The organism is Mesorhizobium sp. WSM4306 (genome assembly GCF_007003975.1).
In the GTDB taxonomy this organism is placed as follows: domain Bacteria; phylum Pseudomonadota; class Alphaproteobacteria; order Rhizobiales; family Rhizobiaceae; genus Mesorhizobium.
In genome coordinates, this window is record NZ_VFTC01000002.1 from 333,898 (window position 1) to 385,411 (window position 51,514).

The 51,514-nt window shown below is 63.2% G+C and carries 50 protein-coding genes (1 of these 50 cut by a window edge); 26 read left to right on the forward strand and 24 right to left on the reverse strand.

Features of this window, described 5'->3' with window-relative positions; genetic code table 11:
- From FJV77_RS05350 to FJV77_RS05360, 3 genes are all read left to right on the forward strand, one after another.
- On the forward strand, positions 1 to 119 hold the 3' portion of the coding sequence (locus FJV77_RS05350) for a hypothetical protein (RefSeq protein ID WP_142865812.1). The gene continues 412 nt to the left of window position 1, outside the view; 119 of the gene's 531 nt are visible here — the last part of the coding sequence; its start codon lies beyond the left edge, outside the window; its stop codon occupies positions 117 to 119.
- Positions 120 to 151: 32 nt separating this feature from the next.
- A complete protein-coding gene (locus FJV77_RS05355; RefSeq protein WP_142865813.1) occupies positions 152 to 529 on the forward strand; it encodes a VOC family protein in 378 nt (125 codons plus the stop codon).
- A 95-nt stretch (positions 530 to 624) separates the two neighbouring features.
- A complete protein-coding gene (locus tag FJV77_RS05360; RefSeq protein ID WP_023670949.1) occupies positions 625 to 1,254 on the forward strand; it encodes a MarC family protein in 630 nt (209 codons plus the stop codon).
- A 17-nt stretch (positions 1,255 to 1,271) separates the two neighbouring features.
- Here the strand turns inward: FJV77_RS05360 and FJV77_RS05365 are convergent, their stop codons facing one another.
- The 3 genes from FJV77_RS05365 to ssb are packed head-to-tail and all read right to left on the reverse strand — an operon-like array spanning position 1,272 to position 2,685.
- Positions 1,272 to 1,697: an OsmC family protein gene (locus FJV77_RS05365; protein WP_142865814.1), complete on the reverse strand. Its 426-nt coding sequence runs from the start codon at positions 1,695 to 1,697 to the stop codon at positions 1,272 to 1,274.
- Positions 1,698 to 1,721: 24 nt separating this feature from the next.
- Positions 1,722 to 2,120, reverse strand: a complete 399-nt coding sequence (locus FJV77_RS05370) for a DUF2306 domain-containing protein (protein WP_142865815.1) — start codon at positions 2,118 to 2,120, stop codon at positions 1,722 to 1,724.
- A 37-nt stretch (positions 2,121 to 2,157) separates the two neighbouring features.
- Entirely contained in the window at positions 2,158 to 2,685 is a 528-nt protein-coding gene (gene ssb / locus FJV77_RS05375; protein ID WP_142865816.1) for a single-stranded DNA-binding protein, read from the reverse strand.
- A gap of 209 nt (positions 2,686 to 2,894) precedes the next feature.
- Here ssb and FJV77_RS05380 point away from each other — a divergent pair, with 209 nt between their 5' ends.
- The 10 genes from FJV77_RS05380 (at position 2,895) to FJV77_RS05425 (ending at position 11,792) form a co-directional block, all read left to right on the forward strand.
- A complete protein-coding gene (locus tag FJV77_RS05380) occupies positions 2,895 to 3,284 on the forward strand; it encodes a cupin domain-containing protein (protein WP_142865817.1) in 390 nt (129 codons plus the stop codon).
- 44 nt (positions 3,285 to 3,328) lie between these two features.
- Entirely contained in the window at positions 3,329 to 3,643 is a 315-nt protein-coding gene (locus tag FJV77_RS05385) for a metalloregulator ArsR/SmtB family transcription factor (RefSeq protein ID WP_142865818.1), read from the forward strand.
- Positions 3,640 to 4,113 (forward strand): SRPBCC domain-containing protein, encoded by a 474-nt coding sequence (locus FJV77_RS05390; RefSeq protein WP_142865819.1) that lies wholly within the window; start codon positions 3,640 to 3,642, stop codon positions 4,111 to 4,113. Before FJV77_RS05385 ends, FJV77_RS05390 begins: the two co-directional genes overlap by 4 nt.
- Before the next feature lie 28 nt (positions 4,114 to 4,141).
- Positions 4,142 to 4,750: an ATP-dependent Clp protease proteolytic subunit gene (locus FJV77_RS05395; protein ID WP_142865820.1), complete on the forward strand. Its 609-nt coding sequence runs from the start codon at positions 4,142 to 4,144 to the stop codon at positions 4,748 to 4,750.
- A 109-nt stretch (positions 4,751 to 4,859) separates the two neighbouring features.
- Entirely contained in the window at positions 4,860 to 5,117 is a 258-nt protein-coding gene (locus FJV77_RS05400; RefSeq protein WP_246691141.1) for a hypothetical protein, read from the forward strand.
- Positions 5,118 to 5,856: 739 nt separating this feature from the next.
- Positions 5,857 to 8,778, forward strand: coding sequence for an excinuclease ABC subunit UvrA (gene uvrA, locus FJV77_RS05405; RefSeq protein ID WP_142865822.1), 2,922 nt, complete (start codon positions 5,857 to 5,859; stop codon positions 8,776 to 8,778).
- A gap of 33 nt (positions 8,779 to 8,811) precedes the next feature.
- Positions 8,812 to 9,282, forward strand: coding sequence for a GNAT family N-acetyltransferase (locus FJV77_RS05410; protein WP_142865823.1), 471 nt, complete (start codon positions 8,812 to 8,814; stop codon positions 9,280 to 9,282).
- A gap of 24 nt (positions 9,283 to 9,306) precedes the next feature.
- On the forward strand, positions 9,307 to 10,110 hold the full coding sequence (locus FJV77_RS05415; RefSeq protein WP_142865824.1) for a DUF72 domain-containing protein: 804 nt from the start codon (positions 9,307 to 9,309) through the stop codon (positions 10,108 to 10,110).
- Between the two features lie 142 nt (positions 10,111 to 10,252).
- The gene (locus FJV77_RS05420) at positions 10,253 to 10,531 is read left to right on the forward strand and encodes a hypothetical protein (protein WP_142865825.1); all 279 of its coding nucleotides are present in this window, start codon (positions 10,253 to 10,255) and stop codon (positions 10,529 to 10,531) included.
- Positions 10,532 to 10,646: 115 nt separating this feature from the next.
- Complete coding sequence (locus FJV77_RS05425; RefSeq protein ID WP_142865826.1) at positions 10,647 to 11,792, forward strand: GGDEF domain-containing protein; 1,146 nt, start codon at positions 10,647 to 10,649, stop codon at positions 11,790 to 11,792.
- Between the two features lie 59 nt (positions 11,793 to 11,851).
- Here FJV77_RS05425 and FJV77_RS05430 read toward each other — a convergent pair whose 3' ends face one another.
- From FJV77_RS05430 to urtA, 6 genes are all read right to left on the reverse strand, one after another.
- Positions 11,852 to 12,028: a hypothetical protein gene (locus FJV77_RS05430; RefSeq protein WP_112561526.1), complete on the reverse strand. Its 177-nt coding sequence runs from the start codon at positions 12,026 to 12,028 to the stop codon at positions 11,852 to 11,854.
- Positions 12,029 to 12,505: 477 nt separating this feature from the next.
- Positions 12,506 to 13,201 carry an urea ABC transporter ATP-binding subunit UrtE gene (urtE, locus tag FJV77_RS05435; protein ID WP_023688639.1) on the reverse strand — a complete coding sequence of 232 codons (696 nt, stop codon included), beginning with the start codon at positions 13,199 to 13,201 and terminating at the stop codon, positions 12,506 to 12,508.
- Positions 13,202 to 13,270: 69 nt separating this feature from the next.
- Positions 13,271 to 14,017 carry an urea ABC transporter ATP-binding protein UrtD gene (gene urtD, locus FJV77_RS05440; protein ID WP_142865827.1) on the reverse strand — a complete coding sequence of 249 codons (747 nt, stop codon included), beginning with the start codon at positions 14,015 to 14,017 and terminating at the stop codon, positions 13,271 to 13,273.
- Between the two features lie 4 nt (positions 14,018 to 14,021).
- Complete coding sequence (gene urtC / locus FJV77_RS05445; RefSeq protein WP_142865828.1) at positions 14,022 to 15,254, reverse strand: urea ABC transporter permease subunit UrtC; 1,233 nt, start codon at positions 15,252 to 15,254, stop codon at positions 14,022 to 14,024.
- Positions 15,251 to 16,867: an urea ABC transporter permease subunit UrtB gene (gene urtB, locus FJV77_RS05450; protein ID WP_142865829.1), complete on the reverse strand. Its 1,617-nt coding sequence runs from the start codon at positions 16,865 to 16,867 to the stop codon at positions 15,251 to 15,253. Before urtB ends, urtC begins: the two co-directional genes overlap by 4 nt.
- 105 nt (positions 16,868 to 16,972) lie before the next feature.
- On the reverse strand, positions 16,973 to 18,283 hold the full coding sequence (gene urtA, locus FJV77_RS05455) for an urea ABC transporter substrate-binding protein (RefSeq protein ID WP_142865830.1): 1,311 nt from the start codon (positions 18,281 to 18,283) through the stop codon (positions 16,973 to 16,975).
- Positions 18,284 to 18,596: 313 nt separating this feature from the next.
- Here urtA and FJV77_RS05460 point away from each other — a divergent pair, with 313 nt between their 5' ends.
- Both FJV77_RS05460 and FJV77_RS05465 read left to right on the forward strand, forming a co-directional pair.
- Positions 18,597 to 18,992 (forward strand): hypothetical protein, encoded by a 396-nt coding sequence (locus tag FJV77_RS05460; RefSeq protein WP_142865831.1) that lies wholly within the window; start codon positions 18,597 to 18,599, stop codon positions 18,990 to 18,992.
- Between the two features lie 120 nt (positions 18,993 to 19,112).
- Positions 19,113 to 21,026, forward strand: coding sequence for a PhoX family phosphatase (locus FJV77_RS05465; RefSeq protein WP_142865832.1), 1,914 nt, complete (start codon positions 19,113 to 19,115; stop codon positions 21,024 to 21,026).
- A 169-nt stretch (positions 21,027 to 21,195) separates the two neighbouring features.
- On the opposite strand, the gene FJV77_RS05470 is transcribed toward FJV77_RS05465, so the two are convergent.
- The 3 genes from FJV77_RS05470 to FJV77_RS05480 all read right to left on the reverse strand — a co-directional run bounded on the left by FJV77_RS05470 (position 21,196) and on the right by FJV77_RS05480 (position 23,824).
- Positions 21,196 to 22,767, reverse strand: a complete 1,572-nt coding sequence (locus tag FJV77_RS05470; RefSeq protein WP_142865833.1) for a GMC family oxidoreductase — start codon at positions 22,765 to 22,767, stop codon at positions 21,196 to 21,198.
- 49 nt (positions 22,768 to 22,816) lie between these two features.
- Positions 22,817 to 23,347 carry a gluconate 2-dehydrogenase subunit 3 family protein gene (locus FJV77_RS05475; RefSeq protein WP_142865834.1) on the reverse strand — a complete coding sequence of 177 codons (531 nt, stop codon included), beginning with the start codon at positions 23,345 to 23,347 and terminating at the stop codon, positions 22,817 to 22,819.
- Positions 23,348 to 23,428: 81 nt separating this feature from the next.
- Complete coding sequence (locus tag FJV77_RS05480; protein ID WP_142865835.1) at positions 23,429 to 23,824, reverse strand: VOC family protein; 396 nt, start codon at positions 23,822 to 23,824, stop codon at positions 23,429 to 23,431.
- 223 nt (positions 23,825 to 24,047) lie between these two features.
- On the opposite strand from FJV77_RS05480, the gene FJV77_RS05485 reads away from it, so the two are divergent.
- On the forward strand, positions 24,048 to 24,350 hold the full coding sequence (locus tag FJV77_RS05485; RefSeq protein ID WP_112561515.1) for a ribbon-helix-helix domain-containing protein: 303 nt from the start codon (positions 24,048 to 24,050) through the stop codon (positions 24,348 to 24,350).
- Positions 24,351 to 24,477: 127 nt separating this feature from the next.
- Here FJV77_RS05485 and FJV77_RS05490 read toward each other — a convergent pair whose 3' ends face one another.
- Positions 24,478 to 25,188, reverse strand: coding sequence for a DeoD-type purine-nucleoside phosphorylase (locus tag FJV77_RS05490; RefSeq protein ID WP_142865836.1), 711 nt, complete (start codon positions 25,186 to 25,188; stop codon positions 24,478 to 24,480).
- A 172-nt stretch (positions 25,189 to 25,360) separates the two neighbouring features.
- Positions 25,361 to 27,934: a PAS domain-containing sensor histidine kinase gene (locus tag FJV77_RS05495; RefSeq protein WP_142865837.1), complete on the reverse strand. Its 2,574-nt coding sequence runs from the start codon at positions 27,932 to 27,934 to the stop codon at positions 25,361 to 25,363.
- Between the two features lie 207 nt (positions 27,935 to 28,141).
- Between FJV77_RS05495 and FJV77_RS05500 the strand changes: the two genes are divergently transcribed.
- Positions 28,142 to 28,849, forward strand: a complete 708-nt coding sequence (locus tag FJV77_RS05500) for a flagellar biosynthetic protein FliO (protein WP_142865838.1) — start codon at positions 28,142 to 28,144, stop codon at positions 28,847 to 28,849.
- 174 nt (positions 28,850 to 29,023) lie between these two features.
- Here FJV77_RS05500 and dksA read toward each other — a convergent pair whose 3' ends face one another.
- The gene (gene dksA / locus FJV77_RS05505; RefSeq protein ID WP_112395407.1) at positions 29,024 to 29,440 is read right to left on the reverse strand and encodes an RNA polymerase-binding protein DksA; all 417 of its coding nucleotides are present in this window, start codon (positions 29,438 to 29,440) and stop codon (positions 29,024 to 29,026) included.
- Positions 29,441 to 29,691: 251 nt separating this feature from the next.
- Here dksA and FJV77_RS05510 point away from each other — a divergent pair, with 251 nt between their 5' ends.
- The 4 genes from FJV77_RS05510 to FJV77_RS05525 all read left to right on the forward strand — a co-directional run bounded on the left by FJV77_RS05510 (position 29,692) and on the right by FJV77_RS05525 (position 33,450).
- Entirely contained in the window at positions 29,692 to 30,195 is a 504-nt protein-coding gene (locus FJV77_RS05510; RefSeq protein WP_142865839.1) for a histidine phosphatase family protein, read from the forward strand.
- 86 nt (positions 30,196 to 30,281) lie between these two features.
- Positions 30,282 to 31,757: a YcjX family protein gene (locus FJV77_RS05515; RefSeq protein WP_142865840.1), complete on the forward strand. Its 1,476-nt coding sequence runs from the start codon at positions 30,282 to 30,284 to the stop codon at positions 31,755 to 31,757.
- Entirely contained in the window at positions 31,754 to 32,818 is a 1,065-nt protein-coding gene (locus FJV77_RS05520; protein ID WP_142865841.1) for a TIGR01620 family protein, read from the forward strand. Before FJV77_RS05515 ends, FJV77_RS05520 begins: the two co-directional genes overlap by 4 nt.
- An 83-nt stretch (positions 32,819 to 32,901) precedes the next feature.
- Complete coding sequence (locus tag FJV77_RS05525) at positions 32,902 to 33,450, forward strand: hypothetical protein (protein ID WP_112561509.1); 549 nt, start codon at positions 32,902 to 32,904, stop codon at positions 33,448 to 33,450.
- A 72-nt stretch (positions 33,451 to 33,522) separates the two neighbouring features.
- On the opposite strand, the gene FJV77_RS05530 is transcribed toward FJV77_RS05525, so the two are convergent.
- The 3 genes from FJV77_RS05530 to FJV77_RS05540 all read right to left on the reverse strand — a co-directional run bounded on the left by FJV77_RS05530 (position 33,523) and on the right by FJV77_RS05540 (position 36,225).
- Positions 33,523 to 33,789: a hypothetical protein gene (locus FJV77_RS05530; RefSeq protein WP_112561811.1), complete on the reverse strand. Its 267-nt coding sequence runs from the start codon at positions 33,787 to 33,789 to the stop codon at positions 33,523 to 33,525.
- A gap of 181 nt (positions 33,790 to 33,970) precedes the next feature.
- Complete coding sequence (locus FJV77_RS05535) at positions 33,971 to 35,179, reverse strand: MFS transporter (RefSeq protein ID WP_142865842.1); 1,209 nt, start codon at positions 35,177 to 35,179, stop codon at positions 33,971 to 33,973.
- A 59-nt stretch (positions 35,180 to 35,238) separates the two neighbouring features.
- On the reverse strand, positions 35,239 to 36,225 hold the full coding sequence (locus FJV77_RS05540) for an AraC family transcriptional regulator (RefSeq protein WP_185970200.1): 987 nt from the start codon (positions 36,223 to 36,225) through the stop codon (positions 35,239 to 35,241).
- Between the two features lie 161 nt (positions 36,226 to 36,386).
- Here FJV77_RS05540 and FJV77_RS05545 point away from each other — a divergent pair, with 161 nt between their 5' ends.
- Positions 36,387 to 38,237 carry a monovalent cation:proton antiporter-2 (CPA2) family protein gene (locus FJV77_RS05545; RefSeq protein ID WP_142865844.1) on the forward strand — a complete coding sequence of 617 codons (1,851 nt, stop codon included), beginning with the start codon at positions 36,387 to 36,389 and terminating at the stop codon, positions 38,235 to 38,237.
- Positions 38,234 to 38,782, forward strand: coding sequence for a DUF924 family protein (locus FJV77_RS05550; protein ID WP_142865845.1), 549 nt, complete (start codon positions 38,234 to 38,236; stop codon positions 38,780 to 38,782). The genes FJV77_RS05545 and FJV77_RS05550 overlap by 4 nt, the downstream gene beginning before the upstream one ends.
- Here FJV77_RS05550 and folK read toward each other — a convergent pair.
- The 3 genes from folK to folP are packed head-to-tail and all read right to left on the reverse strand — an operon-like array spanning position 38,779 to position 40,495.
- A complete protein-coding gene (folK, locus tag FJV77_RS05555) occupies positions 38,779 to 39,291 on the reverse strand; it encodes a 2-amino-4-hydroxy-6-hydroxymethyldihydropteridine diphosphokinase (protein ID WP_142865846.1) in 513 nt (170 codons plus the stop codon). The genes FJV77_RS05550 and folK overlap by 4 nt on opposite strands.
- The gene (gene folB, locus FJV77_RS05560; protein ID WP_142865847.1) at positions 39,275 to 39,634 is read right to left on the reverse strand and encodes a dihydroneopterin aldolase; all 360 of its coding nucleotides are present in this window, start codon (positions 39,632 to 39,634) and stop codon (positions 39,275 to 39,277) included. The genes folK and folB overlap by 17 nt, the downstream gene beginning before the upstream one ends.
- Before the next feature lie 3 nt (positions 39,635 to 39,637).
- Positions 39,638 to 40,495 carry a dihydropteroate synthase gene (folP, locus tag FJV77_RS05565; RefSeq protein WP_142865848.1) on the reverse strand — a complete coding sequence of 286 codons (858 nt, stop codon included), beginning with the start codon at positions 40,493 to 40,495 and terminating at the stop codon, positions 39,638 to 39,640.
- Between the two features lie 118 nt (positions 40,496 to 40,613).
- Between folP and FJV77_RS05570 the strand changes: the two genes are divergently transcribed.
- On the forward strand, positions 40,614 to 41,234 hold the full coding sequence (locus FJV77_RS05570) for a DUF922 domain-containing protein (protein WP_142865849.1): 621 nt from the start codon (positions 40,614 to 40,616) through the stop codon (positions 41,232 to 41,234).
- A gap of 217 nt (positions 41,235 to 41,451) precedes the next feature.
- A complete protein-coding gene (locus tag FJV77_RS05575) occupies positions 41,452 to 42,936 on the forward strand; it encodes an MDR family MFS transporter (RefSeq protein WP_142865850.1) in 1,485 nt (494 codons plus the stop codon).
- 20 nt (positions 42,937 to 42,956) lie between these two features.
- On the opposite strand, the gene FJV77_RS05580 is transcribed toward FJV77_RS05575, so the two are convergent.
- The 3 genes from FJV77_RS05580 to FJV77_RS05590 all read right to left on the reverse strand — a co-directional run bounded on the left by FJV77_RS05580 (position 42,957) and on the right by FJV77_RS05590 (position 44,897).
- Complete coding sequence (locus FJV77_RS05580) at positions 42,957 to 43,988, reverse strand: NAD(P)/FAD-dependent oxidoreductase (RefSeq protein WP_142865851.1); 1,032 nt, start codon at positions 43,986 to 43,988, stop codon at positions 42,957 to 42,959.
- 92 nt (positions 43,989 to 44,080) lie between these two features.
- Positions 44,081 to 44,401, reverse strand: coding sequence for a 2Fe-2S iron-sulfur cluster-binding protein (locus tag FJV77_RS05585; RefSeq protein WP_142865852.1), 321 nt, complete (start codon positions 44,399 to 44,401; stop codon positions 44,081 to 44,083).
- A gap of 157 nt (positions 44,402 to 44,558) precedes the next feature.
- Positions 44,559 to 44,897, reverse strand: coding sequence for an Hpt domain-containing protein (locus tag FJV77_RS05590; protein WP_142865867.1), 339 nt, complete (start codon positions 44,895 to 44,897; stop codon positions 44,559 to 44,561).
- A gap of 318 nt (positions 44,898 to 45,215) precedes the next feature.
- Between FJV77_RS05590 and FJV77_RS05595 the strand changes: the two genes are divergently transcribed.
- Positions 45,216 to 51,311, forward strand: coding sequence for a kinesin (locus FJV77_RS05595; protein WP_142865853.1), 6,096 nt, complete (start codon positions 45,216 to 45,218; stop codon positions 51,309 to 51,311).
- Positions 51,312 to 51,514: the final 203 nt, after the last annotated feature.

The window sequence follows — 51,514 nt, forward strand, 5'->3', positions numbered from 1 at the left end:
GGAGTTTTTCACGCATCACCAAGCACAGCTTCCGCTGGCTGGGCGAGCGTTCGCACGACGACGGGGCGACATGGCGGCTCGAAGTCGAGTTCCTGGCGCGCCGCGTCGCCCAGGGATGACAGCGCAACATATTGTAAGGAAGGTGAAAAACATGCTTGACCATGTCTCGATCGGCGTCCGCGACACCGCCGTGTCAAAGCCTTTCTACGATGCCGCGCTGAAGCCGCTCGGCTATTCCTGCCTCAGCCAGTCGCCGGGCTCGCTGGGCTATGGCGCGCAGGCGGCAGCATTTTGGGTGAACGACGCGGCGCGGCCGGTGCCGCCGGACGAAAAATCCGGCTTACATTTCTGCTTTGCCGCACCGACGAGACAGAGCGTCGACGCCTTTCATGCCGGCGCCCTGCGCGCCGGGGGCAGCAGCAATGGCGCGCCGGGGGTGCGCGCCGACTATGGCGACAACTATTACGCCGCCTTCGTCATCGATCCCGACGGCTATCGTCTGGAGGCCTATTGCAGCGCCGCCGGCTAACCTGCCGGCTTCCAGAAGCCTGACGGTTCCCACCGGCCGGGCTTTGCTCTACCAATAGGGGTGGTGCGGGCTCGGCCCGGCGGGAGGGGTCAGCGATGCCGAGTTTCGACAGCCTGTTCAACGCCTTCGTCACCATTCTGGTGACCATCGACCCGCCCGGTCTCGCGCCGCTCTTCCTGGCGGTGACACGCGGCATGAACCGCGAGGAGCGTCAGCAGGTTTCGGTCCGCGCCTCGATCATCGGCTTCCTGGTGATGGCGCTGTTTGCGGTGGCCGGCGCTTCGATCCTGTCGGTGTTCGGCATCACGCTGCCGGCCTTCCGCGTCGCCGGCGGGTTCCTGCTGTTCTTCATCGCTTTCGAAATGGTGTTCGAGCGCCGCCAGGACCGCAAGGAGAAGATCGGCGACGTCGCCATCACCAAGGACATGATCCATAATATCGCCGCCTTCCCGCTGGCGATCCCGCTGATCGCCGGCCCCGGCGCGATTTCGGCGACCGTGCTTCTGTCCGGCTCGTTCCAGGGTTTTGCCGCTCAGGCGGCGCTGGTCGGCATCATCTTCGTCTGCCTGGCCATCACCTATCTGGTGTTCGTGCTGTCGGAACGCATCGACCGCATCCTCGGCCAGACCGGCCGCTCGATCCTGACCCGCCTGCTCGGCGTCATCCTGGCAGCACTCGCGGTGCAGTTCGTCGCCGATGGCATCAAGGCGCTGATGGCGGGGTGAACGGCGGTGCCTACTGCCTACTTTGCTGCCGTGTCGACGACCTCGAAATCATGCGTAATGACAGCCGTCTTGGCCAGCATGGCACTGGCCGAGCAGTATTTTTCGATCGAGAGGTTGATCGCGCGCTGGACCTTGTCGTGCGATAGCGCGCGGCCCGTGACGGTGAAATGCATGTGGATGCGGGTGAAGACTTTTGGATCGGTTTCGGCCCGGTCGGCGTCGAGCTCGACGGTGCAATCCTCGATCGCCTCGCGGCCTTTTTCCAGGATGTGAACGACATCATAGGCCGAGCAGCCGCCGGTGCCGATCAGCACCAGCTCCATCGGGCTCGGGCCCGGCGTCTTGCCTTCCGGACCGGAGGCGGTTCCCAGCACCAGCTTGTGGCCGCTGCCGGACTCGCCGACGAAAGTCCGCTCTTCGACCCACTTGATCCGTGCTTTCACGGCAATCTTCCTTCTAGAAATGCGTCACTGGCCGAACACCACCGCATGCATGATGCGCCCCGGCAGCAGCGTGAACACGCCGGCGCCGATCAACGCGAAAACATAGAGTGAAATCATGACCCTGCGATGTTTGGCGACGCGATGTCTATGCGCATGCCAGACCGCCAGCGGCACAGTGATCAACACCAGGATCGACAAGATATGGATCGGGCTGAACGGGCCGATGAGGCGGATCTGCTGGATCCAGAAACTGGAGATGGCGATGACCAGCATCAGCGCCGCCCAAGCATAGCCCATCACGCGGTGGCGCGCTGTACCTTTCGGCAGCGCCAGCTGGGCGCCGCCTATGGTCAGCGCGGCAAGGGCCGCGAAGGCGTGCCATGGAATGGGAGGGGGCGCCGATAGAAGCGGTCCGAGCGACATCGCGCCCTCTCCTCAGATATCCTTGGCTGTCTTTGGCTCAGAACGGGATTTCGTCGTCCAGTTCACGCGACGAGCCGCCGCCGCCCCTTGCGCCGCCACCGCTGTTGCCGCCACCACGGTTGAAGCTTTCATTGGGGCTCGACTGGCCGAAATCCGAACCACGGCTCGCGCTGCCGCCACCGGCATAGTTGCCGACCTGGCCGCCGCCCTCGCCGCGTGAATCGAGCATCTGCAGCTCGCCGCGGAATTTCTGCAGCACGACCTCCGTCGTGTATTTGTCGGCGCCGGTCTGGTCCTGCCATTTGCGTGTCTGCAGCTGGCCTTCGACGTAAACCTTCATGCCTTTCTTCAGATATTGCTCGGCGACCTTGGCGATCTGGTCATTGAAAATGACCACATTGTGCCACTCGGTCTTTTCCTTGCGCTCGCCGGAATTCTTGTCGCGCCAGCTTTCCGACGTGGCAATGCGGATGTTGACGACCGGATCACCGGAATTCAGGCGGCGGATTTCAGGGTCCGCGCCGAGGTTTCCGACCAGAATGACCTTGTTGACGCTACCCGCCATGACACTTCTCCGCGCTCATCCGAAACAAATTTTAAGTCGCTCACCTTACAGCCTGCGAGCTGCCTACGCCTGCCAAGGCTGGCTTTTCCCACAAGGTTTTTGTTCTTTTTTTGTTCTATTCTTGTCGGCCCCGGCTGTCAAGAATGTCAGCAAGAGGTAGGGTGTAGGTCTGAAATTGCGACTATGCCGGGATCGAAAGGCGGTGGCGAATGAAAGTCATTGCGCATCTGGACCAAACGCGAGAGCAATGGCGGGCGGGCGTGGAGACCCGCATGCAAGTTTCCGCCGGCAACGGAGCGAGCCAGCTTTGCCTGTTCGAACAATGGGTTCAGCCCGGCGTCGGGGCTCCGACGCACCAGCACCCAGTCGAGGAAGTACTGACCGTCATCGCCGGGGTCGCTGAAATGTGGATCGACGAAGAACGTCTGACGCTGACTGCCGGACAATCGCTTCTCATTCCTGCCCAACGAAAACATGGGTTTAGAAACGTTGGCACCGAAACGCTTCACATCCAGGCCGTGCTGGCGTCGCCGATCTTCGAGGCGACTTTCGAAGGGGCCGCCGAGCCGGTGAGGCGCTGGCTTCCGGCCGCGCCATAAAAGACCGCTTGCCAAATCAATAAGTATCGACTTATGCTTCTACTATGATCGAAGCAGAGATTTTTCGCGCCCTGGCCGACCCGACGCGCCGTGCCGTCTACGAGCGGCTTGCCGCCGGCGAGATGAGCGTGTCGGAACTGCGCGCCGGCATGAGTGTGTCGCAACCGGCGGTGTCACAGCATCTGGCTGTGCTGCGCGGAGCCGGCCTGGTCAGTGAAAGGCGAGCCGGCCGCAACGCATATTATCGCGCCGATCCACAAGGGCTCGAGCCGCTGCTCGGCTGGATCGAACGCTACCGTGCATTCTGGCCGGAACGCATCGAAAGACTGAAGGCCGTTTTGAAGGACATGGACCAATGAGCGATGAAAAGCAGGCGCAGACCGCCAAAGATGCCCTCGCCTTCGAATGCGACCTGCCGGACGCACCGGAAAAGGTGTGGCGGGCCTTGACCGTGCCGGAACTGCTGGCGGCCTGGATGATGCCGAACGACATCAAGCCGGAAACCGGCAGTCGCTTTGCCTTTGCCGGACCGGAGGCGCCAATCGAGTGCGAAGTGCTCGATGCCGAACCGGGGCGACTGCTGCGCTATTCCTGGCGCGAGCGGTCCGACACCGGCGATGCCGACGGGTTGGACAGCATCGTTACCTTCACGCTTGACCGCACAATTTCCGGCGGCACGCATCTGCGCATCGTCCACGACGGGTTTGTCCGGGCCGCAACGCCCGCAGTTGCGATGGCGAGCGCCGGTTGCCGGCTTTCCCTCGGTGCTTACAAGCTCAAACCGCCCATGGCCGCGAATACGCCACGCCTGTTGCTGCGCGCCGCCTGAGCCCAAGAAAACAAACGGAGTCAATGAGATGAGCGGCTTTGCCAATCTGGTGCCGATGGTCATCGAGCAATCGAGCCGCGGCGAACGCGCCTTCGACATTTTCTCGCGGCTGCTGCGCGAGCGCATCATCTTCATCAATGGCGAGATCAATGACGGCATGTCGGCGCTGGTCTGCGCCCAGCTTCTGTCGCTGGAATCGGACAATCCCGACAAGGAGATCTCGCTCTACATCAACTCGCCGGGCGGTGTGGTGACCAGCGGTTTCGCCATCTACGACACCATGCAATATGTCAGCTGCCCGGTGTCGACGGTGTGCATGGGTTTTGCCGCCTCGATGGCGTCGTTCCTGCTGATGGCGGGGACGCCGGGCCGGCGCATCGCGCTGCCCAACGCCAGCATCGTGTTGCATCAGCCCCTGGGTGGCTTCCAGGGCCAGGCCTCCGACATCCAACGCCACGCCGAAGGCATTTTGCGCACCAAGCGGCGCATGACGGAACTCTACGCGCAGCATTGCGGTCGCACCTATGAAGAGGTCGAACGCACGCTCGACCGCGATTTCTTCATGACCGCGAAGGAGGCCAAGGACTGGGGCCTTGTCGACCATGTTTTCGACACCCGCAAGCAGGCGGCGGCCTGATCGACAGATTGAAGGCGGCCGGCGTCGCGTCAATTTCGACGCCGCCGGTCTGGTCTCGCATTGAGCGCGACCCTATAGTCCTGCGATGCGCTACCGCCTGAACAGACTGATGACAGCCATTGCGATCACCGCCCTGACCGCGAACGCGGCTCTTGCCGGGGACAGCACGTCCCAGTCGCCGAAAGGCGCCCTGCCCGGCGTGACCAGCGACTACCGCATCGCCAAGCCGGCGCCGCAGCCTGAGCCCGACGAAGTGCTGCCCGCCGGTGAGAACGGCACATTCAAGATCGGCGACACCGATGTCAGGATTTCCGGCAGCATCACTGTCGATGTCGGCACGGGTGGGATCAAGCCGTCCAACCGGTAGGGGCGGATCAAGGCTCCATTCACATGGGTGCCGCCTCGCATCGATATCGGCACAAAAGAGCAGCCCCGCCGTTGCTTCCGCAAACGGTCGGGGCTTTTTTTGGATTCCAGATCCAATTTGCCGGTAGTGTTATACCGACTTTTGTCTCGGATGCTTCGCGGCATTCAGCCGACGATCCGACTAGCAGTCTCTGATTTTTGTGGGATATGGCAGGTCACGGTTTGTCGGGTGGCGAAAACGCTGAACCCTGGCACTTATGCCCGCCGCGGCTCCAACGAGATGTGGAGCCTCAAAGGACTATCCGGTGGCGTCATGCTCCGCTCCTATGTCCGTTGCGATTGTGTCGTCCGAAGCGCAAATCGCAAAACCTGCGGCGTCTCGCAGGCCACCCATGGGCGGCGAGGCCATCGAAAGACAGCCGGCTTCGTTGACTTCTGGAGACTGCGCCCCTGAGCCAGTGACGTCAACCCTCGATAGCCGGTTACCGAAAAATGTGATCGCCGGGAGCTTACGTCAGGGTTAGTTTTTGAAACACGCTTGTCAGGTTTCTGCACAACTTTGTCAGGAGCGTGTTCGGCCTTTGTTCTTTCCGCTTGCCCGTGCGGGAGAAAGACGGTTAAACGACTTTGGTCGAGAAGTGCGACGTCTCTCGACGTGGCGGCAAAAAAACCTACATAGGGGATGGCCGGGAAAACCCCCGCCGATCCCACTGATACCAGACTTGAGGCGGCGACCGGCGATGGCCGACCATAAATACCTTTCCATTCGCGGTGCACGCGAACACAATCTGAAGAATGTCGATCTCGACCTGCCGCGTGACAGCCTGATCGTCATGACCGGCCTGTCGGGCTCCGGCAAATCGTCGCTCGCCTTCGACACCATCTATGCCGAGGGCCAGCGCCGCTATGTCGAGAGCCTGTCGGCCTATGCGCGCCAGTTCCTCGAAATGATGCAGAAGCCGGATGTCGACCAGATCGACGGCCTGTCGCCGGCCATCTCCATCGAGCAGAAGACCACGTCCAAGAACCCGCGCTCGACGGTCGGCACTGTTACCGAGATCTACGACTATATGCGCTTGCTGTTCGCGCGCGTCGGCATTCCCTATTCGCCGGCCACCGGCCTGCCGATCGAAAGCCAGACGGTCAGCCAGATGGTAGACCGGGTGCTGGCGGTCGAGGAAGGCACGCGCCTGTTCCTGCTGGCGCCGATCGTGCGCGGTCGCAAGGGCGAGTACCGCAAGGAACTCTTGGAGCTGCAGAAGAAGGGCTTTCAGCGCGTCAAGGTCGACGGCGTCTTCTATGAGATCGCTGACGTGCCGGCGCTGGACAAGAAGTACAAGCACGACATCGACGTCGTCGTCGACCGCATCGTCGTGCGCGGCGATCTGGCGACGCGACTTGCCGACTCCATCGAAACGGCGCTGAAGCTCGCCGAAGGGCTGGCGGTGGCAGAATTCGCCGACAAGCCGCTCGACGCCAGCCAGACCGGCGAGGACTCCGTCAACAAGTCGAAGAACGAGACGCATGAGCGCATCCTGTTCTCGGAAAAATTTGCCTGCCCCGTCTCAGGCTTCACCATTCCGGAGATCGAGCCCAGGCTGTTCTCGTTCAACAACCCGTTCGGCGCCTGCCCGACCTGCGACGGTCTCGGCAGCCAGCGCGCCATCGACGCCAGCCTGATCGTGCCGGACGAGAACATCTCGCTGCGCGACGGCGCCGTCAGCCCGTGGGCGAAATCGACCTCGCCCTATTACGCGCAGACGCTGGAAGCGCTGGGCAAGGCCTACGGCTTCAAGCTCGGCGACAAGTTCAAGGACCTGACCGAAGAGGCAAAGGAAGCCGTCCTGCGCGGCACCGGCGAGCGCGAGGTCACCTTCCAGTATGATGACGGCCTGCGCTCCTACAAGACGACCAAGACGTTTGAAGGCGTCATCCCCAATCTGGAACGGCGCTGGAAGGAAACCGAATCCGCCTGGATGCGCGAGGAGATCGAGCGCTTCATGTCGGCAACGCCCTGCCCTGCCTGCAAAGGCTACAGGCTGAAGCCGGAAGCGCTGGCGGTGAAGATCGCCGGCAAACACATTGGTGAGGTCACCGAACAGTCGATCCGCAACGCCGATAAATGGTTCACCGACCTGCCGGCGCAGCTCAACGACAAGCAGAACGAGATCGCCGTCAGGGTGCTCAAGGAGATCCGCGACCGGCTGCGCTTCCTCAACGATGTCGGCCTCGACTATCTGACGCTGTCGCGGAATTCCGGCACGCTGTCGGGCGGCGAGAGCCAGCGCATTCGTCTGGCGTCGCAGATCGGTTCGGGCCTCACCGGCGTGCTCTATGTGCTGGATGAGCCGTCGATCGGCCTGCACCAGCGCGACAATGCCCGCCTGCTCGACACGCTGAAGCATTTGCGCGACATCGGCAACACCGTGATCGTCGTCGAGCATGACGAAGACGCCATCCTGCATGCGGACTATGTCGTCGACATGGGACCCGCCGCCGGCATCCACGGCGGCGAGATCATCGCCCAGGGTACGCCGCAGCAAGTGATGGCCAACCCCAACTCGGTCACCGGCAAATATCTGTCGGGCGCGCTCGAAGTGGCCACGCCAGGTGTCAGGCGCGAAGCCAAGAAGAACCGCCGGATCAAGATCGTCGGCGCGCGCGGCAACAATCTGAAGAACGTCACCGCCGAAATCCCGCTCGGCACCTTCACCGCCGTCACCGGCGTATCGGGCGGCGGCAAGTCGACCTTCCTGATCGAGACTTTGTTCAAGGCGGCGTCGCGGCGCATCATGGGCTCGCGCGAGCATCCGGCCGATCATGACCGCATCGAGGGGCTGGAATTCCTCGACAAGGTCATCGACATCGACCAGTCGCCGATCGGCCGCACCCCGCGCTCCAACCCGGCCACCTATACCGGTGCCTTCACGCCGATCCGCGACTGGTTCGCCGGACTGCCAGAAGCAAAGGCGCGCGGCTACCAGCCGGGCCGGTTCTCGTTCAACGTCAAGGGCGGCCGCTGCGAGGCCTGCCAGGGCGACGGCGTCATCAAGATCGAGATGCACTTTCTGCCGGACGTCTACGTCACCTGCGATGTCTGCCACGGCAAGCGCTACAACCGCGAGACGCTCGATGTCGTGTTCAAGGGCAAGTCGATCGCCGACGTGCTCGACATGACAGTCGAGGAAGGCGTCGATTTCTTCGCCGCCGTGCCCGGCGTGCGCGACAAGCTCGACACGCTGAAGCAGGTTGGCCTCGGTTACATCCATATCGGCCAGCAGGCGACGACGCTGTCAGGCGGCGAGGCGCAGCGCATCAAGCTCGCCAAGGAATTGTCGCGGAAAGCGACCGGCAAGACGCTCTATATCCTGGACGAGCCGACCACCGGCCTGCATTTCCACGACGTCGCCAAGCTTCTGGAAGTGCTGCACGAACTGGTCGACCAGGGCAACACGGTGGTAGTCATCGAGCACAATCTCGAGGTGATCAAGACCGCCGACTGGGTGCTCGATCTCGGCCCCGAAGGCGGCGATGGTGGCGGTGAACTGGTCGCCCAAGGCACGCCGGAAGCCATTGTGCGCGAAAAGCGCAGCTATACCGGCCAGTTCCTCAAGGAGCTGCTGGAGCGGCGCCCCGGGGGCAAACGCGAAGCGGCGGAATAGTAGGCAGATCGGTCGAGCGCCTGGAGAGTTTTAATGACATTCCGACAGGCGCTTGCCGGTGATCTCCAGACCGTCGCCTCGCTGACGCAGGCCGCCTATGCGCCCTACACCGCCTTGTTTGGCGCGCCGCCAATGCCGGTCACCGAGGACTATGCACCGCGCATCGAACGCGGCGAGGTCTGGCTGCTGGGGAGTGGCTCTGAACTGGCCGGGCTGATCGTCATCGAGCGGCATCCCGATCATGCGATGATCTTCAGCGTCGCGGTCACGCCGGCGTTCCAGGGTAAAAAGCTCGGCATCGCGCTGCTCGATTTTGCCGAGGAGCAGGCGCAATTGTGGGGCGTGCCAGAGGTGCGGCTCTACACCAATTCGCGCATGGAGCGGAACATCGCGCTCTACACCGCCTACGGTTTCCACGAAACGGGTCGCCGGCCCAATCCCCACCGGCCGGGATGGACGGTGGTCGACATGGCCAAGCCGGTCAGCGAGAGCACGGCGGCCTGATTTTTCTGAATTCGGGAGGATGACATGAGCAAATCCGGAACAATCCGCTCAGGCATGGGTGGCTGGACTTTCGAACCCTGGGATAAGTCCTTCTATCCGGACAAGCTGTCGAAGGCCAAGCAGCTGCACTATGCCAGCCGCCAGGTGCCGACCATCGAGGTCAACGGCACCTATTATTCCAGCTTCAAGGAGCCGACTTTCGTCAAATGGGCGAGCGAAGCGCCGGACGGTTTCGTCTATTCGCTGAAAGGCAACCGCTTCGTCACCAACCGCCGCGTGCTTGGCGAGGCCGGCGAATCCATAACGCGCTTCCTCGGCTCCGGTGTCGCGGCGCTCGGCGAGAAGCTCGGGCCGATCCTGTGGCAGTTCGCGCCGACGAAGAAATTCGATGCCGACGATTTCGAGGCATTCCTGAAACTGCTGCCGGAAAAGCAGGACGGGGTGGCGCTGCGCCATGCTCTGGAAGTACGCAACGACAGTTTCATCGTGCCGGAATTCGCCGCACTCGCTCGCAAATACAAGGCGGCGATCGTCTATGCCGACCATGCCAAATACCCTGACATTGCCGATATCACCGGCGATTTCATTTACGCGCGGCTGCAGACCGGCTCGGACGACAATCCCGATTGCTACACGCCGAAGGGTCTGGACGAGTGGGCGGAGCGGGTGAAGACCTGGGCGGAAGGCAAGCAGCCAGCCGATCTGCGGCGCGTCGACCCCGATACCGACGCCCCGGTGAAGCCGCGCGACGTGTTCGCCTACTTCATCACCGAGGGCAAGGTGCGCGCGCCGTTCGGCGCCATGGCTCTGATGAAGCGGGTGAGCTAGCTGGGCCGCGAACTTCCACACGGCGCGCTTTGGTTTTGTTGCGGAACCTGCCGGGCATCTTGATCGTTTTATCTTTGCAGGCGCTGAGGTCGCCGCGAGTCGCCAACCATCCCGCAAGGTGCGGACGTGAAGGAGGCGAGAAATGTTTGTTGTCCTCTTTGGTGCGTTGCTCACGGTGGCTGGCGTTGTGTATATGGCGGGCGCGGTCCTCAGGCGCGGGCGGCTCAGCGGTCCGGCACCCTCTCCGGTTGTGCCAATTCACCCGGAGGGAAGTTTCGTAGAGCCAAGTCCGACGCTGGAGCCACGTCCGACGCTGGAGCCACGGCGGCGCGGGCTTGGCTTTCTCGGCCTGTCGCAGAACTGGCCAGGCCTCCTGATGATGGGTGTCGGCCTCATCCTGCTGCTATCGGTGGTCCTCTAAACGCAGCGAAATCACGGCATCTTCGGCGCCATCGTAACCTTATCGATACCTCCTTCCTGCATTAATCCGGTGCGGCTCTTTCTAGAGACAGGCCGCCGCGGGCAAGGACGAGGGCATGTCGCTCGACTACAATTCCCTTCTGCTGGCCGTCGGGTTTTCCGCCGCTTGCCTCGGCATGACATTGTTCGGCATCTGGCTTACCGCGCGCTCGGAAAAATTCCTGCTGACATGGGCGGTCAGCGTGCTTCTGATCGTCTGCGACGTCTTCGCCTACCAGGCCTATATCGACACGCCCGGACGCCTGCTCGGCCTCGCCACCTTCACCTTCCTGCTGTTCGGCTTCGCGACCATGCTGGGCGCCGCCCACCAATTCACGACCGGCGCCTCGCCGTTGCCGCGCATCGCCATAGGCGCCGGCGTCTCGTTGGCGATCGCCTTGCCGCCAATGGCGCTTGGCTATGACGGGCTGGGCTTCATGCTGGAAAATGCCTTCGCCGCGCTGCTCCTGTTTGCAACAGCCTATGAATACTGGAAGGGACGCACCGAATTCCCGGCTCCGATCATCGGCATTGCCGGGCTCTACACGGCCACCGCCATATCCTTCGTGCTGTGCTCCGGAGTGCTGGTCTGGGATGGCAGGCTGGTGCTTGGCCATGCGCCAAGCAATTGGGCCGAGGATCTCAGCCTCATCGTCGTCATCGCCTGCATGACCGGCATCGGCGCCTTGTCGCTGGCGCTCAACCAGGGGCGCCTGGCACAGCATCACAGGCGCGAAGCGCTAACCGATCCGCTTACCGGCCTGCTCAACCGACGCGCTTTGTTCGACCTGCATGGCAAAACGCCGGTCGAGGCCTTCACCGCCGTGATCGTGTTCGATCTCGATGGCTTCAAAGCCATCAACGACGAATTCGGCCATGCCACCGGAGACGAAGTGCTGAAACTGTTCGCCAAGGATTTGACCGCCAATCTCCAGCCGGGCGACGTCGCCGCGCGCATGGGCGGAGAGGAATTTGCGCTGGTCCTCGATCGCATCTTGCCTGAGAAGGTGGAATTCATAGCCGAGCGCATCCGGGCCAGTTTTGCCTCGCGCCGGATCGATACCGAGACCCGCCTGCTGGCCTGCACGGTCAGCGCCGGCTACGCCTTCGGCAGCGAAGGCGGCACCAAGTTCGACAAGGTGCTCAGCGCCGCCGACAAGGCGCTCTACGGCGCCAAGCGCGGCGGCCGCAACCGGGTGCTCGCATTCCGGCGCGCCGGGTAGGCTGTGCCGATATTCAGCCGGCCTGACCTGAATCTCAACACATCCTCGGCCTGGGGCGGTCAGGCGGCCAGGACGATCTCGTTGTAGGTGTCGAGATCGACGTAGAAAACCTTGGTGATTTCGCCGATCAGCTCATCCTGCTGGTAGCCCTGCGAGCGCAGTATGTTGATGGCTGTGATGATGTCGACGCGCTCTGTCAGCCGTCGTTTCTGGTGGTCCTCGACGAACCGTTCCATAGCCTATTCTCCTGGCAAGATTATCTGGACGCATTGACCGACAATCAGAACTGCGAGGGAAAGCTAGGGTGGCTTGCTTGCGTGGAACTTGCAGGCTGAGCCAGCGCATTCTCTCTATCTGCTACATACGGAAGCGGCCGACTCACCGAGGCCTGACAAAGACTAGCATGCAGTATTGCGGGTGCCAGTGTTGAGTATGGCGCCGCCGATGAAGTTGGCCGTGCCGGCGCTATCTTCCGCGACTTCGTCATCCTTGGGCGTAGCTCCGCGAAACGGAGCGAAGACCCAGGGATCCATGCCGTGACTTAGAAGCGTCGCTGACGGTTCAGAACATGGAATGGATAGTGCGCCGCAGGAGCGATTTTATTCTCTGCCGCTGCACTCCTCGGCAGATGTCACGGCATGGATTCTAGGGTCTGCGCGCGTCGCTTCGCTCCTTGCTTCGCCCTAGAATGACGAAGTGCTAATGGCCTGCACCTACACCGTCAAAAACTTCCTGACGTCAGCCCGATCCAGATCTTCCGCCGGGCCGGTATGGACGATCTGGCCGCGGTCCATGATGTTGACCTCGTCGGCGAGCTCGCGGCAGAAATCGAGATATTGCTCGACCAGAAGCACTGCGATGCCGGCCTGGTCGCGCAAATAGCGGATGGCGCGGCCGATGTCCTTGATGATCGAAGGCTGGATGCCTTCGGTCGGCTCGTCGAGCACGAGCAGTTTCGGGCGCATCACCAGCGCCCGGCCGATGGCGAGCTGCTGCTGCTGGCCGCCGGAGAGATCGCCGCCGCGGCGGCCGAGCATCTGCTTCAGAACGGGAAACAACTCGAAGACATGCGCCGGAACGTTGCGGTCGGCGCGCTTCAACGGCGCAAAACCGGACTCCAGGTTCTCGCGTACCGTCAGCAGGGGAAAGATCTCCCTGCCCTGCGGCACGAATGCGATGCCCGACCGGGCGCGATCATACGCCGCGCTCCGGTCGAGCGCCTTCCCCTCGAAGGCAACACTTCCGCTCGTCAGCCGGTGGTGGCCGACGATCGATCTCATCAAACTGGTCTTGCCGACGCCGTTGCGGCCGAGCACGCAGGTGATCTTGCCCGCACCCGCCGTCAGCGACACGCCGCGCAGCGCCTGGGCGGCGCCGTAGTGGAGCGTGGCATTGGAAACTTCGAGCATGTCAGCGCCTTTTCCAGAAGCGGAGCAAAGACAGATCGAAGCGATGGAACTGCACCCGCCACATCATGCTCATCTCCCCAGATAGACTTCGACGACCCGCTCGTCGGCCGAGACGAAATCAAGCGTCCCTTCCGACAGCACCGAGCCCTCGTGCAGGCAGGTGACCTTGACGCCGAGCTCTCGCACGAAATGCATGTCGTGCTCGACGACGATAACCGAATGGTCACGCGCTATGTCCTTGAGCAAGCGCGCTGTTTCCTCGGTCTCGGCATCGGTCATGCCGGCGACCGGCTCGTCGACCAAGAGCAGCTTCGGGTCCTGCGCCAAGAGCATGCCGATCTCCAGCCACTGTTTCTGGCCGTGGCTGAGATTGGCCGCCAGATCGTGGCGCTTGTCGCCGAGCCGGATGACGCCGAGGATGTCGTCGATCTGCCGCGCCTCGCCAGCCGAGCGGCGATGGAACAGCGCCGGGAAGATCGAGCGCGGCCCCTTCAGCGCCAGCATCAGATTGTCTTCGACGCTGTGGCTTTCGAAGACGGTCGGCTTCTGGAATTTGCGGCCGATCCCCATCATGGCGATCTCGGCCTCGTCGTGCCGGGTGAGGTCGACCTGGCCGTCGAAGAACACTTCGCCCTCGTCGGGCCGGGTCTTGCCGGTGACGATGTCCATCATCGTCGTCTTGCCGGCGCCGTTGGGACCGATGATGGCGCGCATCTCGCCCTTGTCGAGCACCAGCGACAGATTGTTGATGGCGCGGAAACCGTCGAAGGAGACCGAGACGCCGTCGAGATAGAGGATGGTATTCGACTTCGACATCGCTCTACTCCGCCGGCTGCGGTTCGGGGCCGGTGGCCGACCAGGCACCGGGCGTTGTCGCGGCACTGCGGACGATCTTCGGTGGCGGTGAAACATCGTTGTCGCTGCCAGCTTCCTCGGCGATTGCGGCTGCCCGCATCGCTCGGGCATTGCCGCGCCAGCTATCCCACATGCCGATGATGCCCTTGGGCAGGAACAGGGTTACGGCGACGAACAGGCCGCCCAGCGCGAACAGCCAGAATTCGGGCAGGACGCCGGTGAACCAGGATTTGCCGGCATTGACGAGCAGCGCGCCGACGATCGGGCCGACGATGGTGCCGCGCCCGCCGACGGCTGCCCAGATCACCACCTCGATCGAGTTGGAAGGCTCGAACTCGCCGGGATTGATGATGCCGACCTGCGGCACGTAAAGCGCGCCGGCAATGCCCGCCATGACAGCCGAGACGGTGAAGGCAAACAGTTTTACATTTTCCGCCCGCCAGCCGAGGAAGCGCGTGCGGCTTTCGGCATCGCGCACGGCCATCAAGAGCTTGCCGTATTTTGAACCGACGATGGCCCAGGTGATGAAGACGGCGAGCGCCAGCATCACCGCGCTGGCGGCGAAGAGCGCCGAGCGCGTGGCGTCGGCCTGAACGTTGAAGCCCAAAATGTCCTTGAAATCGGTCAGGCCATTGTTGCCGCCAAAACCCATATCGTTGCGGAAGAAGGCGAGCAGCAGCGCATAGGTCATCGCCTGGGTGATGATCGAGAGATAGACGCCGGTGACGCGGCTGCGGAAGGCGAACCAGCCGAAGACGAAGGCGAGCAGGCCAGGTACGGCCAGAACCATGACGACGGCGAACCAGAAGTGGTCGAAGCCATACCAGAACCAGGGCAATTCCTTGTAGTTCAAGAACACCATGAAGTCGGGCAGGATCGGGTTGCCGTAGACGCCGCGCGAGCCGATCTGGCGCATCAGATACATGCCCATCGCATAGCCGCCGAGCGCGAAGAAGGCGCCGTGGCCGAGCGAGAGGATGCCGCAATAGCCCCAGACGAGATCGAGCGCCAAGGCGAGTAGTGCGTAGCAGAGATATTTGCCGGTGAGCGCCACGATATAGGGCGGGATGTAGAAGGCGCTGGTCGGCGACACCGCGAGGTTGAGCACCGGCACGATGATGGCTGCGGCCAGCAGGATGAGAATCGTGATGGCGATGCGGCGGTCGGCGCCGGCGGCGAAGAAGCGTCCCGTGATCATGCTTCCGCCGCCCTGCCCTTGAGCGCGAACAGGCCGCGCGGGCGTTTCTGGATGAACAGGATGATCAGGACGAGTACGACGATCTTGCCGAGCACCGCGCCGGCATAGGGTTCGAGGACCTTGTTGACGATGCCGAGCGAGAAGGCGCCGACCAGCGTGCCCCACAGATTGCCGACGCCGCCGAAGACGACGACCATGAAACTGTCGATGATGTAGCCGCGGCCGAGATTGGGCGAGACATTGTCGATCTGGCTGAGCGCGACACCGGCGATGCCGGCAATGCCGGACCCCAGCGCAAAGGTCAGCGCGTCGACCCACGGCGTGCGGATGCCCATGGAGGCGGCCATACGTCGGTTGGCGGTGACGGCACGCATCTGCAGGCCCCAGGGTGTGCGCTTCATGACATAGAGCAGCACGCCGAAGACGGTCAGCGCGAAGACCAGGATCCACAGCCGGTTCCAGGTGATCGCCAACTGGCCGACATCAAAGGACCCCGACATCCAGGAGGGATTGCCGACCTCCTGGTTGGTCGGCCCGAAGATCGAGCGCACTGCCTGCTGCAGGACCAGCGAGACGCCCCAGGTCGCGAGCAGCGTTTCCAGCGGCCGGCCGTAGAGGAAGCGGATGACGCCGCGCTCGATGATCAGGCCGACAGAGGCGGCGACGAGAAACGCCAGCGGCAGCGCGATGACCAGCGACCAGTCGAACAGGCCGGGGAATGAGGTTCGGATCACCTGCTGCACGACGAAGGTGGTGTAGGCGCCGAGCATGACCATCTCGCCATGCGCCATGTTGATGACGCCCATAACGCCGAAGGTGATGGCAAGGCCGATGGCCGCCAGCAGCAGCACCGAGCCGAGCGATATCCCGTACCAGATATTCTGGCCGGCATCCCACAGCGCCAGGCTCGAATTGATGCTGGCGATTGCCGCAGTCGCCGCGTCCTTGACCGCGCCTTGCGCGTTGGCCTCGACCGGCGTGAGCAGCGACAGCGCGTCGCGGTCGCCGCGCGCGCCGATGAGCGCAATGGCTGCAAGCTTGTCGGCCTCGGGCTTGTCGGAGACCAGAATCGACGCAGCGCGCGCCTGCTCGAACAGCGCCTTGACCTTGGCGTCGGTCTCGGCGGCGATGGCCGCGTCGAGCGGCTCGATGTTGGCGGCATCGGGCGTCTTGAACATTGTGTCAGCGGCGGCAATGCGCACAGCCGGATCTTTCGCACGCAACGTCAGCGTGCCCAGCGCATCGCGGATGACGCGGCGCAGAGTGTTGTTGACCTTGATCTTGGTGATATCAGCCTTGGCGGCTTCGCCGGCGCTCTCACCGCTCAGCGGATCGAGTAGCGTGACACTGTCGCCGGCCTCATTGCCGACGAAGACGGCTGAATCAGCTTTGCGGATGTAAAGATTGCCTTCGGCGAGCGCTGCAAGCGGACGTTCGACCAGCGGATCGCCGGTGGCGGCGAGCTCACGCACCACGGTCTCGGTGGCCGCAAATCCCGTGCCGGTGGCGAATTTGGCGATGATGGCGCGCAGATCGGATTCGGCTGCGTTCGAGGGCAAAAGACTTGCCATCAGGAACACCAGCATGAGGCCGAGAGCGCGCAACAGGATCATCCGTTCAGGTACTTTTCCGGGAGGTGGAATTTGGCGCCCGGGCGGGCTGAAGCGCCCGGACGCCTTGCGGTCTCTGGCCGTGGAACCGACCAGTCCCGGGAGGGATCAGTTCGTGCCCTTGCCGCCGCACCTGCCGGTGGCGACGTTGAAGTTGCCGCAGGACAGCGGCGCGCGCCAATCCGAGATCAGGTCCTTGGAGTCAGGCAAATAGTCGGACCATTCGTCGCCCATCACGAGGCCAGGCGTCTGCGACACCGTCTCGAACTGGCCGTCGGCCTGGATCTCGCCGATCAGCACCGGCTTGGTGATGTGATGGTTCGGCATCATCGTCGAATAGCCGCCGGTGAGGTTCGGCACGGACACGCCGACCATGGCGTCGATGACCTTGTCCGGATCGGTGGTGCCGGCCTTCTCGACCGCCTTCACCCACATGTTGAAGCCGATATAGTGAGCTTCCATCGGGTCGTTGGTGGTGCGCTTGTCGTTCTTGATGAACTTGTGCCAGTCGGCGATGAACTTCTTGTTCTCCGGCGTGTCGACGCTCTCGAAATAGTTCCAGGCCGCGAGATGGCCGACCAGCGGTGCGGTGTCGAGACCGGCCAGTTCTTCCTCGCCGACCGAGAAGGCCATGACCGGGATGTCCTCGGCCTTGATGCCCTGGTTGCCGAGCTCCTTGTAGAAGGGAACGTTGGCGTCGCCATTGACGGTCGAGACGACGGCGGTCTTCTTGCCGGCCGAACCGAATTTCTTGATCGCCGAGACTTCGGTCTGCCAGTCGGAGAAGCCGAACGGCGTGTAGTTGACCATGATGTCTTCGGCGGCGACGCCCTTGGCCTTCAGATAGGCCTCGAGGATCTTGTTGGTGGTGCGCGGATAGACATAGTCGGTGCCTTCCAGCACCCAGCGCTTCACCGAGCCGCCGTCCTCGCTCATCAGGTAGTCGACGGCGGGGATCGCCTGCTGGTTTGGTGCGGCGCCGGTGTAGAACACGTTGCGCTCGCTTTCCTCGGCCTCATACTGGACGGGGTAGAACAGGATGTTGTCGAGTTCGGAAAACACCGGCAGCACCGATTTGCGCGACACCGAGGTCCAGCAACCGAACACGGCGGCGACCTTGTCCTTCGAAATCAGCTCGCGCGCCTTTTCGGCGAACAGCGGCCAGTTGGATGCCGGATCGACAACGACGGCTTCCAGCTTTTTGCCGAGCAGGCCGCCCTTGGCGTTCTGCTCTTCGATGAGCATCAGCATGGCGTCTTTCAACGTCGTCTCCGAAATCGCCATGGTTCCCGACAGCGAATGCAGAATGCCGACCTTGATCGTGTCTTCGGCGGCCTTGGCCGGAGACGACATCGACAGGCCGGCAGCGACGACGCCGGCCGAAAACATTTTTGTTATTGTAGCGAAATTACCCCTCATACCGAACACTCCCAAGCTGGTTGATTGCAGCGCAACCATGCAATGCAACAGCCGTGCCAAACGCAAACGCGACTCTCGGAAATGGGGAATAACCTAACGTTATCAGCCAATTATTATATTAGCCTAAAGAAAACAAAGGCGGCCGGCTAAAAATTGATTGAGGGAAATTTGCGCAGCGCACAAGGCTTTTGCCTAATTTTCGCCCAATTGTGACAAGTGCCTAGATTTTGAACTCAGCCAGCGGCATGCGGACGAACAATATTGCGGCACGGCGCAAAAATGGGGCAAGCTCACTCCGCAAACGAGTGACCCGATGACATCCCGTATCTCCTGCATTTCCGGCATCCTGCTGCTGATGGCAACGAGCGACGCCGCGCGCGCCGACTTCAGCGATGGCAAGCTGCCGGACGGCACCTATCACTGCGAAGTCTATCTGCTTGGAGCCTTCCTCAACCTCGGTGACATCACCATCAAGGGCAATGTCTATAGCGGCCCGGTGACCTTCGGCACCGCACCGCAAGGCTACAACTACCAGATGAACGCCAATGGCGAGATCACCTGGTTGGGCCCGCTGGGCGGCTACACCACCGGCGGCAACACCGTCTCGATGACGCAGGCGACGCTGGACGGCGAGACCACCCCGTCATTCGACATCATCCTGAGGCAGCCAGACGGAGCTTTCACCGCCTCGACCTGCACCAAGGGCTGAGCCGAGCCAACCACTCTCGCAGTCGCTTGCGCCAAAACCTTCCCCCCATGTCATGCGGATGTTGCCGAAGCAGACTAGGGCAGCGGTGCGCCGTAACATCCACCCTGAGAGGCAGACACCATGGCCAACGCACCGTCTTCATCCTCCCCCGTCATCCGCGACGTCATTGCCGAGCGCGTCTCACGCCGGTCTCTTTTGAAAGGCAGCCTTGCCTCCGGCGCGCTGCTTGCCGGCGGCAGCTTTGTCGGCTCCTTGTTTGCCGGCGAAACACATGCCGCGGCAGCGCAGTCGACGCTCGGCTTTCCCGAGCTGAAGCGGGTCTACGACAAGACCCATGCCGCCGCCGAAGGCTATGAGACGACCATCGTCGCGCGCTGGGGCGATCCGCTCGCCGCTGGCCTCGCCGAATTCGACGGCAACAAAGTCGCGGCGGACGAGCAGGAGAAACGCTTCGGTTACAATTGCGACTACATCGCCTTCATGCCGCTGCCCAAGGGCACGGTGAACTCCGACCACGGCCTGCTCTGCGTCAACAATGAATACATCTCGCCCAATGTGATGTTTTCCGGGATGACCGAGGACGATGCCGGCAAGACGATGACCAAGGAACAGGTCGATCTCGGCATGGCCGCGATGGGCCATTCGATCGTCGAAGTGCAGCTGAAGGACGGCAAGTGGGAAACCGTGGCCGACAGCCCGCTTAACCGCCGCATCACCGCCAACACCGAAATGACTGTTTCCGGACCGGTTGCCGGCCATGCCTTGATGAAGACCTCGGCCGACGCCACCGGCACAAAAGTGCTCGGCACCAGCTACAATTGCAGCGGCGGCTTCACCCCCTGGGGAACGGTGCTGACCTGCGAGGAAGGCGTGTCCGACATTTTCGGCGGTGATCCGAAGAAGGCGCCGACCGCCGAACTGCTCGACCGTTACGGTTTCGACGGTTCCGACATCTATGGCCGCGGCCGCTTCCATGACCGCTTCAATCTCGACAAGGAGCCAAACGAGGCCAACCGCTTCGATTGGGTGGTCGAGATCGACCCCTACGATCCGCAGTCCAAGCCGGTGAAGCGCACAGCACTCGGCCGCATGTCGCATGAGGCGTCGACCGTGGTCCTCAACAAGGACGGCCGCGTCGTCGTCTATATGGGTGACGACGACTATTTCGAATACATGTACCGCTTCGTCTCGGCCAAGGCCTATGACAAGGCCAACCCGGCCTCCGGCGCAGATCTGCTCGATGACGGCGTGCTGTCGGTTGCCCGCTTCGATGCCGATGGCTCGATGACGTGGCTGCCTTTGGTGCACGGCCAGGGCAAGCTCACCGCCGAGAACGGTTTCGCCGACCAGGCCGAAGTGCTGTTGAAGACGCGTTTTGCGGCTGACGCGCTGGGCGCCACGCCGATGGACCGGCCGGAGGACATCGAGACCAATCCGGTGACCGGCCGCGTCTATGCGGTGATGACCAAGAACAAGAAGCGCGACCAGTCGAAGGTCAATCCGGCCAATACGCGGCCGGAAAATCTCTGGGGCCACATTGTCGAACTGATCCCGCCGGGCGGCCGCGGCGCGGACGCCGACCACACGGCGGAAAAGTATGCCTGGGACCTGTTCGTGCTCTGCGGCAATCCGAAGGACGCCGCGGTCGGCGCGACCTTCCATCCCGATACGTCGGACAATGGCTGGTTCGTCTGCCCCGACAACATCACTTTCGACCCGGCCGGGCGGCTGTGGGTGGCGACCGACGGCGCCAATGATTTCGACCTGCCGGACGGCGTCTACGGCGTCGACACCGAAGGTGCTGCGCGCGGCCTGCCGAAACTGCTGTTCACCTGCCCGCATGGTGCTGAGGCGACCGGCCCATGCTTCACGCCCGATGGCACGACCTTGTTCCTGTCGGTGCAGCACCCTGCCGAAGATGCAGAGACGCTCGACAAGGTGCAGACGCTGTGGCCCGACTTTAGGGATGGTCAGTTGCCACGGCCGGCCGTCGTCGCCATCCGCCGCAAGGACGGACAGCCGGTCGGCGCCTAAAGCGCGTCGCGCTGAAATGGATCCAAGCGACGCGCTTTAAGTCTTTGTTTTGATGCATGTCGTTGTCCCAGAACCGCAGCACACTTCTGGGCGACATGCATTAGCAAGTCTCTGGAAAAGAAGTGCGGAACGCGCATGCGCGTTCCGCGTAGCGGTCCGGGAGGACGGCTCAGATCGTCTTGGCCGACATTTGCGCGGCGATGTATTCGGCCTGGCGGATCGCCAGCGACACGATCGTCAGCGTCGGGTTTTCCGCCGCACCGGTCGTGAACTGGCTGCCGTCCGACACGAACAGGTTTTTGATGTCGTGCGCCTGGCCGTGCTTGTTGACGACGCCGTCTTCCGCCTTCTCGCTCATCCGGTTGGTGCCGAGATTGTGGGTCGAGGGATAGGGCGGCGTCGGGAACGAGCGCGTCGCGCCGACCGCATCGTAGAGTGCGGTGGCCTGCTTGTAAGCATGGTTACGCATCGCCGTGTCGTTCGGGTGATCGTCGAAATGCACATCGGCGATCGGCATGCCGTGCGCATCCTTCTCGTCGGCATGCAGCGTGATGCGGTTTTCCGCGCGCGGCATGTCCTCGCCGACGATCCACAGGCCGGCCATGTGGTCATAGTGATCGAGCGCAGTGGTGAAGGAACGGCCCCAGCCGCCGGGATTGAGGAAAGCGGCCATGAAGGGCAGGCCGAGCGATAGCGTCTCGAATTCGTAGCCGCCGACAAAGCCGCGCGACGGGTCATGGCGCGCCTCGTCACGGATGATGCCGGCCATGGTGGTGCCGCGGTACATGTGCACCGGTTTGTCGAAGATGGCGTAGACCGAGCCGGTGGTGTGGCGCATGTAGTTCTTGCCCACCTGCCCCGACGAATTGGCAAGCCCGTGCGGGAATTTCGCCGACTCGGAGTTGAGAAGCAGGCGCGGGCTTTCGATCGAATTGCCGGCGACGGCGACGATGCGGGCCTTCTGTTCCTGCAGCTTGCCGTCCTTGTCGGCATAGACGACGCCGGTCACCTTGCCTGAAGCGTCGTGGTTGATCTTGATCGCCATGGCATTCGCTCGGACTTCGAGGTGGCCGGTCGCCTCCCCCTTGGGAATCTCGGCATACAGCGTCGACCATTTGGCGCCCCATTTGCAGCCCTGGAAGCAGAAACCGGTCTGCTGGCAGGAATTGCGATCGTCGCGCTCGACCGAGTTGATGGCCATGTTACCGGTGTGGCATTCCTTGTAGCCGAGCTTGTCGGCGCCGGCCTTCAGCACCTTGAAATTGTTGTTGCCGGGCAGTCGCGGCCAGTTGTTGGTGCCGGTAACACCCATCTTGGCTTCGGCCTTGGCATAGTAAGGCTCCATCTCGGCCAGCGTGACCGGCCAATCCAGCAGGTTGGCGCCTTCCACCTTTCCATAGGTCGAGAGCGTCTTGAACTCATGCTCCTGGAAGCGCAGCGAGGCGCCGGCCCAGTGCGTGGTCGAGCCGCCGACCGATTTGACGATCCAGGCCGGCAAATTGGGGAAATCCTTCGACACCCGCCAGTCGCCAGACGTCGTGCGCTTGTCCGTCCAGGCGAGTTGGCTGAAGGAAGCCCACTCGTCGTTGATGAAGTCCTCATATTCGTGGCGGGCGCCGGCCTCGAGGATGACGACATCGACGCCCTTCTGGGCGAGTTCGTTGCCGAGCGTTCCGCCGCCGGCGCCGGACCCGATGATGACGACGACATTATCGTTCTTGAGATCAAATGAAGCTGCCATGGTTTCCTCCCATGAATTCCTGTTTGCGGGGTTCAGAACGACCGGAGCTCTAGAGCCACTCGATGTCGTCGAATCCGCGCGCGATGTAGCCGCCCTTGGAATAGGACTCGCCCTCGTAGCCGAAGATCGGCCACACCTCCGGCTGGTTGTAGAGGCTGACGACGAGGCCGCCGCGAATGGACTGGAAGAACGGCGTCGCCTCGATCTGCTTCAGCACAGCGACGCGCTGCTCCTCCCAGCCGAGGCCGCGATAGCCTCCCTCGCCCGACTTCTTGTCGAGGTCGGCAATACCGTCTTCGATCATCGTCTTGTAGGCTGCGTCCTTGCCGGCCTGCTCGTCATGGCCCTTCACGGCGATGGCGTAGTATTTGTCGGGCACCTGATCGTGCGGATAGATGTCGCGCGCCATCTGGATCAGCGTCGCCATGGTTTCGGGCTTGAGCGCCGATGTCTCGAGCCCCCAGGCATTTTCGGGGCTGATGACGGCGCTGCCGGAGATGACGAGCAGCGCGCCGATGCCACCGCGCTTGAGAAGTTCACGACGTGAGAGCCCAGGCTTTCCGTCATAGATCGTGACCATTTGTTCCTCCCTGCTTGCTATTTGCGCCCTTGAAGGGCGCCGTTGCTGGCGTCGCGCGGCTGAACGCGACCGAATAATCCCCTACTGGAAGCGCCCTCCACGCTGGAGAACCTCGATCTTGTAGCCGTCGGGGTCCTCGATGAAGAAAAAGCGGGCGATCAGCGACCCATCGCGGTTGAACTCGACGATTTTCTTGGGGGCGAGGCCGAGCGCGCCAATGCGGTCGTGCTCGCTGTCGAGATCGGCGACCGAGACCGCCAGGTGACCGTAACCGTCACCAAGCCCATAAGGCTCGGTGCGGCCCTTGTTCACGGTGAGTTCGAGCTCGAAGCCGGTTTCGGCGTTGGCGAGGTAAATCAGCGTGAATGTCTCGAAATCCAGCCTGTCGGCGATATCGAGCCCGAAAGCGTTTCTGTAGAAATCGACGGATCGGGCCTCCTCGAGAACCCGGATCATGGAATGGATCGCCTTCGCCAAATCAGTCTCCGTCGCTGCATGCTGGAGGTGATTATGGGCGGCATGCGCGAAAGGTGGTGGCAGCCGGTTACCACGGCTAATTTTGCAATCGCTGCTATGCCTGGGGCCTAAAGACGAAAGTCCGATTGCCGTTTGCGGCTTTCCGGCAGAAAGTGCCTCGCACAAATATATGCTTGAAGGCGCGATTCACTGCGCCCAAAACCAACAATATCGGGAGGTAGGAATGTGCAGGGTTTTTGCCGGGCAGGATCCGGAAGGCTACCGACAGATCAACCGGTCGATCCGCATCGACGGACACTCGACCAGCATCCAGCTTGAGGCGACATTCTGGGCATTGCTGGACGAGATCGCCGACAGCCAGGGCCTGACGACGCCGAAGTTCATCTCGAAGCTCTATGACGAGGCGATCGAGATCAACGGCGCCATTCCGAACTTCGCCTCGATGCTGCGCACCACCTGCGCGCTCTATCTGCGCGGTCACCGGCCTGACATGGATGAGCTGACGCCCAAGCGCCAAGCCGCCTGAAGCTGGACCGGTTCATCGTTTCGCGGAAACGCCGAACCGCTCCAGGTTTTTTGTTTGACGCAATTCCCTAGGGAAAGCGCAACGCGCTTTTCCCGGGAAAACCGTTTCACACTTTTCCTGGAATTGCTTATCCCTCGGCCGCAACCTCGAGCCCGAGCCGCGCCATGTCGGTGAACAGCGCCTGACGTTCGGAATAGGCGGTTAGCTCGTCGGTCACGATATTATCGACGACGGTCAGCAGCGACAGGGCGCGGGCACCGAAATGCGCCGCGATGCGGTAGAGCGCGCTGGTTTCCATGTCGACGGCAAGCGCGCCAAGCGCCTGTGCGTCAGCGAATCGAGCGCGCCCTTCCGGGTGATAGAATACATCGCTGCAGATGGTCAGCCCTGCCTGATGGTCGATGCCGAGTTGAGCGGCGCAGGCCAAGGCGTGGGCGAACAGGCCCGGATCGGGCCCGGCAGCCGCATCGTAGAGGCCGAAGACCTGGCCGCTTCGCTCGCTTTCGGCGCGCACCGATTGCGAGATCACCACGGAGCGTAGCGGCACATCGGCGGTCAGACCACCGCAGGTGCCGGTGCGGATCAGCGTTTTGACGCCGTGGAAATCCAGCAGCTCATGCACATAGACCAGGAAGGACGGGACACCGATCCCGGTGGCCTGGATGCTGACGGGACGACCGCGATAGAGGCCGGTAAAGCCCAGCGCGCCCCGGCGACGATTGATGCAGCGCGGCGCCTCCAGAAAAGTCTTCGCCATCCACTCGGCGCGCTGCGGATCGCCCGGCAACAGCACCGTTGCGGCATAGTCACCCTTGGCTGCCTCGTTGTGCGGCGTCACGACATGCTCCCCAAAAACCCGCCGCCCTTTCGCCTGCAATCATGGCAGCGTCACGTCATTGCGCAAGGGGTGAATTAGGGAGATCTAAAGCGCGTTGCTTGCGACGCACTTTAGGCTTTTGTTTTATGCATGTCGTTTTCTCAAAACAGGGGCCACTTTTGAGCGACATGCATCAGGATTCAAGCACATCCTTGACGACGGTGGCCAGTTGTTTGAGCGAGAATGGCTTCGGCAGGAAGCCGAATTGCGCGTCGGGCGGCAGGTTCCGGGCGAAGGCATCTTCGGCATAGCCGGACACGAAGACAAACTTGATGTCGGGCTGGCGCTTGCGCAATTCGCCAAGCAGCGTCGGTCCGTCCATCTCCGGCATCACCACGTCGGACACAACGATATCGACCTTGCCGCCGAGCGCTTCGAAGACTTCCAGCGCCTCGACACCCGAGGACGCTTCATGGACGGTGTAGCCGCGCGAGGTCAGCGCCCGCGAGCCGCCCATGCGCACGGCGTCCTCATCCTCGACCAGCAACACGGTGGCCGAGCCCGAGAGGTCCTTGCCGGGATCGGCGGCTTTCACCGGGGCTGCCGGCGCTTCGCCGACTTCACCCGGCTTCTTCGCCTCCGCTATATGGCGCGGCAGGAAGATACGGAAGGTCGAGCCCTTGCCGACTTCGGAATCGCAGAAGATAAAGCCGCCGGTCTGCTTGATGATACCGTAGACCATCGACAGGCCAAGGCCGGTGCCTTTGCCGACCTCCTTTGTGGTGAAGAAGGGCTCGAAGATCTTCTTCAGCACGTCGGGCGCAATGCCGGAGCCGGTGTCCTCGACCTCGACCACGACATAGTCGGCCGGGGTGAGTTCGCGGTAGGAGAAGCTCTTGCATTCCTCGGCCGTCACGTTCCGGGTGCGCACGGTGAGGTCGCCACCGGCCGGCATGGCGTCGCGGGCATTGACCGCGAGATTGACCACCACCTGCTCGAACTGGCCGATGTCGACCTTGACCGGCCACAGATCGCGGCCGTGGTCGACCTTCAGCTTGATGTCATTGCCGACCAGGCGGGCAAGCAGCATCCTGAGATCGGCAAGCACGTCGGTGAGGTTCAGCACCTCCGGCCGCAATGTCTGCTTGCGCGAGAAGGCGAGCAGCTGCCGCACCAGCGAGGCCGCCCGGTTGGCGTTCTGCTTGATGTTCATGATGTCGGGAAAGGACGGGTCCGACGGGCGATGATTGGTCAACAAAAGGTCAGACGCCATGATGATGGCGGTCAGCACATTGTTGAAGTCGTGGGCAATGCCGCCGGCGAGCTGTCCCACAGCCTGCATTTTCTGGCTTTGTGCCATCTGGCCCTCGAGCGCCTTCTGCTCGGTGGTGTCGACGGCATAGACAATGGCCGATTCCTCAGCCCCCTCGCCGCCGGTGCCGTCGGCGACCGCGTTGACGTAGAAGCGGATATGCCGCTCCTCATTGCCGGGCAGTAGGGTGTCGATCGGCTCGATGTCGGCCTGGCGCAGCCGCGCCTTTTCGAACGCGGCAGCAAAGGCCGGGCGGTCGCGCTCGTGGATGACCGTATCCAGCCGCACGCGGCGGTCGACGGCATCGCGATCGACGACGGAGGAAAACAGCGACAGGAACGGCGCGTTGGTGCGCAGGATGCGGCCGCTGGCGTCGACGCCGGCAATCGCCATCGGCGTCGAGTTGAAAAAGCGGGTGAAGCGCACTTCCGACGCGCGAAGGTCGGCGGATGCGTCCTCGCCCTGGGTGCGGTTGAGCACGATGGTACGGGTCGGGCCGTTGGTCCCCTCGCGGCTGGCCGAAACGCGGTGCATGAAGCGCACCGGCAGCGCCTCGCCGGTCGTCGTCGTCAGATCGAGATCGATGACGGCGTTGCGGGTGGTGCCGGGATCGGCCTTGACCGAGCGCACCAGGGCCATGCCGTCGCCGGCGACGATTTCCGGCAGCGTGACCGCGCCAGGCGTGAAGCTCGCGAGATCAATGCCCAGCCATTCGGCGAGCGTGGCGTTGACGTAGGTGACGCGGCCCTCCTGGTCGGCAGAGAAGAAGCCGGCCGGCGCGTGGTCGAGATGGTCGATGGCCTTCTGCAGGTCGAGGAAGAAACGTTCCTGCTCTGCCCGTTCCTGCGAGATATCGGCGAGCTGCCAGGCGAGCATGGGCAGCCGCTGGCCGGGAACGTTGAAGGTGCGGGCCCGCGCGCGGTACCAGCGCGCGCCGGGTTCCGCGCCCGGCCGGATCGACTGCGCCAGCCGGAATTCGCCGTCGCCGGCCTGGCCGTCGCGCAGGCCCGAGGCCAGCCGGTAAATGGTCACCGAGGCTTCGGGAACATCGGAAAGCAGGCCTTCGACCGTCTTCAGATCAGCTGCCGACGCGGCACCAGTCATCTCGGCATAGGCCCGATTGGCGTAGACGACGCGGCCCTTGGTGTCGGTAACGATCAGGCCCTGCGACATCGAATCGACAAAGGCCTTCGACAGTTCATCCCCGGTCGAACGCGGTGCGATCTGCACGAAGCCGATGGCCGTGGCGAACAGGAAGCCGACGCCGATCATGGCAAGCACGCCCAGCATGCCGAGCAGGAAGGGATCGCCAAGACGCTCGCGGAAAATGCCGAAAACGATCGCGGCCCCGGTCAAGACGATGATGAAGACGATGAGCCGGGTAACCGCGCCTGGCCGCGTGTTCTGGTCGACGATCGGTACCGGATAGAAATCGCCGCGCGTTTCCCTGGCCATATGCCCCCTGCTCGTGAGTTTGTCCGACACCGCCCCCGGCCGGTTGAATCACATTCTCCTAATCCGGAAAAGGCCTTGGCGGCAAATGTCTGATAAAAATGACGCGCCGGTGTTTCAAGCTGTTCATGAAGCGTGAAGGCAACTTGCGGTGCCCGGTCGCAACGGTCTAGTGTCACCTCCACTTCAAAAACCGATTTGGGGGCACCAATGCAGTGGCTGGATAGCGTGGCGGGTCCTGGATATGCCGCAGCGCTGCTGTGGACGTTTGCCGCCCTGGTCCTGCTGGTCATCGTGCTTGTCATCATCAGGCTGGTCCGCAACCTGACTTTCGGCACCTTCGTTGCCGGCGGCAGGAACCGCAAGACGCGGCTGGCGGTCATGGACGCCACCGCGGTCGACAGCCACCGCCGGCTGGTGCTCATCCGGCGCGACGATATCGAACACCTGATTTTGATCGGCGGCCCGACTGACGTCGTCGTCGAGCGCGATATCAGGCTGGCGGCGCCACGCCGTCCGGCTTTGACCGGCGATGGCGGCGGCGGTGGCCAGCAGTCGCCGCGTCCGCGCGCGGCACAACCCGCCCCCGCCGCACCTGCAAGGCAGGCGCCACCGCAGCAACCGGTAAGAGCGGCCCCTGCCGCCCTTCCGCCACGCCAGGCAGCGCCGGCGCCGAAACCGGCCCCAATCTACCAGGCGAGCAACGTGACACCGCTGCCGGCCTATGGCGCGGCCGCCAACACCGCCCGACAGGCCCCGCCGCCACCAAAGCGCGAGTCCATCGACGACACGCTGATGCGGGAACTCGAGGTCTCGCTTGATGATTCGCACGCCAGCAAGCCGGCGGCGAAAGCGCCGGCTTCGCTCGATGACGAGATGACCAAGCTGCTCGGCGAGCTCGCCAGTCAGAAGCGATAAATCCTACTGAAAAACCGGCCGCTCCTGACCGGAGTGTGGATCTATGCCATTCTTGCGCATGATCTCTTCGAACCGTGGCTTAGTGCGGCAAAAACCCGGAAGCTCCGCGCAAAAACAGAAATGGCCGGGAAACCCGGCCACTTCTAATGAAAAGTTCTGCCTGACGGCTGCGGCTCAATCGTCGCGATAGACCTTCTCGCGGCGCTCGTGGCGCTCCTGCGCTTCGATCGACAGGGTCGCGATCGGGCGCGCGTCGAGACGCTTCAGCGCGATCGGTTCGCCGGTTTCCTCGCAATAGCCGTAAGTGCCTTCATCGATGCGCTGCAGCGCCGAATCGATCTTTGAAATGAGCTTGCGCTGGCGGTCGCGGGCGCGAAGCTCGATGGCGCGGTCGGTTTCAGAAGAAGCCCGATCGGCGAGATCGGGGTGGTTGGCGTTTTCCTGCTGCAGGATTTCGAGAGTTTCGCGCGCTTCGCGCAGTATGTCGTTCTTCCAGGTGACGAGCTTCAGGCGGAAGTATGATTTCTGCCGTTCGTTCATGAACGGCTCGTCTTCGGAGGGTACGTAATCGGCGGTAGAGATATCGTTCATTCGACTCACCCAACAACCCCAAATTTCGCGCCTATATATTCGCGCAGAGGAGGCTGCACAAGCGTAATCGGCGCGCGTTTCACGCAATTGTTAATGCGCAAGGGGCGAGCCACGGCAAAGCCTTCCACAGCAAGGGCGCGCGCGAATTCGCACATTATTCGCTGCGCTTGGGTGCCGCCGCCATTGTGCGGCAGGCCTTTCTCGTGGCTAATCCAATTGTCATCCAAGAGGCAGCACACCATGGGGGCCCGGTGAGCAGACTGTATCTGTTGCGGCATGCCAAAGCTGGTTGGGCGCTGCCCGGCGTGCGCGACTTCGACCGCCCGCTCGACGCATCGGGCATTGCCGATGCCGAAACGATGGGGACGGCGATGCGTGCCCGCAACTACATTCCCGATATCACGCTCTGCTCCAACGCCAAGCGGGCGCGCCAGACGCTTGAGGGCATAGCCAGCCACACCGACACCGGCCGGGTGCTGTTCTTCGACACGCTCTACAGCGAGGATGCCGCCGGCTATCTCGCCATCATCCGTGGCAATGGCGGGCCGGGCTCGCTGCTGGTCATCGGCCACAATCCAATGACGGAAGACCTTGCCATGGCGGTCTCGGGCGACGGCGACGAAGCGGCGCGGGCCATCATGAACCATGGTTTCCCGACCTCCGGCCTGGCGGTCGTGCGCTTCAAGGGCACCCTCACCGAGGCCGCGCAAGGCGCGGGCTATCTCGAAGCCTTCCTGACGCCCGCCGATCTCTGAGCGGAGCCGGCCAGGTCCGGACGCCATTTCAAACTGCGGATGCAAAGCCTATATCGGGACGGACGGAAGCCCCGAGAGAACAGATTTTGGCATCATCGCTGACGACATTCACCGACGAAGCGAGAATTGCCCTGGATACACTGTCGGGGCGGGCAAGTGGGCTGTTTTCGCCATCGCTGCGGCTCGGCGTAACCGGCCTTTCCCGCGCCGGCAAGACGGTGTTCATCTCGGCGCTTGTCCACAATCTGATCCATGGCGGACGGTTGCCGCTGTTCGAGGCGCAGAAGTCCGGACGCATCGCGCGCGCCTTCCTCGAGGAACAGCCGGATGACGCCGTGCCGCGCTTCCAGTACGAGGACCATATCGCCGTGCTGGTCAACGACCGCGTCTGGCCGGACTCGACGCGCGCCATTTCCGAACTCAGGCTCACAGTAGAATATGAATCAGCCTCCGGCTGGAACCGCATGTTTTCCAGCGGGCGGTTGTCGGTCGACATTGTCGACTACCCCGGCGAATGGCTGCTCGACCTGCCGCTGCTCGGCAAGTCCTTCGCCGATTTCTCGCGCGAAGGCTTCGAAATGGCGATGCTGCCGGTGCGTCACGACCTGTCGCAGGACTGGCGGACCCTGTCGGCGACGATCGACCCCAATGCCGACGCCGACGAGATGACGGCGCGCCGGCTGGCCGAAAGCTTTGCCGCCTATCTCAAGGCCTGCAAGCTCGACGAACGGGCACTTTCGACCTTGCCGCCCGGCCGTTTCCTCATGCCTGGCGACCTCGAGGGCTCGCCGGCACTGACCTTCGCGCCCTTGCTGCTCAAGGGCGAACGACGCCCGCGCTCCGGCTCGCTGCAGGCGATGATGGAGCGCCGCTACGAGGCCTACAAGACGCATGTGGTGAAGCCGTTCTTCCGCGAACACATCACCCGCCTCGACCGCCAGATCGTACTGATCGACGCCATGCAGGCGCTGAACGCCGGCCCCGGCGCGATGGCCGACTTAGAGCGCGCGGTGACCGAGATCCTCTCCTGTTTCCGCCCCGGCCGGGGCAATTTCCTCACCGACCTATTTGCACGCCGCATCGACCGCATCCTGGTCGCCGCGACCAAGGCCGACCATCTGCACCACGAAAGCCATGACCGGCTGCAGGCGATCGTGCGGCGGCTTGCCGACCGGGCCGTGGCGCGGGCAAATTTCACCGGCGCCGATGTCGACGTGGTCGCCATGGCGGCTGTGCGCGCGACACGTGAAGGCACGGTCAAGCAGGGCCGCGAAACGTTGCCGGTGGTCATCGGCAGTCCGCTGAAAGGCGAAAAAATCAACGGCGAAACCTTTGACGGCAAAACCGAAACCGCCATATTTCCCGGGGACTTGCCAGAGAAAATTGAAGCGGTTTTCGATGTTTCCGAAACCGACCACCGGCAAAGCAGCGATCCGGCGATCCGTTTCGTGCGCTTTCGCCCGCCAAAGCTCGAACGCACTGCCGAAGGCGTCACGCTGTCGCTGCCCCATATCAGGCTCGACCGCGCCTTGCAGTTCCTGATCGGAGACCATCTGGCATGACCGCGCCCCGCAAACCGGCAGCTTTCCGTATCGAGCCGGAGGCCGAACCGAAGCAGGCCCGCACCCATGCCGAGCCGCTTCCGACGCGCAAGCCGCGCACCGTCGTCGTGCCGGCCGAGATCGATGTCTTCGACGAACCCGACATCATTGCCGCCGAACCGCCGCCGGCGACCGCGCCGCGCAAGCGCTCGCTGTTTGCCAGCCTGTTTTTCGGCGCGGTCGGCGTGCTGGTTTCGCTGGCCGTCGGCCTGTGGACCGACCAGCTCATTCGCGACCTGTTCGAGCGCGCAGAGTGGCTGGGCTGGCTGGCGGCTGCCATGGCCGCAATCGCCGTGCTGGCGCTCGTGGTGGTGCTGGTGCGCGAATTCCTGGCCATCGCCCGGCTGGCCGAGGTCGAAAAGCTGCAAAAACGGGCGCTCGATGCCGTCGCGCGCGACGATCCGAAGGCCGCAAGGGTCGTCGTCGACGAGCTCTCGGCGTTTGTCGCGGCCAAACCCGAAACGGCGGCCGGCAGGCGCTCGCTGGCCGAACTACGCGGCGAGATCATCGATGGCGGCAATCTGGTGCGGTTGGCCGAAACCGAGATTCTCGGACCCCTCGACGCCAGGGCCAAGGTGATGATCCTGGAAGCGGCCAAGCGCGTGTCGCTGGTGACGGCGGTCAGCCCGCGTGCTCTTGTCGACGTCGCCTATGTCGTCTTCGAGGCCGGGCGCCTCATCCGCCGCCTGTCCGAGCTTTACGGCGGCCGGCCCGGCACGCTCGGCTTCTTCGGGCTGGCGCGCAGCGTTCTCGCCCATCTCGCGGTCACCGGCTCGATCGCCGTCGGCGACAGCTTTGTCCAGCAGATCGTTGGCCATGGCCTTGCCGCGCGGCTTTCGGCGAAACTCGGCGAAGGTGTCGTCAACGGCATGATGACGGCGCGCATCGGCATCGCTGCGATGGAGACGGCGCGCCCCCTGCCCTTCATTGCCGCCAAGCGGCCGGGCATGGGCGATTTCCTGTCGGCGCTGACCTCGTTCGCGACCAAAAAAGAAGGCGAGACTGCGGCTACGACCAAATGAAGTTCTGCCTCGCGGTCACCAAGCATTAACCAATCTTGTTCATGGTCGTCCAACAACAACCTCCTTGTTGCCGGGTGTCGTCTATGAAAAGCGTAATCTTGTCCTGCGTCCTGCCCCTGGTCGCGCTTGCAGCACCTCTGGGCCTGGCCGGGAAAGCCTCTGCAGCCGAACCCGACAAGCAGTTCTTCCGCACCGTCGAAGGCAAATGGGTCGGCCCGGGCGAGATCGTCGCCGGCAAGTACAAGGGCACGAAATTCACCTGCAGCTTCGACGGCTCGACGCCTGACAACAAGACCGGCATGTCGCTCGACGGCGACTGCCGGGTTGGTGTTTTCACCCAGAAAATGTCGGCGACCGTCGAGCGCAAGGGACGCGACTATAAGGGCAACTTCATGGGCGGCGCCGCGGGTTCGGGTCTCGACATCATCGGCGGCAATGTCGTCGATCCCCGCAAGGTGGTCTTCACCATCAATCGCAACCAGCTGCGCGGCGTCATGCAGGCCCGCATCCCCGACGACAATTCGATGACGGTGACCATTGCCGTCCGCGTCGACCAGCAACTGGTGCCGGTGATCGGCATGAGCCTCAAGCGCGTCGATGCCGTCGAAGTCGGCTCCATCGCCAAGAACTGAGTTCCGGCAGCGGCCAGCAAAAAAGGCGGTGGCTCCTCGAGCCACCCCCTTCTTCAATTCCCCGAACGAAAATCAGCCCTTGATGGCGGCCGTCAGCTCGTCATAGGCCTTGCAGGCTTCGTCCAGCGTCGTGGCGCCCTGGTACTTGGTCGTCACCGCCTGCACCTTGGCCGTCAGGTCAGCCGCCTTGGACGGATCCTTGGTGATCGCCTCCTGCAGCGCGGCGGTCATCTCCTGCGCCTTCTTGGCCGCGATCTCCTGCGTGCATTCGGGCGCCTTCGAACAGGCCGATGCGGCAAGCATGGCGACACCCACGCCGACGAGCAAAAACTTCTTCATGTCAGTCATCTCCTCACAAAGGCAGAACTTGATCGTCGCTGCCTTCCAACGGCCGAAGCCGAGCGTCCCTTAGCCGCCGATTGCGGCAAAACGCAACGCGCGCACCGCACAAACTTGTGTAACGCGGCCGCAACATCACGGCGGCCCCGGAGTCAGGCCGCCGCATCAGTTGAAGCAGGGTTCAGCTGCGAGGCTGCAGCAACGCCAGCAAAGCTGTCGATGCGGCAAGGACGGCGGTGAGAGTCAGAGGCGCCGTGGCGCCATAGTTGTCCACGACATAGCCGCCGACAACCGCGCCGATGGTGATGGCAATTTGGAAAGAGACGACCATCAGGCTGCCTGCCGCTTCCAGCGCGTCCGGTGCCGCACGGGACAGATTGGTCGGCAGCACCACCGGCCCCATGCCGAAGGCGAGGCCCCAAAGCGTAACGAAGCCGAAGGCAGCGCCGATGTGCACGCCCCAAAGCACCAATGCCAAAGCCGCAAACGCCATCAGGACGGCGGTGACCACGAGCGCCATGCGGATATTGGCGTCGGCCAAGCGGCCGCCGACAATGTTGCCGACCACGGCGGCGATGCCAAATCCGAGCAGAGCCAGCGCAATTGGCCCGGTCGCAAGCAGCGTCACGTGTTCGAGGAAGGGGCGCACATAGACAGAGCCGGCGAAATGCCCGGTCATCAGCAAGACAATCGCCAGCATGCCGAGTTGAATGCCACGCCGCCGTGTCAGCCGAAATACGTCTGCAAGACTGTTGCTCGCTGCCGCAGGCAAGGTCGGCAGGCTAAGCAACTGCAGCAGCATGGCAATCACGGCCAGCCCCGCCGTCATACCCATGGCGCTGCGCCATCCCAGCCAGTCGCTGATCAGCGCACCCATCGAGGGCGCGGCAATGGTGGCAAGCGAGACGCCGAGAGTGACGATGGCCATGCCTCGACCTGTCGCATTGGCGCCAACCAACCTTGCCACGACGGCAACCGAAAGTGCCCAGAAAGCGCTGAGAGCGATCCCCAGCCCGGCCCGGCCTAGCAACAACAGCCAGAAATTGGGCGCCAACGCTGCAAGAATATTGGAACCGACCGCCAGGGCCATGAGGCCAACCAGCACCGTCTTGCGGTTCAATCGGCCGATGAGAACATTGCTCAGCATGGCCGTCACGGCGCCGACGGAAGCGGTGGCGGTGACGACCTGTCCGGCTGTTCCTTCGCTGATGCCGAGATCGCGCGCCATCGGCGTCAACAGACCTGCCGGCAGGAATTCGGCGGACACCAGGGCAAAGCTGGTGGCCGCCAATGAAATGACCGCGAACCAGGTGGCTGCGCTCCACGCGGATGGCGCATCGGCATCAAGGCCAATCGCGGCGTCTTCAAGCTGTAATGTTGTGTCAGTCACGGAAGGATCTCCAAAGTTAGGAGATCTTCATAGACGAGTCCGCTCGGATGATATGTATCCTAAAATCCGAAATTCATATCTATTCGTCCGGGAATTGTGCGGCGCACAACGCCTGGCGAAACATTGGTGATCCGCTTGAACGCGCGAGCGAAAGATGCCTCGGAATCATAGCCCAAACGAGTGGCGACTTCGGCAACCGACAAGCCGTTTTGGCCCAGCAACTCGCGGGCAAGCTGCATACGCAGGCGAGCGAGATAGCGTGCAGCCCCCTCGCCCAATACAGCGCTGAAGCGCTCGGCGAAAATCGACCGCGATTGGCCTGCCACGCCGGCCAGGCTTCCCAGCGTCCAGTTGTGGCCGGGGTCCCGGTGCATGGCTGCCAGAGCGCGGCCGATATGGGGGTCGCGGATGGCTGCGAGCCAACCGGTGGTCGAAGCGCCATTGCAATTGACCCAGCAGCGGATGAGCCGGGCTGTCAGCAAATCCGCCATACGCGACAGGATGGTGGCGCTGCCCATCTGCGGTTGCGCGGCCTCGACCGTCATCGCCGCGAGCAAAGGACCGATCACCGGGTCGTTGCCGGCCACGTCGCACCCCTTGATGACAGGCGGCATCAGCGTGATCAATGGGTTGAGCGCACAAGAACCCAAGGCCATGGAGCCGCAGAACAGGGTGCTTGTCGCGCCCGTCCCTTCCCGCACCACTTCGCTGAAATTGCCCCCCAACTTGATCACCTGGCAACCCGCAAGCGAGTCGCTTGCAACGTCCGGCGCGCTGGCCAGCCGGTGGGCAATGCCTTGCGGCAGCAGCATCAGATCGCCATCGCGCAACTCCTGCCAGCCTTGCGCTTCGGTGTGAATCCAGCATGGACCCTGGCCGACAAAGTGAAAACGAAGCAGCGGCTGTTGCGGAAATTCTATGCTCCATGGATGTCGGAGCTCGCAGCGGCCGTAGTTGACACCGCTCAAGCGAAAGTCTTGCAGAACCTCGCTGAGGGCATCCATCGGGATATGTGGCGAAGACGGCTGGGACGAATGGTCAGACATATGGCTGATATAGATGCCAAACGTCCGGCAGGCAAGCAGAGACCATTCTTCCACCATGGGAAACGCTCCAGCTGCATCCTACCCGTCCAGGCAGGCTTCCCGCCCTTGCCTCACGCTCCAACTGCATGCAAGGAGTGCTGTCGGACACAGGGACAAGAGGCATGGCGGCGGAAGCATCGGGCAGCGATCTCATTCAGGTGGTGGCGCTGCTTGCCGCGGGCGTCGTTGCCGTTCCGATCTTCAAGCGCATGGGGCTGGGCTCGATCCTCGGCTATCTCGCCGCCGGCGTGGTTATCGGCCCGTTCGGCATCCGCATCTTTTCCGAATCGGAAGCCATCCTGCATGTCGCCGAACTCGGCGTCGTCATGTTCCTGTTCATCATCGGGCTGGAGATGCAGCCGTCGCGGCTGTGGGGCCTGCGCCGCGAGATTTTCGGGCTCGGCGCGCTGCAGGTCGGCGTCTGCGCGGTGCTTCTGACTCTCGTCGGATTAGCGGGCGGGTTTCCGATCGCACAATCCTTCGTCGCCGGCGCCGGTTTCGTGCTGACCTCGACGGCGATCGTCATGCAGCTTCTGGAAGAGCGCGGCGAGATGGCCAGCCCCAAGGGCCAGCGCATCGTTTCGATCCTGCTGCTCGAGGATCTGGCAATCGTGCCGCTTCTGGCGCTGGTCGCCTTCCTGGCGCCGGGCGGTGCCGAGATGACCCTGCAGCAAAGGCTGACCGAGGTCGGCATCGGCCTTGGCGCCATCGTCGGGCTGGTGGTGGCCGGCCGCTATCTGCTCAATCCGTTCTTCCGCATCCTGGCTGACGCCAAGGCGCGCGAAGTGATGACAGCAGCGGCTTTGCTGGTCGTGCTGGGGTCGGCGCTGGTCATGCAGCTTTCCGGCCTGTCGATGGCGATGGGCGCCTTCCTTGCCGGCGTGCTTCTGTCGGAATCGACCTTCCGCCATCAGCTGGAAGCCGACATCGAACCTTTTCGCGGCATCCTGCTTGGCCTGTTCTTCCTCGCTGTCGGCATGTCGCTCGACCTACATGTGGTGATCGACAACTGGCGGCTCGTCGCCATCTATGTCGTCGCCTACATGGTGATGAAGGCGCTCGGCATCTATCTCGTCGCCCGCATGCTGAAGAGCGGCCACCGCGAAGCGCTGGAGCGCGCCGTGTTCATGGCGCAGGGCGGCGAATTCGCCTTCGTGCTTTACTCCGCCGCGGCGGCAGTCGGCATCATCGACAGCAGGGCCAACGCCACGCTGACCGCGATCATCATCATCTCCATGGTGCTGACGCCGCTGGCGATCATTGCGCTTAGATATTTGACGCCGCGCGACGAGCAGTCGCTCGAAGGCGTCGATATTGCCGAAGGGCTGACCGGCAGTGTTCTGGTCATCGGCTTCGGCCGCTTCGGCCAGATCGCCAGCCAGCCGCTTTTGTTGCGCGGCATCGACGTGTCGATCATCGACAACGATGTCGAAATGATCCAGGCGGCGGCCGATTTCGGCTTCAAGGTCTATTATGGCGACGGTACGCGGCTGGACATTCTGCGCGCCGCGGGCGCCGGTCGCGCACGCGCCGTGTTGATCTGCGTCGACAAGGCGGACGCTGCGGTTCGCATTGCCGAACTGATCAAGGCGGAATTCCCGCTGCTGACCGTTCTGGCACGTGCGTACGATCGCGGCACCGCGCTGTCGCTCATCCGTGTCGGAGTGGATTTCCAGCTGCGCGAAACTTTCGAATCGGCCCTCGTCTTCGGTGGCTCGGCGCTCGAAGCGCTTGGCGTCGAACCGGAAGACGTCGCCGACGTCATCGAGGATGTGCGGCGCCGCGACAACGACCGCTTCGAGACGCAGTTGGCGGAAGGCATACGGGCTGGCCGGCGCTTCCTCAGGGGCAATATCGGCACGCCGATACCGACGCCGCTCGCCCCGCCGCGTCGACCCGGCCAGGCGCTGAATGAAGAAACCGCCGGTGTGTTGCAAAAATCCGAATCCGCCCAATCAGAGGAAGGCAGATGACCGCATTGGATGAACGCGCGCTCGCCGTCACCAAATTCTGGCGCGAGGCCGGCGAAGATGCCTGGTTCGAAAAGAACGACGCCTTCGACGCGGATTTTCGCAGCCGGTTCCTCGACCTGCACTTTGCGGCCGCGCGGCGCGAATGCGATGCCTGGTCGGAGCATGCCGAGGGTTCGCTGGCGCTGATGATCCTGCTCGACCAGTTTCCGCGCAACTGCTTTCGCGGCACCGGCCACATGTACGCCACCGACCCGCTGGCAAGGCTTTTTGCCGCCAAGGCGATCGCCGCCGGCCATGACCTTGCGCTGGAAGAGGACCTGCGGGTCTTCCTGTACCTGCCCTATGAACATTCGGAGCTGCCCGCCGACCAGGACAGATCGGTCGAGCTCACCACTGCCAGGGCGCCGGAGTATATCAAATACGCGGTCGAGCACCGCGACATCATCGAGCGTTTCGGCCGCTTTCCGCATCGCAACAAGATGCTTGGCCGCGAGACGACGGCGGACGAACAGGCATTTCTCGATGGTGGCGGGTTTTCCGGCTAGCCCAGCCACCAGTCACGGCCGGAAGCCAGCCGCTCTATGCCTGACGCATCGACGGCGCCAAGCCGCTCGCTCACGCTGCGGCCGCCAACCTCCAGTTCCGGCGCGATCTCGGCCAAGGGCGCCAGCACGAAGGCGCGCTCCAGCATCCTGGGATGCGGCACTTCCAACCCGGTCTCGTGGATAATGCGGTCGCCGAACACCAGTATGTCGATATCGATCAGGCGCGGCCCCCAGCGCTCCTCGCGCACCCGCTTCAGCTTGCGCTCGGCCTCGAGGCAGAGATCGAGCAGAGCCCTTGGCGCCAGCCCCGTCGAGATTTCGGCGGCGGCGTTGAGGAAATCCGGCTGGTCGAGCTTGCCCCAAGGCGGTGTGCGGTAAAGCGAGGAGACGGCAATGACGCGCGTGCTCTCGTCAGCGTCCAGCAGGCGCAACGCCGTGGCCATCGAGGCCGCCGGATCGCCGAGATTGCCGCCAAGGCTGAGATAGACCGTGTTATTCGGGCCAGACAACGGTCACCTCGACATAATCGAGCACGCCGGGCACCGGCGCGTTGGGCTTGCGCACGGTGATCTCGGCCTTCCTGATCTGCGGAAACCGCGCCGTCAGCGCCTTCGCCACTTCGAGCGCCAGCGCCTCGATCAGGAAACGGCGATGTCCGGTGATGATCTTCTCAATCACCGTGAAGGCGATGCCGTAATTGACGGTGTCCTCGATGGAGTCATCCTCCAGCGGGCGGCTGGGCTCGACCGTCAACTCGGCATCGACATAGAAACGCTGGCCGAGCGCCTCCTCCTCATCCAGCACGCCGTGCCGGGCAAAGAAGGCGCAGTTCTTCATGCGGATGACATACATTTCTTAGTGTCCTGGGCTCAGCATCCTGGCCTTTCGCGCCAGCATAGCATCGGCGACGGCCAGTGCGTCCACGTTGATTGCGACATCGTGAACGCGAAACAGATCGGCGCCCTTGAGCCTGAGGATGACGCTGGTGGCTGCCGTACCGGCGCCGCGCTCGGCGGCCTCGCGGCCGGTGACGGTGCCGACGAAGCGTTTCCTGGAAGTGCCGGCCATCAGGGGAAAGCCCAGCGCCGTCAGTTCGGAAAACCGAGCCATCAGGTCGAGGTTTTCCTCGGCCGTCTCTTTGGCGAAGCCGAAGCCGGCATCGAGCACGATATGGTCATCCTCAACGCCATTGCGCTTGGCGATTTCCAGCGATGCCTTCAGGAATAAAAATTGATCGTCGATGACGTCGGGCAGCTTTTGCCGCTCGCGCCCGGTGTGCATGATGACCAGCCCGGCGCCGGTCTCGGCGGCGACGCGGGCAATGCCGGGTTCACGCTGCAGGCCCCAGACATCGTTGACGATATGCGCGCCGGCGGCGACGGCCAGGCGCGCGGTTTGCTCGCGATAGGTGTCGACCGATATCAAAGCTTCACCAGACGCAGCGAGCGCGGCGATCACCGGCAGGATGCGGGCCTGCTCTTCCCCAGGGGTAACGGGAGAGGCGCCGGGGCGCGTGGATTCTCCGCCGATGTCGATGACGACAGCGCCCTCTTCCACCATGCGGCGCGCCTGCGCCACCGCCTGGTCAGCCGCGATGAACAGCCCGCCATCCGAAAAACTGTCCGGCGTGACGTTGAGAATGCCGACCACTATGGCCTTCTCGCCAAGGTCGAGATGGCGTCCATGCGCCAGTTGCCATCGCCTTGTCGTCATTGTCCTTCAACCATGTGGCCCATCGAGCGCTTGCAATCCATCAACGATGCGTGATCGGTGGAAGATCAATTCCGTTGCGCCGGCAACGGCCGTAAAGCAAGGTGAGTGAAGAGGCAACATGATGAAACGACCCCTGCTCTGCGCCCTGACGCTGGCTTTGACCGTCCTGCCGGCGAATGCTGCCAATCTGGTGAAGACCTACAGCTATTTTGCCGTCGGCGGCAGCACACTCGATGACATCGAGACGCAATTGTCGAAACATGGACCCGAGGTGAAAAGCACCGGGATGAGGCATCCGGGCGCAACCCAGATGGCGTTCACCACCCGCATCAGCTACGCGCAAACCGCTGATTCCTGCCGCATCGCCAAGGCCACCGTCACCGTCAAGGTCAAGGTCATCCTCCCGGAGTGGCGCAGGCCGCGCAAGGCGGACGCCGATGTCAGGCTGTTCTGGGACACGCTGTCGGCCGACATCAAGCGCCACGAGGAGCGCCATGTCGAGATTGCCAAGAACCACGGCCGTCAGCTCGAGGACGCGCTGAACGCCAGCTACCCGCAAAAGACCTGCGCCGAGGCAAAGGCGAAGGCGGCGCAGATCACCGCGGCCGAGCTCGCCAGGCACGACCAGGACCAGCTGCGCTTCGACCGGGTCGAAGGCGTCAACTTCGAAAGCCGCATCCTGCGGCTGCTGCGCTACCGCATGCAGCGCGTCGAAAACGGCCAGCTTCCGCCTGGCTGAACCACGGGACTGATATCAAGCCAATCGCGCCGAAACATGAGGCCAGCCTCAGAAAACTTTCGGGCAAGGGTCGAAATCGGCCTATACCGACCGACATATGTCAGGCTCGCAAGGCGCGAGCTTCGGAACACGAGATCAAGACCAATTGAGGCGGCGTATAGCGGAGCGGCCATTTGGCGCCGCGCAATCGCTCGCCAGGCGTTGTGGATGAACTGACATGGACCAGGCTGTCGACAAGCCGGTGATGGCGACGCCCGCCGCGCCGCTGACGGAGAGCGAAAAGAACGTCATCATCGCCGGCATCTTGCTGTCGATGCTCTTGGCGGCACTCGACCAGACCATCGTCGCGCCGGCCATGCCGACCATCGGCCGTTCCCTCGGCCATGCCGACTATCTGCCGTGGATCGTGACCGGCTATCTCTTGACGGCGACCGCCATGGCGCCACTCTACGGCAAGATCTCCGACGTTTATGGCCGCCGGCCGACCGTCTATGCGGCGATCCTGATCTTCCTCGCGGGATCGCTGGTCAGCGCCATGGCCCCCAACATGTTCGTGCTGGTCATCGGCCGGGCAATCCAGGGTGCCGGCGGTGGCGGCCTGTTCGCCTTGGCGCAGATCGTCATCGGCGACCTCGTGCCGCCGCGCGAACGGGCGCGCTATGCCGCCTGGATTTCGGGCACATGGGCTGTTGCCAGCATCGCCGGACCGTTGCTGGGCGGCGGATTTGCCGAACATCTGCACTGGTCGCTGATCTTTTGGATCAACATCCCGCTTGGCCTGGTGGCGATGGCGATCATCAACAAGCCGCTGCGCAAACTGCCGGTCGCCGCAAAGCGGCATCGCATCGACGCGCTGGGCGCACTGCTTCTGGTGGTGGCGACGGCGTTGCTGCTTTTGGCGCTCAACTGGGGCGGCAGCGCCTATCCATGGGCCTCGCGCGAGATCCTCGCCCTGCTCGCCTGTTCGGCGGTCTTCTGGGGCGCCTTTGCGCTGCGGCTGATGCGGGCGGCCGAGCCACTGATTTCGCTTGAAGTGCTGAGCAACCCGATCGTGCTTGCCGGCACGGCGTCGATGTTCCTGCTGCAGGCCGCCAATATCGGCCTGTCCGTGTATCTGCCGGTCTATCTCCAGTCGATCATCAGGCTGTCGGTCAGCCAGTCTGGCCTTGCCATGCTCGGCCTGCTGCTCGGCACGGTCGCCGGCGCGACATTCAGCGGCCGCACGATACCGCGCTTCTTCCACTACAAGCGCATCGCCATGGTTGGCGTTCTCTTCGCCATCATCTGCCTTGGCGTGCTCAGCCTGGTTGCCGGCCGCGCCTCGCTGCTGGTGGTCGAGCTCTTGACCATATGCATTGGGCTTGGAAGCGGCACCACTTTCCCGGTCGCCACCGTGTCCGTGCAGAACGCGGTCGACCGTGCGCATCTCGGCGTCGCCACCGGCGTGCTGACCTTCCTGCGCTCGCTGGGCAGCGCACTCGGTGTCGCCATGCTCGGCGCCGTCGCGCTCGGCTACGGCCTGCCGCTTGCCGGCGAAGGCGTGCCGGCTGCCGGACAGATCGTATCGGCGACGCCGTTCATGATGATCTTCCTTGCCGCAGCTATCACGCTCGTGCTGGCGCTGATCACGCTGGCACTGATGCCGGAGAAGTCGCTGCGCGGCCGCGACGAGGCCGAGGCGCCAGTCGTCCTGGTGGAATGATCCAGAGAGCCCTGTAGAACCTACCCCACGACCCCGAGCTTCTTCTGCAGGCTGGTTGAGGAGGTCGTGTACTGGAAGACGATGCGCTCGCCAGGGCTGATGATGCGCTTGGCGGCCTGCGCCATCAGCGCCACCTCGTGAAAGCCCGACAGGATCAGCTTCAGCTTGCCGGGGTACCAGTTGATATCGCCGACGGCGAAGATGCCGGGCACCGAGGACTGGAACTTTTCGGTGTCGACCGGAATGAGGTTCTCGTGAAGGTTGAGCCCCCATTCGGCGATCGGGCCGAGCTTCATGGTCAGGCCGAAGAACGGCAGCATGCGGGTGCAAGGCACCTCGATGTCGCCGTCAGGGCCGCCCTTGATGGTCGCGGACGCCAACTGACCGTCGACGCCGGTCAGGCCGCTCACCTGGCCGACCCGGAACTCCAGCTGCTTCATCTCCTGCATGGCGTACATCTTGTTGACACTGTCAGGTGCGGCGCGGAATTCCGGGCGGCGGTGAACCAGCGTCACGCTTTTTGCCACCGGCTGCAGGTTCAGCGTCCAGTCGAGCGCGGAATCGCCGCCGCCGACGATGACGAGATCGTGGCCGCGGAAATCCTCCATGCGGCGCACCGAATAAAAGACGCTCTTGCCTTCATAGGCCTCGATGCCGGGAATGGGCGGCCGTTTGGGCTGGAACGAGCCGCCGCCGGCGGCGATCACCACCACCTTGGCCTCGAACACCTCGTTCTCGTCGGTGGTGACGCGGAAGGAGCCGTCCTCCAGCTTTTCCAGGCTGGAGACCATGCGGTTGAAGGTGAAGTCGGGCTTGAACGGGTGGATCTGCTCGACCAGCCTGTCGACCAGGCCTTGCGCCGAGATCAAGGGCCAGCCCGGAATGTCGTAGATCGGCTTTTCCGGATAGAGTTCGGCGCACTGGCCACCGGGCCGGTCGAGGATGTCGATCAAATGGCATTTCATGTCGAGGAGGCCGAGTTCGAACACGGCGAACAGTCCGACCGGCCCTGCCCCGACAATGAGTGCGTCCGTCTTGATTACATCGGTCATGCCAGGCGTGCCTCATTGCCAAAACTGGGCCAAACTGCATGAGCATTGGCTTGCTGCCAAGCGCCGGCGGCAAAAATCCGAGAGAAGTCGGTTCAGCCCTGGCGGGCGGGAACGCGCACGACGAGGCCGTCAAGGGCGTCGCGCACCTTGATCTGGCAGGACAGGCGCGAGTTCGGCTGGACCTCATAAGCGAAGTCCAGCATGTCCTCTTCCATCGCCTCCGGCTCGCCGACCTCGGCCGTCCAGGCTTCGTCGACATAGACATGGCAGGTTGCGCAGGCGCAGGCGCCGCCGCATTCGGCCTCGATGCCCGGCACCGCGTTGCGGATCGCATTCTCCATGACGGTCGAGCCGTTTTCGGCCTCGACATCGAAAGAAGTGCCGTCATTGGCGATGAAGGTCAGCTTGGTCATTTGTCACCTGAAGGGAGTCTCAGCCGAGATAATCACTCCGCCAGACAAGTCAACTGCGGCGCGAAAGCGCCGCTTTGTGACGTTTTTTCGGAAAGCTGGATAAAGCGCGCCCTGGCCCGGCCAATTCATGCCGGTGGCGGCCGACGAGCGGCAGCCATTACCGGCTGATGGCGGCGATGAAATCCCGCACTTCCTCGATCAGAACGCTGAGGCGCTTGAGGCTGCGTGTATCTTCCGGCTGCTGTTCGATCGATGAGGCGCAGTCGGCGATGGCAAAGGCGCCGACGCCGCGCGCCGAACCTTTCAGCCCATGCGCTAGGAGCAGCCTCTCCCTGACATCGGCGTCGATGATCTTGTCGCGGACGGAAAGCGCCTGCTGTACGAACAGTGCCAATACCTCCTGTTCGAGGGCGCGATCGCCCATTGTCTGTCGGGCCAGATGGGCCAGATCCACCGGCCGCGAACGGGCCGGACCCGACGCATCGCCGCCCGGCATTGAGAAGGCAATGCCGCTTTCACCGCGTACCAATTTGAAACTCCCTTTGTCCCGATCGCCAAAAAAACTTAGGCGATTTCCGTCGCCAACGCGTTAATGAATGGGCCGGAAAATTGTTGCCGCAGAGGCGGCGAAATCACGTTCACGTTAACCTTATATTTAAAGTTTTACGTATCTCGCGGAATGCATGTTTTCTTTACCCCTGTGTGTCATTACGATACGAGGGGTCCATTTTCAGCCTCCTGCGTGGGATAAGATAAGCCAGAATCAGGCCAAAATCATAAAGTCCCTCGGCAGCTAGTACAGGGTAGCGAAGGCATGGCGAAGAAACCAACGACGACCAGAACTCTCGACAGCGACGTAGCCAGGGAACTCGAAAAGGCACTAGACCTCGACCTTAGCGGAGACGGCAGCGGCGATCTCGATATAGCGGCGTCGATGGAAGATCTGGAAGCGCAGATTTCGCAGGCCGCGGACGAACTGGCGCGCGAAGGCCGCACCCAGCCCGCCTCCATTCAAAGTGCACCCATCCAACAGAATCAAAGCGCGGCGCCGGCTGCCCAGGCCAAGCCCGCCGAGCTGCGCCCGGTTGAATCGCGCAACAGCGCGCAGCCGGCCGGTTTCAAGCCGGCAAACGATGACCGCCAGAAAGATTACAAGACGCTGCTGCACAGCCTCAACCGGCGCGCGTCGAGCACGATCTATTGGGTCGTGGCGTTCGTGTCGCTGGCCTGGATTGCCGGCGCCGGCGGTCTTGCCAATCTGCTGTTTGGCCCCAGCATCTGGAAAATCCGTACATTCGATCAACTCCTCGCCCGCCCCGAACTGATCGGCCTCGCAATCGCGGCAATCATACCGGTCGTCCTGTTTTGGGCCTTCGCGGCGATGATCCGCCGCGCGCAGGAAATGCGCATCGCCGCCCAGTCGATGACGGAAGTGGCTTTCCGCCTGGCGGAACCGGAAAACCTCGCCCAGGACCGCGTGATGATGATCGGCCAGGCCGTTCGCCGCGAAGTGGCGGCGATGGGCGAAGGCATCGAGCGCACGCTGGCGCGCGCCGTCGAGCTCGAAACGCTGGTTCACAGCGAGGTCAACCAGATCGAACGCTCCTATTCCGAGAATGAGTCCCGTATCCGCTCCCTGGTCGACGGGCTGGGCAGCGAACGCGAAGCCGTCGTCACCCATGCCGAGCGCGTGCGCGCCTCGATCACCGGCGCGCATGAGACGCTGAAGGACGAAATCGGCGCTGCCAGCGACATTATTCGCGACTCGATCCTCAACGCGTCGACCAAGCTGTCGATGACGATCACCAATTCCGGCGACACGCTGATCGACCGCATCAACGAAAGCTCGATGTCGATCTTCGATCAGGTGGAAGGCAGGCTCGATACGATCACCGACAGGCTGTCGACCTCGGGCGAAGCCTTCGCTTCGTTGCTCGACACCCGCATCGCCAAGCTGACGGACACCACCGACGGCTTGACCCGGTCGCTGACCGACCTGCTCGACGACCGCACCACCGGCATGGTGTCACTGCTCGGCGGTGCCGCCCGGACCCTGAGTTCGGAATTCGAATCCAGCCTCAGCGGCATCGAGCGCACCTTGGCCGAACGTGGCCAGGCGCTGATCAGCGAATTCCAGACCCGCGCCGAAGCCCTGGACACCGGTACGCAGAAGCTCAACGCCGCGCTTGAGGCACGGGCTCGCCAGATCAATGAAACGCTGGTCGAACGCGCCCGCGAGATCGCCCATACCTTTGCCGAGAGCAAGGACCATTTGTCGGCGATGATCGATCAGGGCAAGACCCAGATCGGCGCCGACATGGCCGACATTGTTTCGTCGACCTCGTCCATGCTCGAAGCCCGCGCCAGCGACTTCGCCGGCCGCATGGAAGCGGCCCGCCACGTCGTGTCGCGCTCCTTCGACACCGACATCCAGCGCCTCGCCGACGCCCGCGTCGGCATCGAGGAAGCCGTCGAAAACCACAGCCGCAAGCTGTCCGAAAGCCGCGAGCGCATGGCAGCGGCCATGGAGGCGGATCTGGCGAAATTCGCCGAGGGCCGCGCCGGCATCGACGCAGCCGTGACCAACCAGGTGCAGAAGCTCGCCGAAGGCCGCAACCTGATTTCGCGCGCTTTGGAAGAGGATCTGCGCAAGGTCAACGAGTCTCGCGCCGCCATCGACGCGTCGGTCGGCAGCCACCTCGAGCGCCTCGAAGAGGGCCGCAACCGGCTCAACCAGGCCTTGCATGAAGACTCCGGAAAACTCGTGCAAGCCCGCACGATCATTGATGAAATGGTCGCCGGACATGTTGGCAAGCTGGCCGAGGGCCGCAACATTCTGTCGCGCGCCCTGGAAGCCGATCTTGGTAAGCTCGCCGACAGCCGCGCCTCGATTGACGGGCTGGTCGCCGGCCAGGTCGAAACGATCGCCGAAGGCCGCGCCGTCCTGACCAAGGCGCTCGAAAACGACATTGTCGGCATCAAGGGCGTGATCGAGAACCACTCGGCGAAACTGGCCGAGGACCGGACTGAACTCAGCAAGGCGCTGGAGAACGACCTGTCCAGCATCAGGGGCCTGCTCTCCGACCATTCGAACCGGCTCGCCGACGATCGTGGCCTCTTGTCCCAAACGCTCGAAGCCGACCTTGCCAAGTTGGCGGAAAGCCGGTCGAGCATTGACGGGCTGGTCGCCGGCCAGGTCGAGAAGCTGGCCGAAGGCCGTGACATCCTCAAGCGCGCGCTCGAAGCCGACATCAATACCATCAAGGGTGCCATCGCGGGTCATTCCGACAAGGTGGCGGAAGAGCGCAGCCAGCTTTCGAAGGCACTGGAAGCCGATCTGCAGAATGTCAACAGCCTGATCGCCGACCACACGAACCGGCTTGTCCAGGATCGTTCGACGCTATCCCAGGCGCTTCAGGACGATCTGCACAATGTGAGCGGCTTCATGGCCGATCATCAAAACAGGCTCGTCCAGGATCGTTCGGCCCTCTCAAAGGCACTGGAAGACGACATCGCCAAGCTGGCGGAGAGCCGCTCCAGCATCGATGGGCTGGTCGCCGGACAGGTCGAGAAGCTCGCCGAGGGCCGCGACATTCTCAAGCGGGCGCTCGAGGCCGATCTCAACACGATCAGGAGCGCCATTGTCGACCAGTCGCAGAAGCTGACTGAAAACCGTGGAGAATTCGCACGGGTGCTGGAAGCCGATCTGGAAAATGTCAACAGCCTGCTCCAGGATCACAGCGACAAGCTCGCCCAGGATCGCGCGACGCTGTCGAAGGCTCTTGAGGACGACCTCGCCAAGCTGGCCGAAAGCCGGTCGAGCATCGACGGACTGGTCGCCGGCCAGGTCGAGAAGCTGGCCGAAGGCCGCGACATCCTCAAGCGCGCGCTGGAAGCCGACCTGCAAAAGCTGTCGGCAAGCCGCGGCGAGGTCGACGACATCATCGCCGGCCATGTCGGCAAGCTGGCCGAAGGCCGCAACATGCTGACCCAGGCGCTGGAAGACGATCTGGCGAAGCTCGCCGACACCCGCAAGGATGTCGACCGCTCCCTGTCGGGCCATATCGACCAGATCGCCGCCAGAAGCACCGACATTTCCGCGGCTATCGCAGCCGATGTCGAGAAGATCGAGCAGGCCTTCAGCAAGCAGACCGGCATCATCGAGGAGCGCGCCGGAACCATGGAGCGCGCGCTGTCGGTGGGTGTCGACAATGTCCGCAACGTGCTCGAAAAGAGCGCCGTCTTTGTTGCCGGCGCACTGCGCGAGAAGGTGATGGAAGTCACCAGCGCCCTGCACGAACAGGCGGGTGCTGCCTTCAGCGATGCCGACCGCAAGATCGCCGAGCGTGCCGAGCAGACTTCGGCCGCCCTGCTGGCCCGGGCCGAGGACATCGCCCGCACCTTCGAGGATGCGGATCGCCGCCTGCACGCACGCGCCGAGGAAACGACGAGCGCCCTGCTTGCTCGCACCGAAGACACGACGAGCGCGCTGCTTGCCCGGCACGACGAGACGTCGAGCTCGCTGCTCGCTCGTGCCGAGGAAACGGCCGGACGGCTGGCTGCCCGCGCCGGCGAAATCGCCGGCACGTTCGACGCCGCCGACCAGAAGCTGGTTGCCCGTGCGGTCGAGACAGCGCAGTCGCTCGCCGACCGCGCTGGCGACATCCTGCGCAACTTCGAGGGTGCCGACCAGCGGCTGAGCATGCGCATCGGCGAATCCGCCGAAGCGTTGGCCGCCCGCGCCTCCGACCTCGGCCACATCTTCGATGCAGCCGACCGGCAGCTGATCTCGCGCATTGCCGAGGGTTCAGACGCGTTGTCGGCCCGTGCCACCGAAATCAGCCGCATCTTCGACGAAGCCGATCACCGCCTGGTGTCGCGCATCGCCGACTCCACGTCGACGATCGGCGAGCATGCCGACAACATCGTCGGTGCCTTCGCCAGCACCGAGCAGCGGGTCGCCGAACGCGCACGCCAGACCGGCCAGGAACTTGCCGTCCACGCCCGCGAAATGGAGCAGGCTCTGGCCGGCGCCGACGAGCGGCTGGCCGCGAGCGTTGCTGCCGCAACCACCCGCGTCGAGGAACAGGTCGCCAGCGTCGAAAACCGCCTCGCCTACACCACCGAGACGATGGGCCAGAAGCTCAACGAGCAGGTGTCCAGCGCCGAGGCTCAACTGATCTCGCGCGCCAACACGATTGCGGAGACTTTTACTGCGGTTGGCCAACATATCGGCCAGAGCACCAACGACGCGGCCAAGACCATCGGCACAAACACCCGCGAGCTCAACACGATGCTGGCGGCACGTTCGGCCGAACTGTCGAAGATCCTCGACGAAACCGCACGGCCGCTGGTCGAGCGCTTCGCCCAGGGCGGCTCGGAACTGCAAAAGAGCATGGAAGAGGTCACCGAACGCGCCACCGAGAAGCTGCGTAGCGAAAACGCCGCCCTCGTCAATGCGCTCGCCAGCCGCACGGCCGAAACGCTGTCGGCCGTCGAAGGCGCGCGCTCGTCGCTCGCCGACAGCGTCGCCGATCTCATCGGCCGTATGAGCGTCTCCAGCTCGCAGCTCGGTGAGCTGATCGAGCAGGCGGCGGTCAATCTTGGCCAAGTCGACGAACGTCTCAGCGGCAGCACGCAAAGCTTCGCCGCGACCACCGAAAAGGCGGCGCAGACCTTCGCCAGCTCGGCACGCCTGGTCGATTCGAACACGACACGGCTTACCGAACTGTCATCTTCGACCTTGCGCGAAGTTGCTTCGATCGCCACCAAGTTCGATGAGCACAGCCGTCTGCTGTCGTCGGCTTCCGACCTGCTGAGCTCGGCGCAGAGCAATCTGGAACACACGCTGGAGAGACAGTCGTCGCTCGAAGATCTCGCCGTCGGCCTGGTCAAGAAGTCGGAAGACCTCGAGAAGGTGATGCGTTCTTTCGAGAGCCTTGTCGGCCAGACGATGCAGAATGCCGAAGGCAGGACGCTGGCATCGGCCGACAAGATCCGCATTGCCATAGCGGAAGTGGTCGATTCGGCAACCAACCGGTTTGCCGATGCGACCGAGGAGATGCGGCGCACCGCAAGCTCGATCAAGAGCGAGCTCGACCTCACACGCGCCGAGCTCAAGAAGGGCGTCATCGAGATGCCGGAAGAGGCCAAGGAATCGACCTCGGCGATCCGCCGTGCCGTTTCCGAGCAGATCAACGCGCTCAAGGAACTTTCGGATATCGTTGCGAAATCGGGCCGCGGTGGTGGCGACAATTCCGAGCCCCGCAATTTGCGCCCGGCTCCCCAGGCGCCGGTCCAGCGCCCGGCCGAGCCTGTACGCCGCCCACCGCCGGCGCCGCTGGCCGAGCGTCCGGCTCCGCAGGCGCCGCTCGGCGGTCTGCGCGGCACGCTCGATATCGAACGTCCTGCCGAAGCACCGCGCCAGCGCGACGCCAACGCCCGCACACCGCAAGGCGGCTGGGTGCGCGACCTCCTGACCGGGGCATCGCGCGAGGAGGAAGTCGCCAGGCCGGCAGCGCCCGCGGAAGCACCGCGCGCAACTCCCGCCCAGCGCTCGCCGCTGCATGTCATGGAGTCGCTCAACTCGCTGTCGGTCGACATTGCGCGGGCGATCGACCATGACGCCTCGATCGAGCTGTGGAACCGCTACCGGCGCGGCGAGCGTGACGTGTTCACACGCCGCCTCTACACGCTTAAGGGCCAGCAGACCTTCGATGAAATCCGCCGCAAATATCAGGGAGAGGCGGAGTTCCGCGCCGCCGTCGACCGCTACTGCGACGATTTTGAGAAGCTGCTCAAGGACGTCTCGCGCAACGACCGCGACAACATCATGGCGCAGACCTATCTGACGTCGGACACCGGCAAGGTCTACACCATGCTGGCCCATGCGAGCGGCCGGCTGCACTGATTGGTGCGACGATTACTGAACCAGGGCGGGCCACGGCCCGCCTTTTTCGTTTAAAGCCTGTCGCCTTTTAAAGGATTCAGGATTCCCCTTGGTTTGAGTTCGTGATTCATTGCGGTTGAAAGGAGACCGCAATGGGCAAGCCGCTACCGCTTGAGTTGCGTCAGCGTGTTGTTGCGTATGTCGATGAAGGCCATGGTCACCGC

What these genes read in the sequence shown, in the direction of transcription:
- FJV77_RS05595 (WP_142865853.1), top strand. Translation starts at nt 45,216, where the DNA reads ATGGCGAAGAAACCAACGACGACCAGAACTCTCGACAGCGACGTAGCC.
- FJV77_RS05475 (WP_142865834.1), bottom strand. Translation starts at nt 23,347, where the DNA reads ATGGTCACGATCTATGACGGAAAGCCTGGGCTCTCACGTCGTGAACTT.
- FJV77_RS05470 (WP_142865833.1), bottom strand. Translation starts at nt 22,767, where the DNA reads ATGGCAGCTTCATTTGATCTCAAGAACGATAATGTCGTCGTCATCATC.
- FJV77_RS05370 (WP_142865815.1), bottom strand. Translation starts at nt 2,120, where the DNA reads ATGTCGCTCGGACCGCTTCTATCGGCGCCCCCTCCCATTCCATGGCAC.
- FJV77_RS05500 (WP_142865838.1), top strand. Translation starts at nt 28,142, where the DNA reads ATGCAGTGGCTGGATAGCGTGGCGGGTCCTGGATATGCCGCAGCGCTG.
- urtC (WP_142865828.1), bottom strand. Translation starts at nt 15,254, where the DNA reads ATGATCACGGGACGCTTCTTCGCCGCCGGCGCCGACCGCCGCATCGCC.
- urtD (WP_142865827.1), bottom strand. Translation starts at nt 14,017, where the DNA reads ATGTCGAAGTCGAATACCATCCTCTATCTCGACGGCGTCTCGGTCTCC.
- folP (WP_142865848.1), bottom strand. Translation starts at nt 40,495, where the DNA reads ATGACGACAAGGCGATGGCAACTGGCGCATGGACGCCATCTCGACCTT.
- FJV77_RS05385 (WP_142865818.1), top strand. Translation starts at nt 3,329, where the DNA reads ATGATCGAAGCAGAGATTTTTCGCGCCCTGGCCGACCCGACGCGCCGT.
- FJV77_RS05400 (WP_246691141.1), top strand. Translation starts at nt 4,860, where the DNA reads ATGACAGCCATTGCGATCACCGCCCTGACCGCGAACGCGGCTCTTGCC.
- FJV77_RS05575 (WP_142865850.1), top strand. Translation starts at nt 41,452, where the DNA reads ATGGACCAGGCTGTCGACAAGCCGGTGATGGCGACGCCCGCCGCGCCG.
- FJV77_RS05460 (WP_142865831.1), top strand. Translation starts at nt 18,597, where the DNA reads ATGACATCCCGTATCTCCTGCATTTCCGGCATCCTGCTGCTGATGGCA.
- FJV77_RS05525 (WP_112561509.1), top strand. Translation starts at nt 32,902, where the DNA reads ATGAAAAGCGTAATCTTGTCCTGCGTCCTGCCCCTGGTCGCGCTTGCA.
- FJV77_RS05545 (WP_142865844.1), top strand. Translation starts at nt 36,387, where the DNA reads ATGGCGGCGGAAGCATCGGGCAGCGATCTCATTCAGGTGGTGGCGCTG.
- FJV77_RS05395 (WP_142865820.1), top strand. Translation starts at nt 4,142, where the DNA reads ATGAGCGGCTTTGCCAATCTGGTGCCGATGGTCATCGAGCAATCGAGC.
- FJV77_RS05465 (WP_142865832.1), top strand. Translation starts at nt 19,113, where the DNA reads ATGGCCAACGCACCGTCTTCATCCTCCCCCGTCATCCGCGACGTCATT.
- FJV77_RS05495 (WP_142865837.1), bottom strand. Translation starts at nt 27,934, where the DNA reads ATGGCCAGGGAAACGCGCGGCGATTTCTATCCGGTACCGATCGTCGAC.
- FJV77_RS05530 (WP_112561811.1), bottom strand. Translation starts at nt 33,789, where the DNA reads ATGAAGAAGTTTTTGCTCGTCGGCGTGGGTGTCGCCATGCTTGCCGCA.
- FJV77_RS05380 (WP_142865817.1), top strand. Translation starts at nt 2,895, where the DNA reads ATGAAAGTCATTGCGCATCTGGACCAAACGCGAGAGCAATGGCGGGCG.
- urtB (WP_142865829.1), bottom strand. Translation starts at nt 16,867, where the DNA reads ATGATCCTGTTGCGCGCTCTCGGCCTCATGCTGGTGTTCCTGATGGCA.
- FJV77_RS05355 (WP_142865813.1), top strand. Translation starts at nt 152, where the DNA reads ATGCTTGACCATGTCTCGATCGGCGTCCGCGACACCGCCGTGTCAAAG.
- uvrA (WP_142865822.1), top strand. Translation starts at nt 5,857, where the DNA reads ATGGCCGACCATAAATACCTTTCCATTCGCGGTGCACGCGAACACAAT.
- folB (WP_142865847.1), bottom strand. Translation starts at nt 39,634, where the DNA reads ATGTATGTCATCCGCATGAAGAACTGCGCCTTCTTTGCCCGGCACGGC.
- FJV77_RS05585 (WP_142865852.1), bottom strand. Translation starts at nt 44,401, where the DNA reads ATGACCAAGCTGACCTTCATCGCCAATGACGGCACTTCTTTCGATGTC.
- dksA (WP_112395407.1), bottom strand. Translation starts at nt 29,440, where the DNA reads ATGAACGATATCTCTACCGCCGATTACGTACCCTCCGAAGACGAGCCG.
- FJV77_RS05570 (WP_142865849.1), top strand. Translation starts at nt 40,614, where the DNA reads ATGATGAAACGACCCCTGCTCTGCGCCCTGACGCTGGCTTTGACCGTC.
- FJV77_RS05415 (WP_142865824.1), top strand. Translation starts at nt 9,307, where the DNA reads ATGAGCAAATCCGGAACAATCCGCTCAGGCATGGGTGGCTGGACTTTC.
- FJV77_RS05485 (WP_112561515.1), top strand. Translation starts at nt 24,048, where the DNA reads ATGTGCAGGGTTTTTGCCGGGCAGGATCCGGAAGGCTACCGACAGATC.
- urtE (WP_023688639.1), bottom strand. Translation starts at nt 13,201, where the DNA reads ATGCTCGAAGTTTCCAATGCCACGCTCCACTACGGCGCCGCCCAGGCG.
- FJV77_RS05410 (WP_142865823.1), top strand. Translation starts at nt 8,812, where the DNA reads ATGACATTCCGACAGGCGCTTGCCGGTGATCTCCAGACCGTCGCCTCG.
- FJV77_RS05425 (WP_142865826.1), top strand. Translation starts at nt 10,647, where the DNA reads ATGTCGCTCGACTACAATTCCCTTCTGCTGGCCGTCGGGTTTTCCGCC.
- FJV77_RS05580 (WP_142865851.1), bottom strand. Translation starts at nt 43,988, where the DNA reads ATGACCGATGTAATCAAGACGGACGCACTCATTGTCGGGGCAGGGCCG.
- ssb (WP_142865816.1), bottom strand. Translation starts at nt 2,685, where the DNA reads ATGGCGGGTAGCGTCAACAAGGTCATTCTGGTCGGAAACCTCGGCGCG.
- FJV77_RS05550 (WP_142865845.1), top strand. Translation starts at nt 38,234, where the DNA reads ATGACCGCATTGGATGAACGCGCGCTCGCCGTCACCAAATTCTGGCGC.
- FJV77_RS05430 (WP_112561526.1), bottom strand. Translation starts at nt 12,028, where the DNA reads ATGGAACGGTTCGTCGAGGACCACCAGAAACGACGGCTGACAGAGCGC.
- urtA (WP_142865830.1), bottom strand. Translation starts at nt 18,283, where the DNA reads ATGAGGGGTAATTTCGCTACAATAACAAAAATGTTTTCGGCCGGCGTC.
- FJV77_RS05520 (WP_142865841.1), top strand. Translation starts at nt 31,754, where the DNA reads ATGACCGCGCCCCGCAAACCGGCAGCTTTCCGTATCGAGCCGGAGGCC.
- FJV77_RS05590 (WP_142865867.1), bottom strand. Translation starts at nt 44,897, where the DNA reads ATGCCGGGCGGCGATGCGTCGGGTCCGGCCCGTTCGCGGCCGGTGGAT.
- FJV77_RS05390 (WP_142865819.1), top strand. Translation starts at nt 3,640, where the DNA reads ATGAGCGATGAAAAGCAGGCGCAGACCGCCAAAGATGCCCTCGCCTTC.
- FJV77_RS05360 (WP_023670949.1), top strand. Translation starts at nt 625, where the DNA reads ATGCCGAGTTTCGACAGCCTGTTCAACGCCTTCGTCACCATTCTGGTG.
- FJV77_RS05420 (WP_142865825.1), top strand. Translation starts at nt 10,253, where the DNA reads ATGTTTGTTGTCCTCTTTGGTGCGTTGCTCACGGTGGCTGGCGTTGTG.
- FJV77_RS05540 (WP_185970200.1), bottom strand. Translation starts at nt 36,225, where the DNA reads ATGTCTGACCATTCGTCCCAGCCGTCTTCGCCACATATCCCGATGGAT.